The organism is Variovorax sp. WDL1, from assembly GCF_001541225.1.
Lineage (GTDB): Bacteria > Pseudomonadota > Gammaproteobacteria > Burkholderiales > Burkholderiaceae_C > Variovorax.
On sequence record NZ_LMTS01000158.1, the window covers coordinates 9675 to 66458 of the forward strand.

Sequence of the window (56784 nt, forward strand, 5' to 3'; positions counted from 1 at the left end):
GCGACCGCCGATCTTTTTCCTCGCTTTACGCTCGGCGGGTTGATCGGAACCCAGGCCTTCGACGCGGGTGCCCTATTCGAGCGCGACAGCGAGATGCGGCTGCTCACGCTGGGCGTGGATGGATCGTTTCTCAATGTCGGCCGCGTGCGCGCGCGCATCGCTGCGTCCAACGCGGCCGAGGCTGGCAACCTGGCAACTTACGAGCGCACCGTGCTGACTGCGCTGGAGGAGACCGAAAACGCGCTGGTGCAGGTTTCCCGCAGCGCACGCCAGACCGCGCACCTGGAGCAGGCGGCGGCAGCCGGGACGCGCGCCGCGAGCATGGCGAGGTTGCGCTTCGACCAAGGCTCGATCGACGTGTTGGAGTTGCTCGACGCCGAGAACGCGCGCTTGCAGAGCCACGACGCCTTCGCGCAGGGCCGCGTGCGCAGCACACTGGCCGTCGTCTCGCTGTACCAGGCGCTCGCAGGCGGCTGGCCTCGCCATCACCCTGCTGCCCATAACGTGGCGAGCAAGTAGGCCGACACCAGTCTTGCGCAGGCCCGCGGCCGCCCCGAGCATCAAGCGCGCGGCGCGGTCTTCTATGCGCGCTTGCGCTCAGGCCATCTGGCCGAATACCAAACGGACGACACAGCAAATGCGTCATTCTTCCACGACGGACGACCAGCACGACGCCAACTGGCCGGCGGTACTATCCATGGCAATCACCATGTTTGCGCTGGTCTGTAGCGAACTGCTGCCGATCAGCATTCTGACGCCCATGGCCAAGGACTTGGAACTGTCGGTCGGCGAGGCAGGCCAGGCCGTGACCGCAACGGCCGTGGTCGCCGCCGTTGCCAGCCCCGCGGTCATCTTTCTCGCCGGGCGGATTGACCGACGTTTGCTGATTCGTGGGCTGACCGTCGTCCTCTTGCTATCGAGTCTGCTGGCGTCGGTCGCGACCGATCAGTGGACGCTGCTTTTCGCGCGCGGGCTGCTGGGGGTGGCACTGGGCGGAACCTGGGCGATGGTGACCACGCTAGCACTGCGGCTGGTATCTCCGGCCCAGGTCGCCCGGGCCATGAGCATCATCTTCACGGGCGTAACAGCGGCGAGTGTCGCCGCGCCCGCCGCTGGTGCCTTTCTGGGCGAAACTTGGGGTTGGCGTGGCGTATTTCTTGTCACGGCAGGCCTGGGCGTGCTGGCGTTGCTCGCGCAATTGTCGACCCTTCCGCGCCTTCCCACGATGCATCGTCCGGCACTGAACGCTTTCGGCGATGCGCTCAGCCGGGCTCCGGTGCTGGGCGGGTTGGTCACGATTGTCCTGGTGCTTTCAGGACAGTTTGCCGGCTACACCTTCATCCGGCCGCTGCTGGAACAGGTGGTTAACCTGAATGTCAGCCAGATCTCGCTGGCGCTTTTGCTTTATGGGATTGGGGGCCTCATCGGAGGTGCGGTCGGCGGGCTGCTGGCGGCGCGCAACGCGTCACTATGTGCAGCGGGAGCGGCGCTTGTGATGGCACTGATGGCCGCCTTGCTGGCATTCGCTGGAACCACTTCCCTGATCTCGCTATTGCTCCTCGTTATCTGGGGGCTGGCCTTCAGCGCTTTCTACGTCTCGATCGCGACGTGGCACGCGAGAGTGGCCCCTGACCTTGCTGAGAGCGTCGGTGCCCTGCAGGCGACCGCATTCCAATTCTCCATTGCGCTCGGCGCCGGCGTCGGCGGCGTTGCCATCGATACTTTCGGCCTCTCCGGCGTCTTCACCTACGCTTGCGCAGCGTTGCTGGCAGGGGCGGCCGTGATCTTGACAACGGGCGTGCGATCCCAGAGGAGGAGCCCATCCCTTTGAAGCAGAAAGAGATGAGAAACCATCAGCACTGTGCGCCAGCATGCACGGACATGCCGCTGTGCGCTGCCGGACGCCAGCCGTGGCAACCGGCAGCGGCATCATTGAACCGACGGCCTCTTTGTAGCGCCGGGCGACTCGTGCCAGTTAACGATGTTGAGGATGGCCGCGATGTAGTCGGGACGGCGGTTCTGGTAGTCCAGATAGTACGCATGCTCCCAGACATCCAGAGCAAGGATCGGCGTCTCACCTGAGAGGCCTGCGTATGCGCCCATCAGAGAACTGCCCTGGTTAGCGCTGCTCTTGACTAACAGGTTGCCGTCCTGGCCAACCTTCCTTGCGGCTTGCCATCCTCGGCACTCAGTACCGTCCAACACAGCGAGTGGTTGGCGTGACCGCCGCCATTGCTACGCACAGCCGTCTGACTGCGTGGCCAGACTTTCGATTGCGATGCGACTTGGGCACAACTAGAATCTCAACATAACTTGAGCAATGGAGTCAGCCATGAACCGGATCGACACGTCGCGTCGCTTGACGGTTGGAGAGGTGTCACAGCGCAGCGGCCTGCCCGTATCCACGATCCACTTCTACGAGTCCAAGGGCCTGATCCAGAGCGAACGCACGTCCGGAAATCAGCGGAGATACTCGCCCGCTATCTTGAGGTATCTGGCCATCGTCAAAGTCGCGCAGCGGGCCGGACTATCGCTGGACGAAGTGCTCGACGCTCTCGGGCAGTATCAGCCGGGCGTTCATCTGACTGCTGCGCATTGGCGCCGTGTGGCGTCTAGGTGGCGTGAAGACCTTGACGACCGCATTACGCAGTTGATGCGGCTGCGGGACGAACTCGGGGGATGTATCGGGTGCGGTTGCCTCTCTCTCAAAGAGTGCCCGTTGCGTAATCCGGGCGACATACTCGCGGGCCAGGGGCCCGGTGCGCGTATCCTTGAGCGAGAATAGGCGGGACTTGTGAGATTGACAGTCGACTGAGTGGATCGCGCCGGCAGGGTCGACGTAGGGCGATGTATCCGCTACGCCGACCGCCGCAGTTCACGTCGTCTAAGTCGGCCGTGAGATTGCTGAAAATTCATTCGGCATTTTTGTGCAGCGAACAGTCCGCACGACCATTACCAACGAAGTGTGACAGGCCTCGTTCGCTTTCCTTGGGTCTCGTCTGTTCCTCACAGCGCGCAATCATTCGGACGTATTCAAAGGCCCCATGAGCGCAGCAATGATAGGGCAAGGAAGCGCCTCTCCCGTGTCTTCGCACCTCTCCAGCATGTCTCTCAGAGCGCCTCGCATGCGCTGAAGGTCGCCAACCTTCTCATCGATCTGGTCAAGGCGCCGCCGTGTCACCGTCTGAATAGCCCGGCGATTCCGCCCATCCTCCAGATCCAAGAGCGACTTCACCTCGTCCAGCGAGAACCCAAGGCTCTGAGCGCGCTTGATGAAGCCGATCCGCTGGATCATCGAAGCGGGGTAGCGCCGGAAGCTGCCGGCGTTCTTCGGGATCGGCAACAGGCCGCGTCCCTGGTAGTAGCGGATTGTCTCCACGCCGACGCCAGCGACCTTCGCCAGCCTGCCAACCGTCATCCAATCACCCAAACCTTCGTTCATCGAGCGATCCACTGTCTATTCACGAGCAACACAGAATAACGCAGTACCGCGTAGTTGACCCTTGCCTCCATTTGATCCAAATCAATTTCCCGCAGCTCAGTTGGGAATAGAATCACAGGTGTCAATGGGTCAATAGGCCGCACATGCGCACACTTCTCAACCACCGCAGGATTCGCGCCATCGCGTGGATGATGCTCGGGGTATGGCTGTTTGCGCTCGGGGCCGGGGTGGCCAATGCCTGCCTTCTGGAGTCTCCGCAGCAACATCGGCATGCTGTCGGGTATGAGCATGTCCCATCGTCCGGGCATGGAAATCATGAAGGCCTCCATGGTGAGCACGAAGAAGGTTCCCACGACCCGTCGAAGGCCCCGTGCCTGAAGCTCTGCGGCGACGTCAACCAGTCCGCCATTCAGAAAGCACCAACCTTCGCGTTCGACCTCGTCGGTTTGGCGCCTCCCGCCTATGGAGACCAGCTGCTGGCTCCGACGTTGGCTCTGCGAGCCATCCCATCGAGGGGTCACCAGCGACCACCTCCCAAGCGGCCGTCGTGGCTGCTGTTCGAGCGTCTCGCGCTGTAGCGCCTCCTTTGAGTTGCCGTGTCGGTCACACCCGGCGCACAACTCATAAGCCTTGACTCTGTACCCGACTACGGAGTTTTCATAGGGCTTTGTCCGCTTGCGGCGACATCGGTTTCGCCCCAATGGCAGGCACCCGCGGCTAAAGGAGAGAGAAATGAAATTCACGCATTCGATCGCGGCCATCGTGGGCGCCGCACTGGTCACCTTGTCTGCGTTCGCGCAGGACAACCATCAGGCCCATCACCCCGCAGGTGCGAGTCCGACCGCGGCCGAGACGCCAAGGGCGCCGACCACCGAGGGCATGGATGCGCAACTGAAGTCGATGCAGGCCATGCACGAACGGATGGTGGCTGCGAAGACGCCTGCGCAGCGCAAGGCGCTCATGGCCGAACACATGCAGGCCATGCGGGCTGGCATGGCGATGATGGGCGCAATGAAGGATGGAGCCGAGTCGGCGCCGACAGCTGAGCGGCAGCAAATGCTCGAAATGCGCATGGACATGTGCCAGTCCATGATGCAGATGATGATGGACCGGATGCCTGAGCCGGCGAAGTGAGGAGGACGACCATGACAACTTCTCACCGCACCGGTCCAAGGTTTTCGCGCTCGCGATGGTTCCTGGGCTTTCTGGTCTTCCTGGCCGTGAGCATCTACATGCTGCTGACGGAACACCGCGGGCACTACCTGGCCGCGCTGCCACTGGTCCTCCTGGCGACTTGCGTCATCGCTCATGTGCTGATGCATCGCCATGCCGTACCAGGCGACGGTAGCAAGGCGAATCCACCGTGCCCGGGAGAGCGCAAATGAACCACGATGCGCCCGCTTATGGGCTTTGGCTGCTCGTCCTCGTGAACTCGGCGGTCTTCATCATGTTCGCCTTCAGCTTCTTCAAACCGCAGACCTCGCGCGACTGGAGAACCTTCGGGACATTCGCAGCGTTCATTGTTGCCTTGTTCGTCGAGATGTACGGCTTTCCGCTGACGCTGTACGTGCTGTCCGGCTGGCTTCAGACCAAGTATCCCAGTCTGGACTTGCTGTCGCACAACAGCGGCCATCTCTGGTCGACCCTGCTGGGCGAGAGCGGCGACCCTCACTTCAGCCCGCTTCATATCGCAAGCTACATCTTCATCGGGGGCGGCTTCTGGCTTCTGTCGAGCGCCTGGACGGTGCTCTACCACGCGCAACGGCACGCCCAACTTGCCGTGAGCGGCCCATACGCCAGGATTCGGCACCCGCAGTATGTGGCCTTCGTGGCGATCCTTTTCGGCTTTCTGCTGCAGTGGCCGACGCTGTTGACGCTGCTGATGTTCCCCTTCCTCGTCGTGATGTATTCGAGGCTGGCAGTCAACGAGGAGAAGGACATGCGCAAGCAGTTCGGCGCCGAGTTCGACGCCTATGCCGCGCGCACGCCGCGCTTCCTTCCCTCCCTCTCGGACACGCGCCAGCGAGGCTGACATGAAGAAGACCCGCTGGCGTCAGCGCATCAATCGACCGTACCTGGCTGCAGCCTACGGACAAGGCGATGGCTGCGGCTCCAGCTCGGATGCGGACATGAGCGCCGCGCCCCGCCGGGCGTCGACACACGCAATGCTGATCGCCTGCGACCAGACCTAACGGAGAACCCATGGCAAAGAACAAGAAGGGCGCCAAAGGCGCCAAGCACAAGGCCGATGTGGACGGCACCGGCACTGCCCACGGCTCAGCGCGCGACGAGACAGCGACACGCTCGATCGGCCGCGAGGACTACGAAGCACAGTTGCACATGCTGCAGATCGAACTGGTGAAACTGCAGCGGCATTTCATCAAATGCAACGACCGTATCCTGATCCTCTTGGAGGGAAGGGACGGCGCAGGCAAGGACGGCAGCATCAAGCGGCTGGTCGAACACCTGAGTCCTCGGGAAACACGGGTCGTCGCGCTAGGAAAGCCCTCCGACCGGGATCGCACGGGCTGGTACTTCCAGCGCTACGTCCCGCACCTGCCAGTTGGCGAAGAGCTCGTGGTGTTCAACCGCAGTTGGTACAACCGTGCGGGCGTGGAACCGGTGATGGGCTTCTGTACCGCCGAGGAGCACGAGGAATTCATGAACTCAGTGCCCAAGTTCGAGGAGATGCTGGTCAACTCCGGTATCAAGCTGCTGAAGTATTACCTCGACATCGGCAAGAAGGAGCAGAGCCGCCGGCTCGGGGAACGCCGCCGTGATCCCCTCAAACAGTGGAAGTCGAGCCCGGTGGATGCCGTCGCGCTTAAGCACTGGGACGGCTATACACGGGCGCGCGACGAGATGTTCATGCGCACCCATACGGCCGCGGCGCCCTGGTCTGTCGTGCACGCCGACAACAAACGGTTGGCGAGGCTCAACCTGATCAGAGACATCCTCTCCCGGCTGCACTACGCCGGCAAGAAGCACAAGGTCATCGCTCCCGACCGGGAGATCGTCTTCGAGTTCTCGCAGGACTGCCTGGACTCGGGCCGACTCGCTCGTTGAGACCACGAACACAGCGAACAGGAAGAACAGCCATGAAGTCGATCAACGTTGAAGTCGGAGGGCTCGTATCGAGCCTGAGCGCGGAGGGAGTACGCCGCAAGCTGCTGCAGCTTCCCGGCGTCCATCATGCAGATGTCAACTATGTTGCGGGAAGCGCAACGGTCCATCTCGATGAGGGACAACTCAGTGTCGAGGATCTGCGCCAGCGCATCGCCGAATGCGGCTATCACTGCCGTGGCGAGCAGACGCCCAAGCACGTGTGCGCGCCCGCCGCTGGCGTCTCTGCCGACCCCAGCCATGCGGTGCACGGCCATCACGGCGCACCCGCACGTCAGGCGCAAGAGATGGGGCATGAGGGGCACCACGCGCATGCCCCCGCCACGGCCGCACGCGCGAAGGCTGCGGCCACGACGCCCGCCGCCCATGCTGCGCACCAGGCCCACGCAGGCGACCCTGCGATGGACGACATGATGCACGACATGGGCCACGGGTCGGGCTCGATGCAGGACATGGCTCGGGACATGCGCAATCGCTTCTTCGTGGCCCTGGTCTTCGCCATTCCCGTGTTCTTCTATTCCCCGATGGGGAAGATGTTCGGCGACTTCCAGACGCCGTTCGGGCTGGACGACAAGCTCTTTCTTTTCTTCCTCGCAAGTGCCGCGATCATCTATCCAGGTTGGCCTTTCTACGTGGCGGCGTGGCGCGCGCTGCGCAACGGCGTCGCCAACATGGCCACGTTGGTCGTGCTGTCGGTGGGCACCGGCTACCTGTTCAGCATCGGCGCGACCTTCTTCTACGAGGGTGAGGTGTTCTATGAAGCGGCATCGGTGCTGCTGGTCTTCATCCTGCTGGGGCACTGGCTGGAGATGCGCGCCCGCGCGGGCGCATCCGACGCGATTCGCGCGTTGATGGATCTCGCCCCACCCATGGCCACGGTCGTGCGCAACGGGGTGGAGACCAAGGTACCGACCGCCGAGGTTGCAGCCGGGGAACTGGTCGTGATCAAGCCCGGCGACAAGATCCCGGTGGATGGCGAGATCGTCGAGGGCGCGTCGCAAGTGGACGAGTCGATGCTGACGGGCGAGTCCATGCCGGTCAAGAAGGGCGTGGGCAGCACCGTCGTAGGCGCCAGCATCAACAAGAGCGGGAGCTTTCGCTACAAGGCCACGAAGGTCGGCGCGGACACGGCCTTGGCGCAGATTGTCAAGCTGGTCCAGGAGGCCCAGAACTCGAAGGCCCCCGGCCAGCTGCTGGCCGACCACGCATCCCAGTGGCTGGTGCTGGCGGCGATCGTGATTGGCCTGCTGACCTTCAGCGTCTGGTACTGGGTGATGGGACAGACATTACTGTTCGCACTCACCTTGACCATCACCGTGTTCGTGATCGCATGCCCTGATGCGCTGGGGCTGGCCACCCCGATGGCCATCATGGTCGGGACCGGGCTGGGCGCAATGAACGGCATTCTCTTCAAGAATGCGGCCGCATTGGAGAACGCCACCAAGTTGACGGTCGTGGTGTTCGACAAGACCGGCACCTTGACACTGGGGCAGCCCGATGTCGTCGAGATGGTGGCCGCGCCCGGTGTCGAGGAGACGCGGCTTCTGGCGACGGCCGCCGCGGTGGAGAAGTTCTCCGAGCACCCCCTCGCGCTCGCAGTGCTCAAGCGTGCGGGAGACATGCCGACGGAGGTCACCGAGAACTTCACCAACATCGATGGGCAAGGCGCACGGGCCACTATCGGGGGCGAGACGGTGCTCCTGGGCAACCGGCTGCTGATGCAGTCGGAACAGGTGGATCTGGCCCCCCTTGCCAGCGAGGCGGCGCGGCTGCAAGGCGGGGGGCGCACTGTGGTCCACGTCGCGCGCGGTGGCCGGCTGATCGGCCTCATCGCGATCGCCGATGCCGTGCGGCCGACCTCGCGCGAGACGATCGCCAAGCTGCAGGCACGCGGCGTGAAGGTCGCGATGCTGACCGGCGACAACCAGGCGACCGCCGAGCGCATCGGCAAGGAACTGGGTATCGACATCGTGCTTGCGGATGTGTTGCCCGGGCAGAAGGCCTCCAAGATCAAGGAACTGCAGCAGCAGGGTCACAAGGTCGGCATGGTCGGCGACGGCATCAACGACGCTCCGGCGCTGACGCAGGCCGACGTGGGCTTTGCGATTGGCGCGGGGACGGACGTTGCGATGGAAAGCGCCCAGGTGGTGTTGATGAAGAGTGACCCCTACGACGTGGTCGGGGCCATCGAACTGTCCCGGGCGACGCTGCGCAAGATGCACCAGAACCTCTGGTGGGCCGTGGCCTACAACGTGATCGCCTTCCCGCTGGCGGCCGGGGTGCTGTATCCGTTCACCTTGTCGCCCGAGGTCGCTGCATTGTCCATGTCGGGCAGTTCCGCGATCGTCGCGATCAATGCGCTGATGCTCAAGCGCACGCGCCTGCCGGGGATCAAGCGCGTGACGTCGCGTGCCAGTGTCCCAGCGGCCGCGTCAGCCTGAGCGGCGGGCCACCATGGTAGAGAGCCGCGCCATGCGATCACCGCGCGAATCCGGGCCCACCCGCCAGCAAGACCTCGGCGTCGCGCAGCTGGGTTGGCTCGCTGCGGCCGTATTCGTCGTCTCGGCCGGATATGGGGCACTGATGCCCTTGATCCCCGACTGGCTGCGGCCCTTGATGGGCGACGCGGATCCTGCGGCGCTTGCGCGCCATGTCGGCTACCTCAGCGGCATCTACACGGCGGGCATCCTGCTGGGTGCGCCCCTGTGGGGCATGCTGGCGGACAGGCTGGGGCGTGCCCGCGTGTTGCTGGTGGGCCTGATCGGCTACGTGGCCAGCCTGCTCCCGCTGCTGCGCCCCGAGTCCCTGGGCGTGGTCGGCATCTATGCGCTGCGCGGCGCGACGGGCTTTTTTGTGGCCGCGGTCGTGCCGGTGGTGCCGGCGCTCGTCGCGCAGTACACCCCAGAATCGATTCGCGCCAGGCGCTTTGCATGGCTGGGTGCGATGTCGCTGCTCGGGTTCCTGTTCGGCCCCGGCCTGAACGCCGCTGCAGAACGGCTTGTCGGCCTGGGCTTCTTGAGCGTGCTGGTACAGGGCTCATCGACCACGCTCGTAATCGCACTCTCGGCCGCGCTCGGCGCGCTGATGATGCTGGGCCTGGCCGCAACGCTTCCCGCACCTTCCTCCCTTGGAGAGGCGGACGCAGCCGATCACGACGGAGCACCCCGGAGCCGCTCCCTGGCGCTCTGGATTCTCAACGGTGTGGTCATGTTCGTGCTTGCCGGCTTTGAACTCGGCATCGTGCTGCAGGGCCAGCGCCACCCCGATCTCTCCTCCCGAGAGGTGTCGTTGATGTTCGCCGAGTGCAGTCTGGTGATGCTGGGCGTCAACGCGGTGCTGTTCTTCACCGGCCTGCTGGAGCGCGCCGACCCACGCCGCGTACTGGCCTGCGGCATGGTCCTGGGCATCGCCGGGCTCCTGATGCTGGCCCGCCATGGCAGCGAGATGTGGCTGTACGTCGGCGTGAGTTTCACGGCTGCGGGCACGGGTCTCGTGCTCCCCACCCTGGCCTACCTCGCTGCCGGCACCTCGGCGCGGCGGCTCGGTATCGCGATGGGAGGGCTCGCCGCGGCAGCCGGCCTCGGACAAACACTGGGATCGGCCGCCACCGGATGGCTATTCGGCGCTGTGATGCAGAGCACCTTTGCGTGGCTGTCGATTCCACTGGCCGCCACCCTCGCGCTGCTGCTCATTCCGCGGCGTTGGTGGCCAGCCAACCCCGTCCTGGTGAGCGCTTCACCGTCCCGCACTTTTCTCACTTCCACGGAAACCGAACCATGAGACTGATCCTGATGTCCCTGCTCGCAGCGCTTGCCCTGTCGCTGAGCGGATGCGGCTACAACGACTTCCAGCGGCTGGACGAGCAGACCAAGTCCGCCTGGTCCGAGGTGCTGAACCAGTACCAGCGGCGCGCCGACCTGATCCCCAACATCGTCGCGACCGTCAAGGGCGAGACCAACTTCGAGCAGGAGACGCTGACCCGGGTGGTCGAGGCCCGCGCGAAGGCGACCTCGATCCAGGCCACGCCGGAACTCGTCAACAACCCCGAGGCGTTCCAGAAGTTCCAGGCGGCACAGGGCGAACTGTCCGGCGCGCTGAGCCGGCTGCTGGTGGTGAGCGAGAACTACCCGCAACTCAAGGCGAACCAGGCTTTTCAAGACCTGCGTGCCCAACTTGAGGGCACGGAGAACCGCATCACCGTGGCGCGTGGGCGCTACGTGAAGGCGGTGCAGGATTACAACGTGCTCACGCGCAGCTTCCCGACCAACATCACGGCCAAGCTGTTCAGCTACGTCGTCAAGCCCAATTTCTCGGTCGCCGACGAGAAGGCCATGGCGGCGCCGCCACAGGTCGATTTCGGCGCCTCGGCGCCGGCGGCGCGCCCCTGACATGAGAACGCCCAGAACAGCGGTGCTCTCTCCGGCGGCCCCTCTTCGGCTGGCCCACGCTCTGGCCTGGCTGCTGCTGAGCCTGTTCCTTTCGGTCGCGTCCGCGCAGGAGTTGGTCGCCGTTCCCCCGCTGCAGGCGCGCGTCACCGATCTCACGGGAACGCTCGCCGCCGATCGTGTCGCCGCGCTGGATGCGCAGCTTCGGGCCTTCGAGCAACGCAAGGGCGTGCAGATCGCCGTGCTGATGGTCCGCTCGACGCGGCCCGAACCCGTCGAGCAGTACACCCTGCGGGTGGTAGAGCAATGGAAGCTCGGCCGTCGCAAGGTGGACGACGGCGCGTTGCTCCTGGTGGCCAAGGACGACCGCACCGTGCGCATCGAAGTCGGATACGGCATCGAGGGTGCGCTGAGCGACGTGGTATCGCGGCGCATCATCGACGAGGTGATCACGCCGCGCCTGCGCCAGGGCGATTTCGACGGCGGCATCGCCGCAGGCGCCGAACAGATCATGCGGGTGATCGATGGCGAGGCCCTGCCTGCGGCGGACCCACGGCGGCAGGGGCAGACCAACGACATCGGGCAGGCCTGGCCCTTCCTGTTCGTCGCGGCCCTGATGCTGGGCGGAGTGCTGCGCAACGCCCTCGGCCGCCTTCCAGGCTCCCTGGTCACGGCTGGCGTGCTGGGTGCCGCTGCGTGGCTGTTGGTGGGCACCTTCGCGGTGGCCGCGGTGGCTGGACTGGCGGGATTCCTCGTCACGCTGCTGGGCATCGGCATGGGTGGCCACGGCGGCCTGCACGGGCGCCACCGGGGAGGCGGCTGGCCGGGCGGAGGATTCCGCGGCGGCGGCGGCGGCTTCGGTGGCGGCGGCGCGTCAGGACGGTGGTGAGATGAACATGCAACGACTTCTTCGCCACCTTGCGACCACGGATCGCGCAGTCCGCCGCGCCTTCCCCCCGCGTGCCCTGGATGCGATCGAGCAGGCCATCCGCACGGGAGAGTTCCAGCATGGGGGCCAACTGCGCTTCGTGGTCGAGGGTGCGCTGGACGGATCGCCACTGTGGCGCAACCAATCGCCGGGCGAGCGGGCGCTGGACCTGTTCGCACGCCTGGGTGTGTGGGATACGGCGCACAACAGCGGCGTCCTGATCTACGTGCTGCTGGCCGACCGGGCCGTGGAGATCGTGGCCGATCGCGGCATCCATGCCTGTTGCGGTGCCGAAAGGTGGTCGGCTGTGTGCCAGCGCATGGAAGCCCAGTTTGCGCAGGGACGCTTCGAGGCCGGAGCCCTGGAAGGCATCGTGGCCGTCAGCCACCTGCTGGTGCAGCACTTTCCGCGGGGCGCGGACCACGGCAACGAGTTGCCGGATCGGCCGGTCCTTCTTTGAACGACAACATCCTTGGAGACCTACCATGCAACTTCAGTTTCTGGGTGCCACCGGCACCGTGACCGGTTCCAAATACCTGCTGCGCCATGGCGACGCGACCATTCTGGTGGACTGCGGCCTGTTCCAGGGATTCAAGCAGCTGCGCCTGCGCAACTGGGAGCCGCTGCCGGTCGCGCCCAAGACCGTCGACGCGGTCGTGCTCACCCACGCCCACATCGACCACAGCGGCTACCTGCCACTGCTGGCGCGACAAGGCTTTCGCGGCCGGGTTTACTGCACGTCCGCGACGCACGAGCTGTGCAAGATCCTGCTCACCGACAGCGGCCATCTGCAGGAGGAAGAGGCGAAGTTCGCCAACCGGCACGGTTTCTCCAAACACCAGCCCGCGCTGCCGCTGTACACCCGTGAGGACGCCGAGCGCTGCCTGAAGCTGTTCGCGCCACGTCCGTTCTCTCAGGACTTCGAGGCGCTGCCCGGACTCACCGCGCGGTTGACGCCTTCCGGGCACATGCTCGGCTCGGCCTTCGTGCACCTCAACGACGGCCGGCGATCCGTGCTCTTCTCCGGCGACATCGGCCGGCCCAACGACCCGGTGCTGCGCCCGCCGGTGCAGGTCCCCGGCGCCGACTACCTGCTGCTGGAATCCACCTACGGCAACCGCAAGCATGAAGCGTCCGACGCACTGGCGCAGCTGGAGACTGTCATCAACAAGACGGCCGCCCGTGGAGGGGTCGTGGTCATCCCAGCGTTCGCTGTCGGCCGAGCGCAGAGCCTGATGTACGGCATCTACCAGCTCAAGAAGCAAGGGCGCATCCACCAGCACCTGCCCGTGTACCTGGACAGCCCGATGGCCATCGATGCCACACGGCTGTACCACGCCCATCGCGACGAGCACCGGCTCTCGCCCGAGGAATGCGAGGGCATGTGCCATGCCGCGAAGATCGTCAACAAGGTCGAGGAGTCCAAGGCGCTCAGCGCCGGTCGTGGACCGATGGTCATCATCTCCGCCAGTGGCATGGCCACTGGAGGACGCGTGGTGCACCACCTCAAGTCATTCGCGCCCGACCATCGCAACACCATCCTGTTCGCCGGCTACCAGGCGGGCGGCACCCGTGGCGCTGCGATCGTGCACGGCGCGTCCACCGTCCGCATCCATGGCCAGGACGTGCCGATCCGCGCCGAGGTGGCCTCGCTCGACAACCTTTCCGCCCACGCCGATGCCGACGAGATCCTCGCGTGGATGCGCGGCTTCACGCAAACACCGCGCCGAACCTTCGTGACCCACGGCGAGCCGGAGGCGGCCGATGCGCTGCGCGCGCGGATCGACCATGAACTGGGCTGGTCGGTTGCCGTGCCCGAGTACCTGCAGACGGTGGATCTGGTATGACGGCGCACCTGCACGAGACCGGCACCGGCACCGGAGAGGATGGCGTGAACACGCTGCAGGCGTGGCGCACCGGCATCGACACCCATCAGGAGCCGGTGGTCTACATGCGGCGCGACTGCCCTGTCTGCCGGTCGGAGGGTTTCACGACCCAGGCGCGCGTGCAGCTGACGGCCGGCCGCCGCAGCATCGTGGCGACGCTCAGCGTCGTCGATGGGGATTGGCTGGCCGAGAACGTCGCTGGCCTGTCCGAATCGGCATGGGCGTCGCTGGGGGCGCAGCCGGGCCAGCTGGTCACGGTGACCCATGCACCGCCGCTGGATTCGCTCAGCCATGTCCGGGCCAAGGTCTACGGCAATGCCCTGGGCGATGCCGAGTTCAGCGCCATCATCTCCGACGTCGCGGCGGGCCATTACTCTGACCTGCATCTGGCCACCTTCATCACCGCCTGCGCCGGCGATCGCCTGGACCTCGCGGAGACCGTCTCGCTCACGAAAGCCATGATTGGCGTCGGTGACCGCATCGATTGGGGGCGCCCGCTGGTGGTGGACAAGCATTGCGTCGGCGGCCTGCCCGGCAACCGCACGACCCTGCTCGTGGTGCCCATCGTGGCCGCCTGCGGCCTCACGATGCCCAAGACCTCCTCGCGCGCCATCACCTCGCCGGCCGGGACGGCCGACACAATGGAGGTGCTGGCGCCGGTGAACCTGGATGTGCGAAGCATGCGGCGCGTGGTCGAACGCACGGGCGGCTGCATCGTCTGGGGCGGCTCGGTACGGCTCAGCCCCGCCGACGACATCCTCATCCGCGTCGAGCGGCCGCTGGACCTGGACAGCGAGGGCCAGCTCGTCGCCTCGGTCCTGTCCAAGAAGGCCGCTGCGGGCTCGACCCATGTGCTGATCGACCTGCCCGTGGGTGCCACCGCCAAAGTGCGCAGCGCGCAGGCCGCGGCGGCGCTCGGTCGGCGCCTGCAGGAGGTGGGCAGCGCCATCGGCCTGCACGTGGCCTTGCGCGTCACCGATGGTGAGCAGCCGGTCGGCCGCGGGATCGGCCCGGCACTGGAGGCCCGCGACGTGCTGGCCGTCCTACAAGGGACGCCCGAGGCCCCGGCCGACCTGCGGGAGCGAGCGTTGCGGCTGGCGGCGGACATCCTCGAAATGGGCGGTGCAGCGCCCGCCGGCGGCGGCCTGACGCTCGCCACGCAGGTGCTGGCCGACGGCCGCGCCTGGGCCACGTTCGAGGCGATCTGCGCTGAGCAGGGCGGCCTGCGCAGCATCCCGGTGGCAACGCATCGGCACACCGTCGCATCGCCGTCCACGGGACGGGTCTCCCGAATCGACAACCGGCTGCTCGCGCGGGCGGCCAAGCTCGCCGGAGCACCGACCGCCGCTGCCGCCGGCATCGACGTGCATGCGCGCCTGGGCGACCAGGTCGAAGCGGGACAGCCGCTCTTCACGCTGCACGCCCAGGCGCCGGGCGAGCTGGCCTATGCGCTGCAGTTCGTCCGCTCGCGCCCACCGATCTTCCAGATTTCGGAGAACCTATGAAACCTCTCGTTTTTCACCTGCCGGGCGACGAAGACTTCGCCGATGGACTGATCCGGGCGTTGGGCGCGCAGCGGGCTGCCCTGCAACTGCACCGGTTCCCGGACGGCGAGTCGCTGGTGCGGCTGGACGCCGACGTCACCGGCCGCACCGTCGTGATCGTGGCCAGCCTGGCACAGCCGGACGCCAAGGCGCTGCCCTTGTTGTTCGCCGCGGACGCAGCGCGCGACCTCGGCGCCACCCGCGTGTTGCTGGCTGCCCCGTACCTGGCGTACCTGCGTCAGGACCGGCGCTTCAACACGGGCGAAGCCATCACGTCCCGCACGTTCGCTGCGCTGGTGTCGACGGTGTTCGACGGTATCGTCACCGTCGATCCCCATCTGCACCGCTACCGCTCGCTCGGCGAGGTCTACCGGGTGCCGACCCGTGTGGTCCAGTCCGCGCCCGCCATCGCGGCCTGGGTCGCAGCCCATGTGGACCGTCCCGTGTTGATCGGACCCGATGCGGAAAGCGAGCAATGGGTCCAGGAAGTCGCGCGCTTGGCTGGCGCGCCGTTCACGGTGTTGCAGAAGATCCGCCGGGGCGACAAGGACGTGGAGGTCAGCCTTCCCGACACCGCGGCCCTGGCAGACCGCCAGCCTGTGCTCATCGATGACATCGTGTCCAGCGCGCGCACGATGATCCAGGCAATCGCCAGTGTGCGCAGCGTGGGATTGCCGCCACCGGTGTGCATTGGGGTGCACGCCCTGTTCGCCGCCGACGCGTACCACGCACTTCTTGCGGCAGGGCCCCAGCGGGTGGTGACCTGCGACACCGTGCCGCATGTCTCTAACGGCATCAGCGTGGTGGCACCGCTGGCGACAGCGGTGCAGGAACTGATGGAAGCCGGCGCGCCATGAGCCGCTGCGCCGCGCTCGCCATGACGCTCACGATCGAGGGGAGATGACTGCCCATGTGCTTTTCCGCACCCGCCAGTTTCACGGCCGCAGCGGTTCTGCTGGGCCTGGGGACCGTCACCATGCGCCGGGCCCGCTCACGGCGCGAACTGCCGTATGCCGCCATCCCGCTGCTGTTCGGGGTCCAGCAACTGCTCGAAGGCATGCTGTGGCTGACGTTCCCCGACCGCGCGCCCTTGCTGAACGTGGCGCTGACGCATCTCTACTCGTTCTTCTCGCACGTCCTGTGGCCGATCTACGTCCCGCTGGCTGCGCTGGCGCTGGAGAGCGTCCGTTGGCGCCGTCGGGTTCTGGTGGCCATTGCAGTCGCGGGCGCGCTCGTCGGTCTGTACCTGCTGGCGATGCTGGTGAAGCTGCCCATCACGGCCCGCGTGGTCGGCCAGCACATCCTCTACGACTCTCCGCACTTCTACGTGATGACCACGATGGCCCTGTATCTGATCGGCACCTGCGCAAGCCTGATGGTTTCTAGCCACCGGCGCGTGGCGGCTTTTGGGGTGGCCGCCTTTGTCTCCGCAATCGCCGCCTACATGTTCTATGCAACCTGGTTCATCTCGGTGTGGTGCTTCTTTGCCGCTGTGCTCAGCTTCATCGTGCTGTGGCAGTTCCGTGAGCCCCGAGCGAGGCTGGCCGTGCCATGACGAATCCTCCGGCCAGATTCAAGCCCGCACTGGCCTACGCGGACTGCGGCCGCACGCAGGGCCCGATGCGCCGCGCGGCGTTCTTCACGGTTCAGTTGCTCGACGGATTCGAGACCATGCGCGATGCGGTCGCCGGCCGGCTGCCGACGGTATTCGCGCAAGCGGAACTCGCGCAAGGCACCAAGACCGGGCACTTCATCGCCGCGTTCTGCATCCTGTCCCTGCACCGGGTAATCGAGGAGGGCTCATGACCGCACAAAACCGTCTGTCCGTTCTGTTCTCCGACATCGCACCGGCGGACCAGGCCGCGCTGCAGCAACGGCTTCCGACCCACTGGCACGCGCACTTCGTCCAGAACGAACGCCTGGTGGTATCCGATGTCGGCGATGAAGACACCGAGGTGCTGTGCGTCTTCGTGCGCACGCGCGTTGACGAATCGGTGCTCCGGTTGCTGCCGCGCGTGCGGCTCGTGGCAACGCGCTCCGCGGGCTTCGATCACATCGACCTGCAGGCTTGCCGCCGACGCGGCATTGCCGTGTGCAACGTGCCGGACTATGGGTCCGCCAGCGTCGCCGAACATGCCTTCGCGCTGCTGCTGGGCGTGGCTCGCCATCTGACACAAGCCCACGAGCGGGCGCGCCAAGGTTCTTTCGCTTACCGCGGCCTCACCGGCTTCGAGCTGGAAGGAAAGACGCTGGGCATCGTCGGGCTGGGCCGGATCGGGCGCCACGTGGCCCGTATCGCCCTGGGCTTCGGCATGGAAGTTCTCGCGTACGACCCGGCCCTCGCCCCATCGCTCGACATCACGGCAGCACCCATCGCCGGCGTCCGCGTGGTGACGTGGGAGCAGATCCTGCAAAGCAGCGATGTTCTGAGCCTTCATGTTCCGGCCACGCAGGCCACGCACCACCTTCTCGATGGCCAGGCCTTCGCGCGCATGAAACCGGGCATGGTACTGATCAACACGGCACGGGGTGCGCTCATCGACGACGCCGCCCTGCTGCACGCACTGGAGGCAGGTACCGTCGCCGCAGCAGGACTGGACGTGCTGGAACAGGAAGGGGATCTGTCTCCCGAAGTGCCCACGGGCTGCGGCGGACTGGGTTGCGATACCGGCTGGTCGGCATCCAGCCCACTGCTGACGCATCCGCGTGTGCTCGTGACACCGCATGTCGGGTTCAATACGTCGGAGGCGATCGCGCGCATCCTCGACGAGACCATCTCGAACATCGCAGCCTGGCATGCGGGCCGCCTGCGCAACAGGTTGGATGAGCCATGACGCGACCGAACCGCCCCGTTTCCACCGTGCGTCTTGCGGGCCGCCCAACGCAACGCTCGGCGCTGCGCCGGGCCACGCAGATCGCTATGGCCCTGAGCGGGTTCCTGCTCTGGGTGGCCTGGCACCGGGGCCTGATGCGCTGCGATACCCACCGGGCGGCCGACCGCTTCGCCGAAGTGCTGCAGCGATTGGGCACGACCTTCGTGAAGCTGGGCCAGCATCTCAGCCTGCGGGCCGACATTCTGGCGCCCGATGCGCAAGAGGCTCTGGCCAGCCTGCAGGCCAATGTGGCGCCGTTTCCTCCCGAGCAGGCGGTCCAGGAGGTCGAGGCGGCGCTCGGCCGCCCATGGCAGCAGCTCTTCGCACGCTTCGACATGCACGCGCTCGCCGCGGCCTCGATCGCCCAGATTCATCGTGCAGCCCTGCCGGACGGGACGGAAGTGGTGGTGAAGATCCGCCGCCCTGGCGCGGCCGAGCAGGCCGAGACCGACATGCGCATCCTGCGCCGCATCGTCCTGGTCATGCAGGGGCTCGTGCCCTCGCTGCGTCGCTGGGGGCTGGCAGCCATCGTGGACGAGGTTGCGGCCAACTTCCGCTACGAGATGGATTTGTCGCGCGAGGCAGCTTCCGTGCGACGTTTCGCCGACGCCTGGCGCGGCTCTGCCGACATCGTGATCCCCGACGTCGTGGACGGCCTGTGCACGCCGACCGTCATGGTCCAGCAGTTCAGCCACGGAGCTCACCTGCACGGTCTGCCTTCGTCCACCGCGGTGGCGGCCGCGGGCAAACTCGTGGACAGCTACGTCGCCCAGATCTTCCGCGATGGCTTCTTCCACGGCGATCCCCATCCCGGCAACGTCTTCGTGATGGACGATGGCCGCATATGCCTGCACGACTTCGGCATCGTGGGCCGGGTCGACGGCAACATGCGGCGGGCGCTGGTGGCGTTCGCCCTGGCCTTCGTCGAGCAGGATGCCGAATGGGTGGTCGATGCCTGGCTCGACCTGGGCCTGCTCGGCGACGGCACCGATCGGGCCGTGTTCGTGCCTGTCGTGCGTGCCCTGGTCGCAGACTGCGCACAGAGGCCGCTGAAGGACTGGTCGCTCTCAGGTGCTCTCGCGCAGCTCGTGGCGGCGGGCCGGACCCAGGAAGTCCGGCTGCCCAGGGACCTCCTCGTGCTCACGCGTACCCTGTTGTTGCTCGAAGGGACGGTGCGCCTGCTGGCACCCGAGTTTTCCATCATCGAAGCCATCTCTCGCCACACGACCACGGGCGTCTTCGACGAGCCCAAGTCTGCGGCATCGCAGCGTCTGCCATATGAACTGGGGAACGCGGCCCACGCCCTGCCCTCCCTGATGGCGCGGCGTCTGCACAGCGTCTTGCGGCAGGGTGACCTGCTGCAACTGTCGATCAAGCCGGATGCCAGGATGCTGAGCGGGATCGACCGCCTCGGCCGTCGCGTCGCGCTGGCGCTCGTGACGCTCGGCCTGTACATCGCATCGAGCTTGTTGATGCAGCACGGCGTGGGCCCGCGCTGGGGCGACATGCCGGTACTCGCGCTGCTGGGCTATGCGCTGGCGATCCGGTTCACGTTTTCCATCGCGCGCAGCCGCGGCTGAGGCGCCTCATCAAGCAAGGAGTCAGGCATGAACAAGGTCAGAGTGGCGGTGAACGGATACGGTGTGATCGGCAAGCGGGTGGCGGATGCGGTCGCACTCCAGGAGGACATGGCGCTAGCCGGCGTCGCGGATGTGGTGCACGACTATCGCCTGCAGGTGGCCGCGCAGCGCGCTTTCCCGATTTACGCGGCGACCGCTGAAGCCGCACAATCGATGCGTGCTGCGGGGCTTCCTGTCGCGGGCGATCTGGCCGACCTGCTCGCCAACGCGGACGTCGTGGTCGATTGCACACCCAAGAAAGTCGCCGCGGTCAACAAGAGGGCGTACGACGCTGCCGGTGTGAAGTCCATCTTCCATGGCGGCGAGTCCCACGCGTTGACCGGTCATTCGTTCGTCGCGCAGGAGAACTACGCAACCGCGATCGGCCGCACCTCCACCCGGGTGGTGTCCTGCAACACGACGTCGATCGTGCGCACCCTGGGGGCGCTTCGGACAGCGGGCCTGCTCAAGCGAGCCCGCGGGACGCTGATCCGCCGGGCTTCCGACCCGTGGGAGGCGCATGCGGAGGGCATCATCAACACGCTCGTGCCGGAGAAGACGATCCCCAGCCATCAGGGACCGGACGCGCGCACTGTGATCCCGGACCTGGACGTCGTCACGATCGCGGTCAAGGCGCCGCACAACAGCAGCCACCTGCACACCTGGTGGGTCGAACTGACGAGGCCGGCCACGCGCGACGAGGTGCTGGCGGCCTTTCGCGCTGCGCCACGGATCGCGTTCGTGCGATCCTCGGATGGTCTCGTGGCCCTCAACAGCACGGTGGAACTGATGGCCGATCTCGGCCGCCCGCGCGGCGACCTGTGGGAGGTCGCGTTGTGGGAGGACGTGCTTTCGGTCGATGGCGATCAGGCGTACTACACCTACCAGGTCTTCAACCAGGCGATCGTAATCCCCGAGACCATCGATGCCATTCGCGCCTTGAGCGGCATCGAGACCGATCCCCAGGTGTCGATGGCGCGCACCGATGCTTCGCTGGGACTGCAGCGTGATTTCATCCGTGACCGCGTCCAGGTTCGACGATGAGTGAATTCGATGATCCCGCGCTGGTCGGGCTCGGGCTGGCACTCGCTTCGGGACTTCTGATCGGCCTGGAACGGGGATGGCAGCAACGCGAGCGGCCCGAGGGACATCGCGTCGCGGGCGTTCGCACCTTTGCGCTGATCGGCCTGCTCGGCGGCCTTGGCGGGCTGCTGGCCCAGCGCTGGGGAGCCGGCATGCTCATCGCGCTGCTCGTACTCGTCGGGGTGTATCTGGTGGTGGGCTACCTGGTGACGGCGCATATGCATGCCGTGATGGGACTGACCACGTCCGTCGCCGCCCTTGCGACTTTCGCCATCGGGGCGCTGGCGACCAGTGGCGCTTGGCGCGTTTCGGCGGTCGCCGCCGTGGTCGTGCTGGCGCTGCTGCGTTTCAAGCAGCTCTTGCACGCCGGCGTCGGCAAGCTGTCCGAGGCGGAGATCAGCAGCGGCACGCAGTTGCTGTTGATCAGCGTGGTCGTACTGCCCGTACTCCCTGATCGTGGCTTTGGCCCCTATGAGGCGTTGAATCCCTATCGCCTTTGGTGGGCCGTTGTCCTGCTGGCAGTGCTGTCGTTCGCTGGGTTCGTCCTGATGCGCTCGCTCGGCAGGAAACGAGGGCTGGTATTCACAGCGCTGCTCGGCGGGATCGTGTCGAGCACCGCCACCACGGCCACGTTGGCGCGCTGGGCCGGGCAGACGCCAGGCTGGCATCCACTGGCAGCGGCGGGGGCGGCGCTCGCCTGCGCAGCCATGTTTGCGCGCATGGCGGCTCTCGTCGCCATCGCAGCCCCCGGCATCGGCTGGGACCCGGTGGTCATCTTCGTGGCCATGGCCGTGGCTGGCGGTGTTCTGGGGACGTTCCTGGCGGCGCGGTCGCCCGCCGACGACTTGCCCGAACTTCAGCTTGGCAACCCATTGCAGCTGCGCTCCGCGCTCCAGTTCGCAGCCTTCCTGGCCGCGGTGATGCTGGCAGGCCGCTTTCTTGCCGATCGCTTCGGGGATGCTGGCGTCATGCTGACCGCCGCTGCCTCGGGTCTGGTGGACGTCGATGCGATCACGCTCTCGATTGGCCGCCTGGTGACCGAGGGCGCCGTCACCGCCGCTTCGGCCACCCTGGCCTTGTTCATCGCCGCATCCGTCAATCAGGTCACCAAACTTGTCCTGTTGATGTCGCTGGGCGGTAGGGCGCTCGCATGGAGAGTGCTCCCGTCGTACGCGGCCATGGCTGCTGCTGGCTTTGCCGTCGCCCTGGGCTTGACCTGAAACAGCGATCAGCTATCGAAGGCCACCGATCGCGCCAGACTCTCCTGCGCTTCAAGGGCAGACAGCCTGCCCTTGAGCGCCGCCTGGATGACGCCGAAGGCGTCACCGCCCAGCGCCACCCGAAGCGGTGGCTTCTCGCTCGTGGCCGTGTCGAAGATCCGGTGCGCGATCTTCTGCGGATCGAGCGTGTACAACTCGTCACCCGCGTTCTCGAACATCGCGCGAATCTGTCCAGCGGGCGTGTCCTGATAGGCGGGGTTCGCCGGCGCGTACTGCAAATTGCGGCTGAAGCTCGTGCGAGCGCCGCCCGGTTCAATGAGTGTGACGAAGACCCCAAACCCCTCCAGTTCCTGGCGAAGGCATTCGCTGAAGCCTTCCAGACCCCATTTCGCGGCGTGGTAAAGACTGCTGGTCGGCAGGGAGCCTTGGCCACTGGCGCTGGAGATTTGGATGATCCGACCGGCTCGCCGTGTGCGCATGGCGGGAATGAAGGCCCGCGTGACGTGCACCGGCGCCAGCAGGTTGAGGCTGATCTGCCCTTCGATGTCCGCGTCGGAAAACTCTTCGGTGGCGCCGATGATGCCGCCGCCGGCGTTGTTGACCAGGACATCGACCGGGCGGCGGGCCTCGGCGCGCTGGACCACGGGTGCGATGTCCCCCTTCACGGTCACGTCGAGCCGTTCGAAAACGAGCTGGTCACCGTAGCGTGCTGCCAGGTCGTCGAGCGTCTCGGGACGCCTGACGGTGGCCGTGAGGTCATCCCCCGAAGCCAGGATGATTTCAGCAAGATGGCGACCGATGCCGCTGGATGCGCCGGTGAGGAACCAATGTCTGGACATAAATGCACTCCTGTGGTTTACTTACCAACTAGTTTGTAAGTTAATGGCGCCCGTTTCAAGCGATGATGGGCGCTCGGATGAAATGTTGTTGAGGAGTAACGGCCCATGGCCAAGAGACGTCCCGCCGAGACCCAGCAAATGCTGCTGGACGCTGCGCTGGGGGAATTTGCCGAGAACGGGCTGGCGGGGGCACGAATTGACCGGATCGCGGCGGCAGCAGGCATCAGCAAGCCGATGCTTTATGTCCATTTCGGGGACAAGGAGGCTCTCTTCGACGCCGTGCTCAGCCGGGAAATCCTCGCCGCGGCGCAGGACGAGCGCTTCGATGCGGACGATCTTCCCGGCTATGCGGGGCGCACCTACGATTTGCTCACCGAGCGGCCGCACCTATGGCGGCTCATGACCTGGTTCCACCTGGAGCGAGGCCAAGAAGTGCTCCTGCTCCCCGCCGGTCACAGCGTACTGGAAGCCAAACATGCGGCCATCACCGCTGCCCAGGCGGAAGGACGCATCACAGCGGATTTCACGCCTGATGAGATCGTGCGACTGGTAGCGACGATCGTGCAAACGTGGTGCATGGCACCGGCGGCGAGGGATTCGCAGGAGCACGAGGCGCGCAGACGGGCGATTCAGTTGGCGATTGCGCGGATGCTTTCGCCTGGCAAATCCCCTCTCCAGCGCGGGAAAATGGTTGACGCCTCGCGCTGAACGCCCGGACAAGGAAGTGCTACTTGGCACGGGAGGACGACATTCAGGCGCGACGTGGCCATCGGTCCCACAGCCATTCGTCAGACATCCGAACCCAGTGCGACCTGGCAACGCACATGAAGAAGCAGAGTGCGTCGGCGCAATCAGCGTCCGGTCGTGGGTCGTGCTGGAAGGGGGTTAAGCCGAGACCGTGATGACGCGCGGGTCGCCACGCCCCTGCACGGCCGCCCACTCCTCGGCGCTCAGCAAGCTCTGCGGATCGACACCGAGCCCTTGAGCCGCCTCCGCCGCGACGTGCGCCCACGTGCAACGGTTCGCGAACAGCATGCCGGCCACATCGAGTGTCCCGCCGCGCGCCTGGTAGCCCAAGGCACGGGTCTGCCGCGCCCCTGTATCGATCCGACGCATCAGGCCCAGCGTCGGCTCGGGTCGCATGTGCGAGACGATGACGCGCACGGCGGCAGTCTCCGGGAACAGGGCGCGCAAGGCCTGGTCGCCGGCCACAAAGTCCTGCTCGCGTTCGTCGCGGGGTGCTCTGAAGCGGCCCGGCTCGATGACGCAGGTCACTGCGGTCCGATGTCCAGCGGCTTCGAGGCGCCGCGCCGCAAGCAGGGCCTGCTGTAGCTGGTATGCGCCGATGGCAACCAGCAACACGTCGGGGGCGTCGCAGGGCTTCACCACCCAACCACCCTGATCGACCAAGCGTTCGGCCTGCTCGGCACTCAACTGGCTGGCGACGGCCCGCTTGGGAACGACCAGCGTCCAGAACTGGCCATGCGAGGCGTAGGCCGCGCGCAGCGCCGCAACGGCACTGTTGGCATCGACCGGGAACAACACGCGCGAGGTGTCGGACATTTCGCCCAACAGCGCTTCGGCCAGCGTCGGATCCTGGTGCGACTGCTCGTTCTTGCCGTTCTCCCAGGTGTGGGACGTCGCAACCGTGACCACCGACAGCCATCCGGGTGGTGTGCCTGCCTGCGTCTGATGTCGCGCGAACAGGATTTCCTGGCGCAGCGCGCCCAGCATCTTGACGGCAAATGCCTCGTAAGAGACGACCAAGTTGATGCCGCCCTTGTTGCCCAGCGCCGCGCTGACCACCGCTTCTTCGTTGAGCGCCGTGATCACGGCGCCATCGACGGCCTCCGCCAGGCCCGGTTCGGGCGTGAAGACGCGGTGTTTGAGCAGGTCCAATGTCTGGCCCATGCGGTTGCTGCGCAGCTCGTCCGGATTGCCTACCCGCGGACGCAGCTGTGGGTTGGCTTGGACGAGGGCCGCGAAGGCTCCGTCGAGTGCCGCCATTGGCGAGACCTCGCCCTGGCCCGCAACATGCCACTGCGGAACCGGAAGTCTGGGGGCCGCCACCTGGCGGTGCGCCAGGGCATGGTCCCGCTCCAGGGGACGATGCTGCACTTCGTGCCGGCGCAGTAGTGCGACCGCTTCGTCGAGTTCGTGCGACGGCACGAAGAGAGCGCGAGCACCCTCGTTGAACTGCTGAAGCGCTATCTGGTCGACCCGGGGGTTCCCCTCCAGCGGCAGGTTGTGCGCGGCATTGGTTCCAGCACCGGGGAAGCCGAATCCCTTGGGCGCTTCGGCGATGGTGTAGTGGAGGGGTACCGGGTACTGAACGGTGCCCTGCGAAACTCCAGCCGCGCAGGCCGACAACCGCTCCTCCATCGCGTGAACGGCCCAGGCGAACGCGGCGGGGTCGGTGCCGTCGATCTCCATCGGGTCGAAGCCGTTCAGCCGCAGATGCTGGTGGAACCATTCTCGGCCCCCCTGCTGCTGCATGGTGCTGCGCTGTTCGATGCGGCGACCGTTGAGGATCATGAACGGTGCCACGAAGCCGCTGTCTTCTGCCCGCCACCAGCGCGGCGCCCAGTCACTGCCACGCTGCTCCTCGAAAGCGCCGTCGCTGAGGAACACCACCAGCCGCTCGCCGGGCAAGGGCATGTGCACGTACTGCAGTTCGGCAAAGCCGAGATAGCCGCCCTCGGACAGACCGCCTGCCGTATTCGGGCCGACGTGGCTGCCCAGCGGCGAGGCGGGACGCCCCTGTGCGTCGATCGCGTAGCTATAGAAATCCCGGGCAAAGCGCGTGAGGCCGCTTTCGCTGCGGTCGTATCTCTCGGCGTGGCGCGGCGTCATGTTGCCCACCAGAAGGTTGCAGGCATCGATGCCCGCGACGCAATGGCCCTGGCCCATCAACCAGCCACGCGTCAACCCACTGAGCGCGTTCGCGGCCAGGTAGCCGACATAGGCCGGCACGATGTTCAGCGCCCCACCGGTATGCCCCTCCGGCGTCTCCTTGAAATCCTCGGCTCTCATCTCCCGGCCATCGGGATAGACCCGGTCGGCATAGGTCATGTGAACCGTCAACCACATGCCTGCCACGGCCAGGCGGTCCGCCGACCAGAGCGTGCGATACACCGCGGTTGTGTCGCTCGCCTTGCCTTCGGCAACCAGCACCTGTGCGAGATCGTGGACTCGCAGTTGCGTGAGATCGTTGTGGGTGATGGGGCCGTGGCCGCGCGCCCAGCGGGCGAACTCGGGATCAGACTCGCGGAACACGCGGACGCGCTCGGCGACCCAGGGAAGCTCGTGGTTCATGTGGAAAGTCCTTGAGAGCCGGCACGCAGGTAAGCGCGACGGCGAGATTGGGAAGGCTGGCGTCTGTGATCGTCTTTCGCGCGCCAGCGGCACGGCCATCTAGCGTTCATGGCTGTGTTATCCATAAAGATCAGAGCGGGTCAAGGGCACGGGCCAGCTTCCGCCGTCGCGTTTGGACGCGACGATCTGGTAGATCCCAGTCCCCCCGGCCTCGAATTCCAGTGCACACGCCGCCATGTACAAGCGCCAGATGCGGAAGGTCACCTCATCGACCTCCCGCAAGGCCTCCTCCCGGCGCGCTTCGAGTCGCTGGACCCAATGACGCAAGGTCAGCGCGTAGTGGGGTCGAAGACCTTCGACGTCATGGATCTCGAAGCCGGAGCGCTCCATCCCTAGCTGGATATTGCTGACGCAGTCCAATTCGCCGTCGGGGAAGACGTAGCGGTTGATGAACTCGGTCGCGACGGTTCGGCTCCAGCCCTCCTCGTCATGGGTGATCCCGTGGTTGAGGAAGAGTCCTCCTGGCCGCAAAACCCGCTGGACCACCGCGTAGTAGGCCGGTAGGTTCGCGAGTCCCACGTGCTCGAACATGCCAATGCTTGACACCTTGTTGAAAACGGCCGTGCCTTCGAGGTCACGGTAGTCGCGCAGTTCAACGGTGACGAGATCCTGCAGGCCCTCCGAGCGGATGCGCTCGCGCGCGTATTCGAGTTGCTGTTGGCTGAGCGTGATGCCGTGCGCACGGACGCCATGTTCTCTTGCCGCCCAGCACACGAGCGCGCCCCAGCCGCAGCCGATGTCGAGCAGGCGTTCGCCTCGCTGCAGGCGCAGCTTGCGGCAGATGTGCTCCAGCTTGTTGCGCTGAGCCTGGTCCAGCGTGTCATCCGTCGCCTTGAAATAGCCACATGAGTAGACCCTCTCGGCATCGAGCCAGAGGCCATAGAACGCGTTGGACACATCGTAGTGAAAGGAGATCGCGGCCTGATCGGTTTGACGCGAATGGCGATGGGAGAAGCGACGTGCGACGCGCGAGGCCAGACTCCGCGAGGGCTTCAACCCGTCCTGGTCGGACACGCGCAGCAGCAGTGCGTCGCGCAACAGGGCCAGTTTGTCGCGCCAAGAGAGCGATAACCTCTCGAAATGCGCCTTGAGCCCGAGCGCGGTGTACAGGTCTCCCTCAATGTCGATGGTGCCGCGGAAATAGGCTTCCGCCAGCAGCAGCGGATCCGGGCGCAGGACCAAGCGACGCAGCAGACCCGGGTCACGGATGATCAGGGTGTATTCCGGGTGCGATTCGAGCTCGTGCAAGAGCATATCGCCCAGACGCAACGCCGGCGGGCGCTCGATGCCGGCCAGCAGCCGGCGCAAGATCCGTAGCGCGGCGGCATATCCGTCGGGCGATACGGTTCGATCCCGTGTCGTGAGGTGGCTCATTGGGGGCGCCTCGCTCGCTCGTGTGCAGCGGATGCTGCGAAGTGGATAGACGACTCATACTTGGCGCTGGCGTGATCGGCACGACCACAACCGCTGCACCGCATGTACGTAGAGCGTCGTGATGCCGGGGAATGTCGACGATGATCAGAGCGATTCATGCGCGTACACGACGGGACTTCGCGCGCACCGAATTGCGCTGAACGTCCGCATCCGCTCCTTCGATCAAACCGCAGACGGAATGGCCATCCGGGACGCCGTCCGGCAGCCGCTTCCAGTCGCGCTCTGCCTGCTGCATGCGGCGATGCAAATCTGTCGCCTCCTTCAGCCGCCGGGCCTGCTCGTCAAGCCGTTCGCTCAGCAGCGCCCGCGCGCGCGGACAAGGCGATGCACCGCGCTGGCTCATCTCGACAAACTCTGCAGCGTCCTTGAGCGTGAAGCCGAGGGCCAATGCATTGCGTATGAAACGAACCCGGGCGACGCTTCGATCCGAGAATGCGCGGTAGCCGTTCGTGCCCCGGCCATCGGGCACCACAAGCCCCACCCGAAGGTAGTGACGCAACGTGTCCGGTGTGACGCCTGCCGCCTTGGCGCATTCAATGAGTTGCATCACCATCCTCCAGCAAGGTTGTCTTGAATCCCTTCACTTTCGAGCGAGTTTGAACCCAGGTGCTGCACATGGGTCAAGGGCCCGGTGTCTGAACCGCTCCGTTCCTTCCTTCAACGTGCGGTTGGATGGGCAACTGGACCATCATCGGCGCGAGCATCAACGGGCGTGGCTCCCGGCCCGGAGGAAGACTTATCGTGGTCTTGTCCCAGTTCATTGCCTATACCAAACCACTTGCCTGGTCATTCAGCGCTCGGAACGTCTCACGCGCGATCGCTAACTGCTCGCGTGCTTGAACCACCAGCACGGCGACGGCGGATCGGGATGACTGCAACTGGGCGACTTCAGTGTTGGGCGAGTAGGCGCGATTGCGCTCTTCGTCTAGTTCCAGGCCGATGAACTCCAGGCCATCAACGATGCGCCGACGCAACGCGGCCGAATTTTCTCCAGCTCCGCCAGTGAAGGCCACAGCATCGCAACCGCCCATCGCGGCGGCGTAGGCGCCGATGTATTTGCGCACGCGGTACGCGTGAACCTGCATTGCCAGTTGGGCGGCTGCGACTCCTTCTCCCGCGCGCTTCTCCACAATCCGCAGGTCCGAACTCTCACCCGACAATCCTTTGAGTCCACTGTCGCTGTAAAGCGCCGCCTCGATCTGCGCCAACGTCAAACCCAGTGCGCGTGCGACGAAGCCGGGTACGCCAGGGTCGAGGTCTCCACAGCGCGTGCCCATCACAAGACCTTCAAGCGCGGTCATTCCCATAGATGTATCGACCGACCTTCCGCGATCGATCGCGCAGACGCTGGCGCCGCTTCCAATGTGGCAGCTCACGATACGAAGTTCTGACGGCGGCCGTTTCAGCTCGGTGCTGACGGCGGCCAGTACACCCTGGTGGGACAGGCCATGGAAGCCGTATCTCCGTACCCCTGCCGCGCGCCACGATGGCGGAACAGCATAGGAATGGGCGTATTCGGGCATGTCGCCATGGAAAGCGGTGTCGAAGACCGCGACGTGGCGCACGCCGGGCCAACGCTCACGGGTCAGGCGTATGCCGGCCAATGCGGCAGGATTGTGATGCGGCGCCAGAGCCGAAGCCTTGCCGATCTCGCGTTCGACTTCTTCATCCACGAGCACCGCGTTGCTCAACAGTGGGCCACCGTGTGCGACGCGGTGACCAATGCCATCGAGCGTTGTGACACCCGCCCTGTGCAAGTGCCGCTCGATCTCCTCGAAGGTCGCAGCATCCACCGCAGGATGATCAATCGCCGAGTCGATCAATGGCAAGGTACGAGCCGACTCGAAAACTCCGAACTTCAGGGTCGCACTGCCGGCATTGATGGCGAGGACGCGCATGTCGGAGCTCCGTCAGCGCCGGTCAGTGCCGACGTCGCCGCCATTGGCAACGTTCATCAGATCGAATTGCCAAGTTTCGCTCGGCGCTAGCAGCACGCGAGGCCGCCGATCAGGCCCATGCTTCCGATGCTGTAGCGCCGTTGCTGGCGTGGTGATACGGGAGAATCCAACTTTGATCCGTGCCTGGACGACGCTGAAAAGCGAAATCGGCCGTGGCAGGCGCATCGCCTCCGACAAGGAGCGTGCTGCTTGCGACCCGTGAGCGTCTCTTTTTGCAGCCACAGTGGAGGGTCGTTCAGTTGGCATAGGCCTGCTCGAACACAAGCTCAGCCCACAGGTCCCGGCTCTTGCGCCATGATTCCATGGCCTGCCCAATCGCGTCTGCACCAGTTCGCTCAAGCTGATACCAAGGATTTTCGACCCGATGGGGATCCTGCGCACTCCACTGCTCAAGCCATCGTTGCACCCATGGCAGCAGCGCCAGGGCCGGGGTCACCTGCTCGGACCAGACCTTGCGACTGACGCGCATGGGGTGCAGCGCGCGAAGTTCACGAGCCGAGTCGGGGGTGACGGCGAAGCGGACCCACGGCGACACCCACTGCGAATAGAAGCGCTCGGTGATCTCCGAGAGTGCTTCGACCTTGTCGAACCCCGCCGGGTTGGCGTCGTAAGGCAGGTCTTCCAGCCGCCGCGGCTGGAACTGCGCAGCGGCGGCCGACTCCGAAGAGGCGCTGTCCTCCAGAACCATCTCGTAGAGTCCAGGCTTGAGTGCCTGGATCGATTCGGCATGATGCAAGATGGCGCGGTGCTCGCGTCGCGCCACCCCCGCGGAGACGAAGATGCCAAGGTGGCCAACATGTTGGTGCAGCAGGTACACCACGCGCTGGCCCGCCGCCACCAGGTCTGCGGTCGTCGGATATACCGCTTTGAGCCAGCCGAGCGCCTGGTGGGGCGGTGTGATGTTGTCGCCGTTGGAGCAAAAGACCACCAGCGGTGCGCCAATGCGGCTGAGATCCGCGCGGCAGTGGCCATCGACCACGACCTCGCCGCTCTCCAGGTGATTACCTACGAAAAGATCGCCTGCGATCGACAACATTTCCTCGCGGGCAAGCTGGTAGAAGCCATTCCACCAACGCTCGAACTCCAGGAAGCGATCGCGCTCAGTCTCCGGCTGCGCGAAGAGCGTGTCGTATTTCTTGAACACGCCCTCGGGCCGCAACGCCTCGAAGTTCTGGACCAGCCAGGCACCGTCGAATCGCCCGGCGCCGAGGTCCGACGCCCAGTGCGCCGGCCAGATGCCGCCCGTGAACCCACCGAGCAGCCGCATGGGGTTGATGCCTCTCTCGCCTGCCCAGTACGACAGCGGCGAGCCATTGAGCACTGCCAAGGCGGCACGGTGCTCGCAGTGCGACAGCGCCAGCGTGATCGCCCAACCGCCTTGGCAGTTGCCGTAGACGATCGGGGCCTTGCCTCGGTGGCGCTTGGCCACCATGTCGATGAATGTGGCCAGGGTCTGGACGACTGCGCCCATGGTCTGGCCCTCGACGGGCTCCGGATCGAACACTACGAAGTACACGGGATGGCCTTCGAGCAGTGCCATGCCAACTTCAGAATCGCGTTTGAAGCCGCCAATGCCAGGGCCGTGGCCGGCGCGTGGATCGACCACCAGCACCGGCGCGGCGCCTTTGCGCACATGCTTCTCCAAGGCGTCGGTGCCACAGCGAGTGACACGCAGGAGCCGGTAGTTGCTCGCCGGTTGCAAGTCGTGGCCGTCAGCCACCTGCTCTGACTCGAAGTGGAGCAGCGGCGGCATACCCGCCGCTTCGTGTTCGGTCATGTTGTTGGCGCGCTGTCTCAGCGCTTCGCCGGACGCGACGGTCCGCCACAGCATGTCGCCCCAGTAGGCAGCAAAGAGTCCAAGCGGTGCGGCGGCGATACCCTGGGAGGTCGTGCGTGCGTCCATGGCGTCGATCAGCGGCAGCAGCAGCCGCCATGCCCCTTTGAACGGGCAGCGGCCGGCGCATGGGAGGCACCGGCACCCGCCGCAATGCCCGGCGAGGAATCAGCGGATGCCTCGTAGCCCGCGGCAGCTAAGGCCGCGATCAGCTCAGGCGTCTTCTGGGCCGTCTGATCGCCGGTGACACTCGCTGCGCCGCGAGCGAGATCGACATGCACGTCTTGCACACCAGCTACGCGCTTGAGCGCCTTGCTGACCGAGTTCGCGCAGGAGGCGCAGGTCATGCCGGCAACCTTGAGTTCGATGGTTTCCATGATGATGCTCCGGTGGTTTCAGTGGTGGTGCCCGGACTGGTCGACGGATTTCGGGCGGCTCCGGTCGTCTGATTGGCGCGCAGGCGAACCCCCTTCATCGCCCCGAGGCGGCTGATCTTGATGGTCATGACCGCCATGTGCGCCGTGACTGCCATGGCCGAAGATGTGCATCAACGGACAGGCGAGGATGAAGAGGAAGGGAAGCAGTTGCAGAAGATGGGCGTTGTGGCGGTAGAACATCCAGGCAACGGCGGCGGCGAGGCCGAGCCACAGCAGCCACTGGTTGATGCGAGACCAGTTCGGGCCGTTTCCTGTGCTCTTACTTCGATCGGGCGGAATATTCATGGCGATGCTCCTTCGTGAAGTTGACCCTTGTCGATTGGCGAGATTCCCGCATTCGAGTGCCGTGCAGGGCGCTGATCAGGCCCATCCATAAAACAGGTATGCCAGAAGAATGGGGCTGAACACCGGAGATTCCCTGGCCCCGCTAAAAAGTCCTCGATAGTTTCTGAGCATGATCGACCCGTGCCAAATGTGGCTTGTTAAGCTCAGCATAGAGCTGAGGTGAAGGCAGTACCTTGATCTTGATCAAAAAGACTCTCTGTACCCAGCTACGGGGTACATACCCCGCGCAGCGAACCAGCAGACCAGCTCACCTCAGGGGCTCAGCGCACACCGCCAAGTGAGCGCGCGACAGATGTGCCGAGCAGGCAGACGTTCGGCACCGATCGGAGGCTATCTACGAACGGTGTCCGGAACTGTGACCGGATCGCGGCCGAGCAAAGGCCCTCGCGTGCGGTGTGGACGTAGCGATGGGATACACAAGCGCATGATGTCGGCGCCTGCCGCTAGGACTGGGCACGTGGCAGTCACGGAGAAAAAATGTCCCGCTCGCTTAGCAACGTGGCCGGCCGGGTAGATCCCAGAATCAGGCAAAGAGATACGCCAGTTGGCTGGACGGACCGCAGCGCCCTCGGACTACTGCCGCAGATGGGGCAATACCAAGTCAAACCTGGTGACAAGCTCATTGGAGGTCACGGCAACGGAGCCACCATGTGCCTCCGCAATCGATTTCACGATGGCAAGGCCAAGACCGGCGCCCGCCGTATTTCGTTGCCGTGCCGGATCAACTCGGTAGAAGCGGTTGAAGAGCTTTGGTAGATCGCGCTCAGGAATTCTCTCACCGGGATTGACCACACTGATCGTTGTCCACTGCTCATCCTGCGAAAGCAAGACCGTGATGCTCTTGCCGCGAGGCGTGTGTCGAATTGCATTCGAGAGAAGATTGTTCAGCGCCCGGGTGAGCATTTCCCGATCCGCCGCTATGCTGCCGATCGCCCCTTTAACACCAAGCGTAATGCCGCTATCTTCTGCCAGCGCCTCGAAATAGTCGAACAGACTCCGCACCAATTCGGACAGATCAATGGTAGACAGACGCAAGTTGCGGGGATCATTTTCCGTTTGGGCAAGAAACAGCATGTCACCAATCATGCGTCCCATCCGATCAAACTCTTCCAAATTTGAATAGAGGATTTCTCTGTATTCCTCGTTGCTGCGCGGCTGGCCAAGCGCCACGTGAGTCTGCGTGACCAGGTTGGTGACGGGCGTGCGCAACTCGTGCGCGATGTCTGCGGAAAAGTGTGATAGCCGGGTGAAGCCTTCCTCGATTCTCGCCAACATATCGTTGAAGGCGAATACCAGTTCCGCCAGTTCGATCGGCACATCCCGAGGATCCAGCCTCACATCCAGCTTTGAAGAGCGAATCGCCCGAATCTCTTCATTGACCTTGCGAATCGGCAGGTGGCCCCACTGCACCGCCAGCCAAGCCACACCGAGCGCCAGACACATGACCAAGCCGGTTGCCCACCAGAGCATGCGCTTGAACTCCGCCAGGAAGTCGAGATGAAAGCCGATGTCCATGGCGGCGACGATGCGGTAGCCGGGCGCCGCTGAATCGTCAGCAGGCAGTTGTATCACCACACCTCGATATGACCTCTGATCCTCCTGCCACACGATCAAATCGTCAGCGGTGATGCGGTTGACCAACTTTTTGCTACTGGCAAGTTTAGACAGGTCAGGACCGGGCGTGGCATAGATGCTATTGCCAGCCCCATCGTAGACGCCGTACGTCATCCCATGATGTCCTGCGACTGCGTTGGCCAAGTGTTGCTTCAGTTCGTCGCTTGCGATGTCACTTGCAAGCTGGTGCAAGGGCTGAGCCAAAGCGGTTGTCACTGCCTCCAGTTCGTGGGCATCCTGTTGAGCAAAGTGGTGCTCCAACGACCGGAGAATGACCCAATTGAACACAAGAAACACCAAGGTCGTGGCGATACCAACGAGGGCCGTGACCCTCAATGCAAGCGACGCTGGACGGCTTTGCCGCGGCTTATGGCGCAGGGGCATCATCGGGCGCATCGAGCGTGTATCCCATTCCACGCACGGTGTGGATGAGCTTCGGATTGAACGCATCGTCTATCTTCGCGCGTAGACGGCGGATGGCTACATCGATGACGTTGCTGTCGCTGTCGAAATTCATGTCCCACACCTGCGACGCGATCAGAGAACGTGGAAGGACCTCCCCCTGGCGACGGGCCAGAAGCTCAAGCAACGCGAACTCCTTGCTGGTGAGATTGATGCGTTGGCCAGCGCGCGTTGCGCGCCGGCGCGCCAAGTCCAGTACCAAATCGGCAACCTGGATGCGATCAGGCTGGCTCGGAGCGCTTCCGCGTCGCAGCAGCGTCCGCACCCGCGCCAGCAACTCAGAGAACGCGAATGGCTTGACGAGGTAGTCGTCCGCTCCCAGTTCCAATCCCTTGACACGGTCGTCTACACCGCCACGCGCCGTCAGAAAGAGCACAGGGACCTGTTTACCGGCATCTCGAAGGGCACGCACGATGCGCCAGCCATCGACATCCGGCAGCATGACATCCAAGACCACCAGATCGTATGTCTCGCCCATGGCCAGGTGGTGTCCGTCCAATCCGTTGCGCGCCAGATCCACGACGAATCCCGCCTCCATGAGACCTTGGCGGACGTAATCCGCCGTCTTGTTCTCGTCTTCAACGACCAGCAGTTTCATCGCATGTCCCATGAAATCGCTACGGCGCGGAAAAATAGCCGCTCACGATGTACGCATTCATCCACTTTCAATCAGCAATTTACTGGTTGCCAGCTTCCACGAACATGACACGAACATTACATGAATGTAATTCAGGGGTCATTCGATGGAAAGTGCCCAACCCATAGCATGACCTGCATTGCGTCGAACTGTGCCGCTCAGGATGGGGTGGCGTTTAGAACGACTTCCGAGTCATCTATGGAGGATTTCAGGCCATGCCGCCTCGTTCACCCTTTTTTATCGTGCCCACACAGGGCCTTTCTCGTCGGCGTTTCGTCCAAGGGTTAGCCGCCGGCGGCGTTCTCGCTGGGCTGTCCACGCCGGCGTTCAAGGCATTTGCCCAGCAAGGCTCCGCGACGCGCGGTGCCGCCCCTGTGCTGAAGGGCACCGAGTTCGACTTGGTGATCGCCGAATCGCCCGTGAACTTCACGGGCAAGCCAGGCGTGGCTACGACCATCAACGGCTCGCTGCCGGCACCGACATTGCGTTGGCGCGAGGGTGACACCGTCACAATCCGTGTAACCAACAAGCTGCGTGAAGCCACATCCATTCACTGGCACGGGATCATCCTGCCGTATCAGATGGATGGCGTACCGGGCATCAGCTTCAATGGCATCGCTCCCGGCGAGACCTTCACGTACCGCTTCAAGGTTCAGCAGAGCGGCTCCTACTGGTACCACTCGCACTCCGGCTTCCAGGAACTCACGGGCATGTACGGGGCGATCATCATCGACCCCGCTGGCGCCGAGACCATCCACGCCGACCGTGACCACGTGCTGCTGTTCTCGGATTGGACCGACGAAGACCCGATGCGGGTGTTCACCAAGCTCAAGTCCCAAAGCGACTATTACAACTACAACCAACCTACCGTCTTCGACTTCTTCCGGGACGCCTCGCGCGAAGGCACGGCCGCTGCGATCGACAAGCGCAAGATGTGGAACGAGATGCGGATGAATCCGACGGATCTCGCAGATCTGTCTGCCGCCACGCTGACCTATCTGGCCAACGGCGTCACCCCCGCCGGCAATTGGACGGCGCTGTTCCGACCGGGTGAGCGCGTGCGGCTGCGCATGGTCAACGGTGCGGGCAACACCTTCTACGACGTACGCATTCCAGGACTGAAACTCACGGTGGTGCACGTCGATGGTGTTGACGTGGAGCCGGTGACCGTCGATGAGTTCCGATTCGGTCCTGGCGAAACCGTCGACGTGATCGTCCAGCCACGGGATGACGCTTACACGATCTTCGCCCAGGCGATGGACCGGACAGGCTACGCGCGTGCCACGCTGGCCGTGCGTGAAGGTCTTCAAGCTCCCGTGCCTGCCCTCGATCCGGTCGAATGGCTGACCATGAACGACATGATGGGCGGCATGATGGGGGGCATGGACCATGGCGGGTCCGGCCAGGCCATGGAGATGACCGGGATGACCGGGATGACCGGGATGACCGGGATGACGGGCATGACGGGCATGACCGGGATGACCGGGATGGGCTCGGGTTCGATGTCCGGGATGGATCATGGGGCGATGGCAGGCATGAATCACGGCGCCATGAACCACGGTGGCATGGCGATGGATCACAGCCAACACGCCGCGGCGGCGGGGGGACTGGCCGTGCCCAGCACTACTGCTCGCCACGCTCGCACCGAGTATGGTGCCAGCACGGACATGCGCGTTGACATGGCGCGCACCAACCTCGATGACCCCGGCATCGGACTGCGCAACAACGGTCGGCGCGTGTTGACCCTCGCGGATCTGCATACCCCGTCGGGGCCGCTGGACAAGAGAGGCCCCGGCCGGGAGGTCGAACTGCACCTCACGGGCAACATGGAACGCTACGCATGGTCCCTGGACGGGCTGGAGTTCGGAAAGTCCACGCCGGTGCACTTCAAACACGGCGAGCGGCTGCGGGTCATTCTGCACAACGACACCATGATGACCCATCCCATGCACCTGCACGGCATGTGGAGCGAGCTGGAAAGCCCCGACGGTCGCTTCCTTGCGCGCCGCCACACCCTGCCGGTGCAGCCGGCACAACGCATCAGCTTCCTGGTGACAGCCGACGCGCTCGGCCGCTGGGCGTGGCACTGCCACCTGATGTTCCACATGGATGCCGGCATGTTCCGCGAAGTCGTGGTGTCTTGAACCCAGCGCACAAGGAAGACCAAGAATGTCCAAAGCACTCCCCACTCGCGCACTGGCCACGACGCTTCTGGCCCTGGTAAGCGTCGCCGCCCAGGCACAAGCACAGAACGACCATGCAGCGCACGGCCAGGCCGACGCTCAAACGGCCGCGCCATCCACTCAGACCGTGGCTCCTGCCGCCGACCCGCACGCGGGTCACGCGACGTCGGCGAGCGGCTCGACCGCGGCCCCGGCCATGGATCACGGCAACATGCAGATGCAGGGCGGGTCGGCGCCTCCTGACGCCCGCGATCCGCATGGCTACTCCAATGGCCTGACATTGGGATCGGGCGACTACGCCGTACCCGGTGTGCCGCGGCTGATGCTGGCCGACGAACACAGGTTCTTTTCGTTGCGCGGCGAAACTCTGGAACGCCGCTTCACGCGCAAAGGAGACGATTCCACGGCCTACGACCTCCAGGCGTGGTATGGGACGACCTACAACAAGGCAGTCGTGAAGGCCGAAGGCGATATCGCCAAAGGAAAGCTCGAAGAATCGCGTACCGAGCTTCTCTGGGGGCACGCCGTCGCACCGTACTGGGACACCCAGCTCGGCGTTCGGGTGGATAACGGGGAAGGCCCGAGCCGTCAATGGTTGGCTTTCGGCATCCAGGGCCTCGCCCCCTACTGGTTCGAGCTGGAGGCGACGGGCTACGTGGGAAGTGGTGGACGTACGGCGCTGCGTGTCGAAGGCAGCTACGAGCTGCTGCTGACCCAGCGACTGATTCTGGAGCCTCGCGCCGAGTTGCAGTTCTATGGCAAGGACGACCCGGAACGCGTTATCGGCAAGGGCCTGGCCGAAGCGTCTGCTGGCTTGCGCCTGCGCTATGAATTCAGTCGCCAGTTCGCCCCCTATATCGGCGTGGAACGGGCGGGCAGCTTCGGACGCACCGCGGACTATGTGCGTGCCCAAGGCGGCCGTGCGCAGCAGACGCGCTGGGTGGCTGGCGTGCGATTCTGGTTCTAGAACCTAGCGGGTTTGATCATCTGATGAGAGGCGATCCATGAACATGCACTACGACAGAAGCCAGGGCAAAGTGCCGAGACGCCAGGCATTGATCGCTGGCTTGTTGGTGATGGCACTCGCAGGACCGAGCCTGGCGCAGAGCCGACCGATTGCCAAGGTCTGGAAGGACCCGAGCTGCGGATGCTGCAAGGACTGGGTCTCACACCTGCAAGGCGCAGGCTTCGATGTGCAGGTTCTCGACACCGGGAACACCGCAGCGCGCACGCGGCTGGGCATCCCGCAGAAGTACGGTTCTTGCCACACGGCGCAGATCGGCGGCTATGCCATCGAGGGTCATGTGCCTGCCTCGGACATTCAACGCTTGCTGCGCGAAGCCCCGCAGGCCATCGGCCTCGCGGCGCCCGGCATGCCGGTCGGTTCGCCCGGCATGGATGGTCCGGCCTATGGTGGACGCAAGGACGCCTACGACGTGCTGCTGGTTGGGAAAAACGGTAGCAGCACGGTCTATCAGTCGCATCGCTGACCATCCATCAACCCTTCTCCGTGGAGATATGCCATGCAGCATCAGCACACACAGACCCCCAGCGATCGCCCCCGGTTCTGGCGATCGCGCTACGGCGTGGCGTTCCTCATCATCGCCGCTGTCGCCGCGTATTTCCTGCTCAAGGAGCACACGGCACATGTTGCCGGCTATCTCCCCTTCCTGCTGCTGGCGGCTTGTCCGCTGATGCACCTGTTCATGCACCGTGGTCACAGCCACGGCGGACACGATCATGCCGCGCGTCAGGGTAAGGAAGGTGCCGCAGCCTCCAAGGAGCAGAAGCAATAAGTCGAGGCACTCGCACCGTGCGAGCACGCGACGCCGCGCTTGTCTCCTTGCGCGCCTGCGGCCTGCTGCGATCACCAGACACCAACAGTTAACGGCGGAGGGCACTTGTCACTATGAATTCACCCAGCAAGTCTTCAGGACATGAGCACGCAGGCATGGCGGCGGGTGCCACAACGTCCGGCCCGCATACCCACCACCATCACGCCAGCCATGCTGGAAGTGACGACGCGGGCGGGTCCTCAAGCCACACGCAGCCCGATGCCGCGACGCGAGATCCGGTGTGTGGCATGGCGGTCACGGCGGCGTCGGAGCACCGCTCCACGCACTTGGGGAACACGTACTTGTTTTGCAGCACCGGATGCAAGGCCAAATTCGACGCCGATCCGGCGCGATATGCCAGCGGTGACGCGGGCATAGGCACAGGCAGCGGCCATGCACCGCATCACCATGCCAACACCGCAGTTTCACCGGCCCCGGCGGCATCGCCAACCGCGCCCGGAACCATCTACACCTGCCCGATGCACCCGGAGATCCGCCAGGATCATCCGGGAACCTGCCCCAAGTGCGGGATGACGCTGGAGCCTCTGCTGCCCGACCTCGATGACGACAACCCGGAGTTGCGTGACTTCTCGCGTCGCTTCTGGTGGACCTTGCCGCTGACGCTCGTGGTCCTGGCGCTGGCGATGCTGGGCGAGCGGCTGCACCTGATGGACATGGCTACACAGAGCTGGGTCGAGTTGGTGCTGTCGTTGCCGATCGTGCTGTGGGCCGGCTGGCCCTTCTTCTCCCGCGGCTGGCTGTCCGTGGTCAACCGCAGCCCGAACATGTGGACACTGATCGGCCTGGGAACGGGTGCGGCATTCATCTACAGCGTTGTGGCAACCGTTGCGCCGGAAGTGTTTCCAGCTTCCTTCATGTCCATGGGACGGGTCGGCGTGTATTTCGAGGCCGCCGCCGTCATCATCTCGCTGACACTGCTCGGCCAGGTGCTGGAACTCAAGGCCCGCTCCCAGACTTCGGCAGCCATCAAGTCGCTGCTGGGGCTGGCACCCAAGACGGCGCGGCGCATCAATGCGGACGGCAGCGAGGAAGACGTGCCACTCAGCCATGTGCACGTCGGCGACCTGCTGCGCATCCGACCCGGCGAGAAGGTGCCGGTGGATGGCATCGTGCACGAGGGCAGCAGCTCGATTGACGAATCCATGCTGACCGGCGAACCGCTGCCCGTCAGCAAGCGCGTGGGCGACAAGGTCATCGGGGCCACACTCAACACCAGCGGCGCGCTGATCATGCGTTCGGAGCGGATCGGCTCGGACACCGTTCTATCGCAGATCGTCCAGATGGTCGCCCAGGCGCAGCGTTCCAAGGCACCGATGCAACGCATGGCCGATGTCGTTGCCGGCTACTTCGTGATGGCCGTCGTCGCCATTGCGGTAACGACGCTCCTTGTATGGGGATTCTTCGGGCCGCAGCCCACCTGGGTCTATGGACTGATCAATGCGGTGGCCGTCCTGATCATCGCCTGCCCGTGCGCGCTGGGTCTGGCCACGCCGATGTCGATCATGGTCGCAACGGGCCGTGGCGCCACGCAGGGCGTGCTGTTCCGCGATGCCGCGGCGATCGAGAATCTTCGCAAGGTCGATACCCTCGTCATCGACAAGACAGGAACCCTGACCGAAGGCCGACCTGCTTTCGATCAGGTCGTCGCAGCTCCCGGCTTTACGAACGATGAGGTGCTGCGTCTTGCCGCCAGCCTGGACCAGGGCAGTGAACACCCCCTGGCCGACGCCATCGTGCAGGCCGCGCGTGCCCAGGGCCTCCAACTCGTGAAGCCTCAGAGCTTTGAATCGGGAACCGGCATCGGCGTGCGCGGAAAGGTTGAGCACCGGCAACTGGCGTTGGGCAACACAGTGCTGATGGAACAGTCTGGCGTATCGGCGGAACCGCTCGTACCCCAGGCCGAAGCTCTGCGCGGCGAAGGGGCCAGCGTCATGTACCTGGCGGTGGACGGGCAGCTCGCGGGCTTGCTCGCCGTATCCGATCCGGTCAAGGGCAGCACCCCCGAGGCCCTGGCCGCGTTGAAGGCTGCGGGCCTGCGGGTCATCATGGCCACCGGGGACGGGCAGACCACCGCCAAAGCCGTCGGTGCACGCCTAGGCATCGACGAGGTGCATGGTGAGGTCAAGCCGGCGGACAAGCTCATGTTGATCGAGCGACTGCAGAAAGAAGGACGCATCGTCGCCATGGCCGGAGACGGCATCAACGACGCGCCGGCCTTGGCGAAGGCAGACGTGGGCATCGCCATGGGAACGGGAACCGACGTGGCGATGAACAGCGCCCAGGTCACGCTGGTCAAGGGTGACCTGCGTGGCATCGCTGTCGCTCGCACGCTCTCGGTGAGTACCGTGCGCAACATGAAGCAGAACCTCATGTTCGCCTTCCTCTACAACGCGCTGGGCATCCCCATCGCCGCCGGGGTTCTCTATCCCCTCACGGGCTGGCTGCTGTCGCCGCTGATCGCAGCATTGGCGATGAGCCTGAGTTCGGCGTCGGTCGTTGGCAACGCCTTGCGCCTGAAAGCGAGCCGACTGTGACCGGTTTTTCTTTCTGAAACTACAGGAGCCTGCTATCGCCCAGCAAACCGTTTCTTTCGTTCCACGCCGTTGCAAAGGTGCAAGCCTTATCTCGGCATTTCGTTCTTAAACCCCACCTCACACATCCAGGTAGAAACTTCTATGACCCGTTCACATTTCATCGCCAAGCTCGTCGCGCCGATCGCTGCTGGTCTGTTCGCCACCGCCGCATTCGCGCATCCTTCGCTGGTGTCTTCAACGCCGGCCGACAAGTCGCAGGTTTCTGCGCCAGCCACCATCGAACTGAAGTTCTCCGAGACGCTGGTGCCGCAGTTCTCCGCCGCGAGCCTTGTCATGACTGGCATGCCGGGAATGGCGAGCCATGGCCCGATGAAGATCAACGCCAGCGTCGCGGCTGCCGGCGACGGCAAGACCATGGTCATCACGCCGGCACAGGCGCTCCAGCCCGGTGACTATCGCGTCGAATGGCGTGCCGTCTCCTCGGACACGCATCCGATCACGGGTAACGTCACCTTCAAGGTGAAGTAAGCCCATGGCCGGGGATTGGTTGACCATCGTCCTGCGCCTGGCGCTGTATCTGGACCTGGCGGCGGCGTTTGGCGTCGCCATGTTCGGTCTCTATGCTTTGGGCAACGACGAGCGATCCTCGACGATCTCGCGCCGCTATCGCGTCCTCATTGGCGCATCCGCTGCCATCGGCATTGCCCTGTCGATGTGGGGCATGACGGTCATGGCCAAGGCCATGTCCGGTGCCCAGAGCTACGCGGAGCTGTCAACGCACGTCTTCGACATGCTCATTACGGGCACGCACATGGGCATCGCCTGGTGCATTCGCCTCCTCGCGCTGTTGGTGTGTGTGCTCGTCGCAATGTTGAAATTGAACGCTACCTTGCGATTTGCAGTGATGGCGCTCTCCACCGGCGTGGCGCTGGCGACCCTTGCGTGGGCAGGCCACGGCGCGATGGACGACGGCGTTCGCGGCTACATCCATCTTGCGTCGGATATCACGCACCTCTGGGCAGCGGGCGCTTGGGTGGGCGCATTGGTGGCGTTCTTGATGCTGGCATCCCACAAGCAGGATGTCGCGCAAGACCCGGTAGCGGTCCTCAGTCGGACGTCGAATGGCTTTGCTCGCATAGGTACAGCGATCGTGGCTGCACTCGTCGTGAGTGGAATTCTCAATTACCTGTTGATCGCCGGACCATCGTTTGATCCGCTCATCTCGACGCTGTATGGCCGGCTGCTGATGGTAAAGCTCTTGCTTTTCGCAGGCATGCTGGCGTTGGCTGCTGCCAATCGGTATCGGTTGAGCCCGAGCCTGGAGGCAGCTTTGAAGGCAGGCAATCGCGCACAGGCAGTCATCAAGCTTAGGCAGAGTCTGTTCACGGAGGCGACCTTGGCCGTTTTGGTTCTGGCGAGCGTTGCATGGCTTGGCATCTTGTCTCCCACTGGAACCTAGTCCTTCATGGGCGGCAGATGACAGCACATGAACTGAATGTAATGCACGGGTAAGCGCTCTGTAGACTGAACCGCCCCGGTTTCCGCGGAGGCTGTTTGGTTTAAGTCAGCCCGCCACCGCGGTGGTCTGACTGGCGAGTTGCCGGTAGTAGTTTGCCTCGGCCTCGGCTGGCGGGATGTAGCCGATGGGTTCGAGCAGGCGTTGGTGGTTGAACCAGGAGACCCATTCGAGCGTGGCGAACTCGACGGCCTCCCTAGTTTTCCAGGGCGCCCGGCGGTGAATCAGCTCGGCTTTGTACAGGCCATTGATGGTCTCGGCCAGCGCGTTGTCGTAGCTGTCGCCCTTGCTGCCCACTGACGGTTCGATGCCGGCCTCGGCCAGCCGCTCGGTGTAGCGGATGCTGACGTATTGCGAGCCCCTGTCCGAGTGACAGACCAGGCTGCCATCGCGCTCGGGCTGACGGGCGTACAGGGCCTGCTCCAGCGCATCGAGCACGAGGTCCGTGCGCATCGAACTGCTCACCCGCCAGCCCACGATGCGCCGGGCGAACACGTCGATGACGAAGGCCACGTACAACCAGCCCTGCCAGGTGGGAACGTACGTGAAGTCGCTGACCCACAGCTGGTTCGGCCGCTCGGCACGGAACTGCCGATTGACCCGGTCCAGCGGGCACGGAGCCTTGGCATCGCCGATGGTGGTGCGCACAACCTTGCCGCGCATCACGCCGCGCAAGCCCATGCAGCGCATCAACCGCTCGACCGTGCAGCGGGCCACGACGATGCCTTCGCGCGCCAGTTGTCTCCACACCTTGTCAGCACCGTAGACCTGCATGTTGGCCTGCCAGACGCGCTGAATCTGCGGCATCAGCATCTCGTCGCGTTTGGCGCGAGCACAGCGTCTGCTGGGGTCGCGCAGCAGCGCGGCATGGCGCCGATAGGCCGACGGGGCAACCTGCAGAACCTTGCAGAGCGGCTCGACCCCGAAGGCCTTGCGGTGCTGGTCGATGAAGGCTCTCACGACTTCAAGCGGCGGTCGAGCTCCGCCTGGGCGAAAAACGCGCTGGCCAGCTTCAGTATCTCGTTGGCACGGCGCAGCTCCTTGTTCTCGCGCTCCAGTTCCTTCATCCGCTGCGTCTCGTTGCTCGTCACGCCTTCGCGCGCGCCAGCATCGACCTCGGCGCGCTTGACCCATTCGTTCAAGGTCTGCGGCACGCAGCCAATCTTGGGGGCGATGGACTCGATGGCCGCCCACAGCGACGGGTACTCCCCGCGCTGCTCCAGCACCATCCGCACCGCGCGCTCGCGCACCTCCGGCGAGAACTTGTTCGACTTGCTCATGGCTCAATCCTCTCAGAGTGTTGAGCCTCCGCGAAAGCCGGGGCGGTTCAGACCGCCTGCTTCTACATTTAACGACGCGGCGCAAGTTGTCGTCGTTTTTACAAAGGAGTCGATCATGAAATCGCAAATTGTCATTGCCGCCCTGTTGAGCGCTCTCTCCGTGCCAGCCTTCGCCGGTCATGCAGCAGCCCAAGCAGCCAAGGAAATGGTTCCCTTGGCTGACGGGGGAACGCTGTACATCTTCAAGGACGGAAAGATGGCACAGGAAAGCCGCTTCGGGCGCGCCGTCTATCTCAATGTCGGAGCTTCGGTGTCGACGAAGGATGGGCGCAACATCGCGATCACCAGCAATGAAGTCGCTCGCCTCGGGTCGCTGCTACAAAAAGAGCACGGCGGATGACGCCGCGGATGTGCGGTGCTTATCAAAGCTTCTGCACAGTGTGACAGAGACGCGCGCCCCGATTGGGCGCGCGCGCGCTTGGGACGCGTCACGAGCAACCACGAGCGCTCAAGGTGCCAGTTTTTGCGATGTCAAGCGCATCAACTTCCCTGAAATGGATCCAGCCTCCCCGTCCACCGTGATTCGTCCACGGGACATCTGGCGCGAATGAGAACTTGCGAGGAGCCCGATTTATGGAGTTGCGTCATCTACGATGCTTTGTCGTCTTGGCAGAGGAGTTGCATTTCACGCGGGCGGCCGAGAGGCTGCATATAGAGCAACCCCCCTTGTCTCGCGCGATCAAGGAATTGGAAGATGAGCTTGGGGTCACGCTGTTTGACCGCGACCGCAGGGGCACACGGCTGACCGTGGCGGGGGCGGCATTCTTGCAGGACACCCGCCGACTCTTTGCGTATTCCACGCCATCGCGGGCACCTTTCCAGGCTGATGGCGGGCAGCGTTCCATCTGATCGCGGGCAGCAGTCCACGCGATCACGGGCAGCGTTCCAAGCGATGGCGGGCACGATTCCATTCTGATCGCGGGCAGCTGCCGCGGCCCGGGGTGACCTATCGCAACCGGGCATAGCCTCGCGCGCTTTGTGTTGAACGAAGCGAGAGCGAGGCGATGCCCACACCGAAGGTACCCATGAGCAAGATCAGAAGAGTTCTCCAACTGCTGCACGAGGCCGACTTGAGCCAGCGCGAGGCAGCCCGCGCCGCTGGCGTGAGCAAGAGCTGCGTGAGCGACATCGCCAGCCGCGCCCGCGCCGCAGGCCTGCCCTGGGCGCAGGCCCGCGAGCTGGACGACGACGCCCTGCACGCGCGGCTGCACCCCGCCCCCGTGGCCCGCAGCGCCCGCCACCTGGAGCCCGAATGGGCACAGGTCCACCAGCAGCTCAAACGCCCTGGCGTCACGCTGCAGCTGCTGTGGGAGGAGTACCAGCTCGCCCACGATGGCCGCGCCTACAAGTACAGCGCCTTCTGCGACAAATACGCCGCCTTCGCGCGCAGCCTGAAGCGCTCCATGCGCCAGGTGCACAAGGCCGGCGAGCGGCTGTTCGTGGACTACGCCGGCCAGACCGTGGAGCTGGTGGACATCTTCAGTGGGGAGATCACCCGCGCGCAGATCTTCGTGGCCGTGCTGGGCGCCTCCAACCTCACCTACGCCTGCGCCACGCGCACGCAGCAGGCCGAGGACTGGGTGCGCTCGATCATCGCGGCGCTGGAGTACATCGGCGGCGTGCCGCGCCTGCTGGTGCCCGACCAGCCACGCGCGTTGATGGCCCGGCCCGACCGCTACGAGCCCACGGCCCACCGGCTGCTGGCCGAACTGGGCGATCACTACGGTGTCGCGATCCTGCCGGCGCGCCCGGCGCACCCGAAGGACAAAGCCAAGGTGGAAGTCGGCGTGCAGGTCGTGGAGCGCTGGATCCTGGCGCGGCTGCGCGAGCGCCGCTTCATCAACCTGGGCGAGCTCAACCGGGCCATCGTGCCGCTGCTCACGCAGCTCAACGAGCGCCCCTTCAAGAAGCTGCCCGGCAGCCGGCGCAGCGCCTTCGAGCAGATGGAGCGCGCGGCCCTGTCGTCGCTGCCGGCCGCGCCGATGCAGGTGGCGCGCTTCAGACAAGCGCGCGTGAACATCGACTACCACGTGGAGTACGAAGGGCACTACTACAGCGTGCCGCACCGCCTGGTGGGCGAGCAGGTGGAGCTGCGCATCACGGACCAGACGCTGGAGGCGCTGCACAAGACCCAGCGCGTCGCTGCCCATGTACTGAGCGGCCGGCGCGGGGGCCACAGCACCACGGCCGAACACATGCCCGCCTCGCACCGCGCGCATGCCCAGTGGAGCCCGGCCAAGCTGCTCGGTTGGGGCCAGCGTATCGGCGAGGCCTGCGCGGCCGTGGTGCGCTGGCAGCTGGAGCACCGCCCGCACCCCGAGCAGGGCTACCGCGCCTGCCTGGGCCTGATGCGCCTGGGCCGCGAGTACGGAGTCCAGCGGCTGGAGGCGGCCTGCGCCCGGGCGCTGTCGATCCGTGCGCCGCACTACAAGAGCATCAGCTCCATCCTGGCCTCGGGCCTGGACCGTCATGGCACGCCGGCTCAGCTCGATCTGCCCGCCATGCCCACGCACGAGAACGTGCGCGGCCCGGACTACTACCACTGACCCCCATCACGAACGCCATGCCTACCGAAGGAACACACACCATGCTGGCCCAACACACCCTGGATCAACTGCGCAGCCTGCGCCTGGACGGCCTGGTGGCCGCGCTGCAAGACCCTGCGACCGCGCACGCCGCGGCCGACCTGGACTTCCACGCCCGCTTGGCGCTGCTGGTGCAGCGCGAGATCGACTGGCGCGACGACAAGCGGCTGGCCCGGCTGCTCAAGGCCGCGCAGCTCAAGATCTCGGGCGCCTGCCTGCAGGACATCGACTGGCGCGCCTCGCGTGGCCTGAGCCGTGCGCTGATGGCCGAGCTGGCCGGCGTCGGCTGGGTGCGCGAGGGCCGCAGCGTGCTGCTCACCGGGGCCACCGGCTGCGGCAAGACGTGGCTGGCCTGCGCGCTGGCGCGCCAGGCCGCACGCGCCGGCCACGCCGTGCTGTACACGCGCACCGCGCGGCTGCTGGAGGAGCTGCACGTGGCCCATGGCGACGGCAGCTTCAAGCGCCGGCTCGGCCAACTGGCGCGGCTGCAACTGCTGGTGCTGGACGACTTCGCGCTGACGCCGATTGCCGCGCATGAACGGGGCGATCTGCTGGAGTTGCTGGACGACCGCGTGGGCACCCGGGCCACCATCATCACCAGCCAGTTGCCGCCGGCGGCCTGGCACGCCTGGCTGGGCGAGCCCACGCTGGCCGATGCGATCCTTGACCGCGTGGTGCACGGCGCGCACAAGATCGCGCTCAAGGGCGAGTCCATGCGGCGCAGCCGCGCCAACGCCGTCGGCGTCACCGAAGCCGCCATGGCCGGGGACATCAGCCAGGGCGGCTGATACCTGCGCTGTCGCGCAGCAGGCCGTGGCATGCCAGCCATGTGCACCGCCTGCTCCGCCTTGCCCACCGCGGCGGTCGGTTCGTCGCAAGCGCCAACCGCCGCCGTGGACAAGGCTGCCGAGCACCTCATCGAAGCGTCTTCATCGCCTTCGGCGCACCGGTTACCCACCCGGCGCTGCGCGCCGCGTGGATAACCGGCAACCCCCGCGTTCCACGCCGATCACGGGCACCTGCACTACCATCGCGCCCGTCACTCCGGGCCACAAGCGGCTGCCCGCCATCACGCGGAACGCTGCCCGCGATCAGCGCGGAATGCTGCCCGCCATCGTTTGGAATGGGTGTCCGCGATCAGTGGAATGCGCACTCTTCACTGTCCTGGAGCAAGCGCGTGAGAATGCCAGAGCCATTGCCGCGGGCCTGAGGGGCAGCCTGCGCATTGCAATTTCCGATGGTGCGATGGACCCACGACTATCGGCGTTCCTAGCTCGTTGCCGCGCGGAAGAGCCCGAGGTCGAGATACGTCTCTCCGAGGTACCGCTGACCGAGCAGATACGGGGCCTACGGTCTGGCGACTTCACGATCGGATTTGCACACGCGGCGGATGTTGGCGAAGGCATCGTGGCTGAACCGATCTGGCGAGACCCGATTGTGATCGCCGTGCCAGCGCGGCACTCGCTTCTTGCGCACAAGCAAGTTCCGCTGAACGAACTTCAGGGTCACCCACTGGTTCTGTGCGACAAACTGGCCTGCGAAGGCTACTGCCGAGAACTAAATCGGCTGCTACAGGTTCTGGAACACAGACTCAACGTTGTCGAAGAAGTGTCGTCGCTGGACATGATGCTAACGCTCGTCGGCGCAGGCTATGGGATTGGTTTCATGACGGCGACCAAGATTCCCATCAGCCAGAGGCCGGACGTGGTGATTCGCCCTCTGGCGCAGGACACGGCGGTAATCACAACCTATCTGCTTCGGCCAGAAAGCAGCAACTCATCGGTTTCGCTGGATCGCTTCATCGAACGTCTGCGAGGACCTCCGGATGACTAAAGCGTCAATGCCTATCTGAATCGTGCGCCGCGGCACGAAGATTGCGTTCGGCTGCGCTGACGAGTTCCGCAGCACTGAGCTTGAGTCCGGCGGCGATTCTTAAGATCAGAGCGAGAGTGGGCATGTGCTCCCCACGCTCTATTTTGCCCATGTGCGATCGCTCGATCCCTGCTTTCGCAGCCAGTTCTTCCTGAGCAACACCTTGCGTCAGGCGGGCGACACGAACGGCCGCTCCGAATGCCAACGCTGGCTCGGCGTCGAAAGTGGTAGTTCCTGGGGGACGGCCTCGTCGGACAGTTCGCTTCTCCATCCTTGGAAGCGTCGAACAGTCCAAACAATTTAACCACGTTAAGTTTAACTCAAACTAGCTATCATGAAGACTTTCCATCCTTGTCTTATCGCTTCTTGGGGCCTCTCATGCACGACGCCACCAGCCCACGCCCACAGCTCAGGCTCGCCATAGCGCCTGGTGTGGCCTCTTCGTACCTAGCTGCATTGCTTGCCCTGCAGCGCGCGGAGGAGCCCGAAGTTTCTATGGAATTTAATGAGGTTACGGCGAGCGATCTCATTACGGGCCTCTACAAACGGCGCTTCGACGTCGGCCTTTCTCTGAAGCAGGTGAGCGATTCTTCGCTGAAGAGTCTTTCTATTTGGTTCGAGGCGACAGCTCTTGCCACGCCGCTGCGATACCCACTGCTCCGGCAGCAGTCAATCAGAATAGACGAACTTAAGGAGCACTCCGTGTTTCGATGGAAGGCCGAATATTCTCTTTCGCTGGACCAGTACCTGTCCTCCATGTCATCAACGGAAAGGCCGAATGTCCAGCATGTCAGTTCTTTTGAGATGTTATTGCTCTGGGTCGCAGCTGGATATGGCGTAGGGATTTCCTCGCGATCACGCATTGAAACCGCTAGCCAGTGCGGAATCTGCACGCGCCCAATAGCCGATGGCCCCTACGAGGTCATTACGCACCTGCAGCGACTCTCGGGACAGACGAATCTTGTAGCTGATCGATTTGAGCTTAGAGCCTTGCGAGTTGCCGAGGCGCGTAAAGCATGACAACCACGTGCGGTGCCCGCCCTTGCCGGTGGATTTGCAGCGGGTGCCGGTTCGGGCCAAGGCGCCGTCCAGACGCATCAATTCATCCTGGAAACTGACCTTGATCAATTCAACTCCCTACAACTTCCAATAGTATGTCCGCATGATCGGCTTAAGGCGCCTTCTCGCAAGATGGAGCCGCTGGATTACCAGCGGCCTAGTCGTAACCTTGCTTTTCTCGCAGGTTGCGATGGCGATGTACGTCTGTCCCAAGCCAGACCCGAGGGCATCTGTGGAAACCACGCAAATGCGTGCCACGATCTCGATGCAGCAGGCTGACAAGTTGCCAATGTCGGATTGCACCGGCATGCCTGATTCCATGGACAGCGAAGCGCCACAGTTGTGCCACGCTCATTGCAGTGGCGATCGGGAGTCGGCGCTTTCATGGCAGGGGCTGGACATTCAGTTTCTCGCGGCGCACGTGATGTGGCTCGCCAACTCGCTGCCCGGGTTGGTTCTCGACCGGGTAGCCCTCAGGCGGCACGTTACCTACATTCCTCCCAATCCCCGCGCGGGCTTTCCGCCGATCTACCTCACGTTCCAAGTCCTGCGGAATTGATTTATGTGTCCGTGCTCGCCGCGCACCGATGCGGCAGACCACGTGATTTCGTGAATACCAATTCCGAGGACAACCATGTTTACTCCCTTTTTTGGCGCCCCCGAGGGGCGCCCGTCGGCGTACGGCCGAGGCACAACGCCGGCCTCGATGCGAGTGCATCGTCTGAAAGCTATCAGCATCGCGTTGGCGGGCAGTGCGCTTGTCTCGCCTGTAGCCTACGCCCTCGATTTTGCTGAGGCACGCCTTATCGCGGAGCAGCAGAGCCCACGCATAAGCGCGCAGCAGTTGCAGGTTAACGTCGCCGAATCCGTGCAGAAGGCAGCAGGCTCGCTGCCCGACCCCAAGCTCTCGCTCGGCATCGAAAACTACCCCATCAGCGGCATGGATCGCTGGAGCATGACGCGCGAATCCATGACGATGCAGCGCTTGGCGCTCATGCAGGAAGTGCCCAACAGGGCCAAGCGCGACGCCCAGGTCGCCAGCGCGCAGGCGCGTGTGGATCGAGAACGCGCGGCGCTGGTTTTGCAGCGATTGCAGATCCGCCAGGAACTCAGCCTGGCGTGGATCGCCGCGCAGGCGGTGGAGCAACGGGAGATACTGCTGACGGAACTGCTCGCGGAGAACCAGCGCCTGCAAGACAGTCTCCCCGCTCGCGTCGCCGGCGGCACCGCCCAGGCTGGCGATCTGTTGGTCGCGCAACAGGAGGCGCTGACACTCACGGACCGCCGTGACGATCTACAGCGGGACCGGGCCAAGGCCAGGGCCGCGTTGCGGCGCTGGGTGGGCTCCAGGGCCGACGAAGCACTGCAAGGCGATCCAGGCCCGCTCACTCGCCCCGTCGCGCAACTGCGCACAGAACTGGCGAATCACGCGGAGCTTGAACTCTATCCGGCGATGCAAAGCATGGCCCGGGCCGAGTCCCGCGAAGCCCAATCAGAGACCCGCGGCGATTGGGCCTGGGAGATAGCCTATAGCCGGCGTGATCGCCGATGGGGCGACATGGTGTCATTTCAGGTGACATTCGATCTGCCTTGGCAGAAGGATCGACGCCAAGTGCCCATGATCGAGGCAAAACGGCACGAGTTGGAACGTCTGGACGCCGAACGCGAAGACGTGGCGCGGCGGCATTTGCAGGAGCTGGACGACAGCGCCGCCGAACTCCAAGCGTTGAACAGCCAGATCGACCGCCTGCAGACCGCCGGCTTGCAACTGGTACGGAACCGAGCGGCACTTGCATTGAGCAACTACCGATCCGCCAAGGGGGACCTGAGCGCTGTGCTCAGTGCACGCGCCCAGGTGCTGGAGACGCGCATGCGTCTGATCGACCTTGGAGCGCAGCGCGACAGCCTCGTCGCCCGACTGAACAGCCTGATCGCGGACTGAGTGGAGACCCTCGCCATGAATACCTCTTCGAGAAACATCCTTACCGGCTTGACGCTGGTTGCTGCCGGTATTGCCGTTGGATGGGGCGTCGCCCAATGGCGCGCCGGCCACCTCAGCGGCTCCCCCGCTGCCAACGTCACCGTTGCAAGCGCTCCGACCGAGCGCAAGGTGCTGTATTGGTACGACCCGATGGTGCCGACCCAGAAGTTCGACAAGCCCGGCAAGTCGCCCTACATGGACATGCCGTTGATGCCGAAGTACGCGGATGAAGACACGCAAGACAGCACGGGCCTCAGCGTGTCGGCGCAAGCGGTGCAAGCCCTAGGGCTGCGTACAGCCGAAGTCCTGCATGGCAAGATCGGTGCAGATGTGAACGTCGTGGGCACCGTGCTGCTCAACGACCGCGACGTCAGCATCGTGCAGGCGCGGACCGCTGGCTTCGTCGAGCGTGTCTACGCACGGGCTGCGGGCGACGTGATCGCAGCAGGGGCACCGCTGGCTGACCTATTGCTGCCGGAGTGGATCGCCGCACAGCGCGAGTTTCTCTCGGTTCGCGCGATGGGCGACGCACCGTTGACCGCAGCTGCCCGCCAACGGCTGCTGCTGCTCGGCATGCCGCAAGCCCTGATCGCCCAGGTGGAGCGCACAGGCGAGCCCAAGGGGCTGTACACGGTCACAACACCTCAAGGCGGCTTGGTGGCCGAACTGATGGTGCGCCAGGGCATGACGGTTTCCGCCGGGGAAAGCCTGGTCAGGGTGAATGGCTTGGCCTCGGTGTGGATCGAAGCGGCCGTCCCCGAAGCACAAAGCGGACCATTGCAGGTCGGCCAAACGGCGCAGGTCCGGCTGGCGGCGTTTCCCGGTGAAGTGCTCCAGGCGCGCATCGTGAGCATCCTGCCCGAAGCCAACCGCGACACCCGTACGGTGCGAGTGCGGCTTGAAATGGCCAATCCCGGCCAGCGCCTGAAGGCCGGCATGTCCGGCCAGATCGCGCTCAAAGGCAACGAACAGCCCGCGCTGCTTGTTCCCAGCGAAGCGGTCATCCGCACCGGCAAGCGCGCACTGGCCTATGTGGTCGATGGACCCGGCAAGTTCCATCCCGTGGAGGTCCAGGTGGGCGCGGAGGTAGGCGATCAACTGGTGGTCAACGGCGGGCTCGCGGCGGGACAGCAGGTGGTGGCCTCGGCGCAGTTCCTGATCGATTCGGAAGCCAGCCTGCGGGGCGTGCTGCCTGCAGGTGCCGCGGCGTCCGCGCCTGCATCGCCGCACAACGGGCACGGCACCTCGTCGCCAACGGCCGCGGCCACCAACGCTTTCGTGGTGCGCGGCGTGATCGAGGAGATGTCGCCCACCGAGCTGACGCTGGCGCACGAGGCCGTGCCAGCCCTCCAATGGCCGGCCATGACCATGGGCTTCAAGCTGAGCAGCCCGCAGCTCGCCGCGGGTCTTTCGGTTCGGCAGCAGGTGCGATTCACCTTCTCCAAGCAAGGTGAGGGCTACGTGATCACCGCCATCGAAAAGGTGCAGCCATGATCGCCAAGCTGATTCGATGGTCGGTGGCCAATCGCTTCCTGGTGCTGCTGGCCACCGCCATGCTCACGGCATGGGGCGTGTGGGGCGTTCGCAGCACGCCCGTGGATGCGCTGCCGGACTTGTCAGACGTGCAGGTCATCATTCGCACCAACTACCCAGGACAGGCGCCGCAGATCGTCGAGAACCAGGTCACCTACCCGTTGGCCACCACCATGCTGTCGGTGCCAGGGGCCAAGACCGTGCGCGGCTTCTCGTTCTTTGGCGACTCGTTCGTCTATGTCTTGTTCGAGGACGGAACCGACCTGTACTGGGCCCGCTCACGGGTACTGGAATACCTGAACCAGGTCCAGGGCCGATTGCCCGCCACGGCGAAGCCGGCCCTGGGTCCGGACGCCACAGGCGTCGGCTGGATCTTCCAGTACGCGCTCGTGGATCGCACGGGCAAGAACGATCTGGCGCAACTGCGTGCGTTGCAGGACTGGTTCCTGAAGTTCGAACTCAAGAGCCTGCCCAACGTGGCCGAGGTGGCATCGGTGGGGGGCATGGTCAAGCAGTACCAGGTCGTGCTCGACCCGATCAAGTTGGCGTCCTATGGCCTCAGTCAGGCTCAAGTCCGCGATGCCCTGATGGGGGCCAACCAGGAGACCGGCGGCTCCGTCCTGGAATTGTCAGGCGCGGAGTACATGGTCCGCGCGAGCGGCTACCTCAAGACCCTGGACGAGTTCCGGGAGATCCCCTTGACGGCACGCGGCGGTGTGCCGGTGCGGCTGGGGGATGTTGCGACGCTCCAGATAGGCCCGGAGATGCGGCGTGGCATTGCCGAACTCGACGGAGAAGGCGAGGTCGCCGGCGGCGTGGTGGTGCTGCGCTCCGGCAAGAATGCCCAGGAGACGATCGCTGCCGTCAAGGCCAAGCTCGCGGAGCTGCAGGGCAGCCTGCCGCCGGGCGTCGAGATCGTCACCACCTACGACCGCAGCGCGCTGATCGAGCGGGCCATTCGCAATCTCACGACCAAGCTAGGCGAAGAGTTTCTGGTGGTGGCGCTGGTCTGCGCACTGTTCCTTTGGCATCTTCGTTCTGCGCTGGTGGCCATCATCTCGCTACCTCTGGGCGTGATGACGGCGTTCTTGGTCATGCGCTACCAGGGCATCAACGCCAACATCATGTCGCTGGGGGGGATTGCCATCGCCGTGGGGGCGATGGTGGATGCAGCGGTGGTGATGATCGAGAACGCCCACAAGAAGCTGGAGGCTTGGCAGCACGCGCACCCAGATCAACGGCTGCAGGGCAAGGAACGGTGGGACGTGATCACACAGGCCGCGGAGGAAGTCGGTCCTGCGCTCTTCTTCTCGCTGCTCATCATCACGCTCTCGTTCATCCCGGTCTTCACCCTAGAAGCGCAGGAAGGCCGGCTGTTCGGCCCGCTGGCGTTCACCAAGACCTACGCGATGGCCGCGGCCGCAGGGCTGTCAGTGACGCTGATTCCCGTACTCATGGGCTACTGGATTCGCGGGCGTATCCCGGATGAGCAGAAGAACCCCATCACCCGCATCCTGATTGCAGCCTACCGGCCAGCACTGGAGTGGGTACTGCGCCGGCCCAAGGCGACGCTGCTGATCGCCGTGCTGGCCTTGGCGACCACGGCCTGGCCCTTGGCGCGGCTCGGCGGTGAGTTTCTGCCGAGGTTGGACGAAGGGGACCTGCTCTACATGCCCTCGGCCCTGCCGGGACTCTCGGCGCAGCGCGCCACGGAGTTGCTGCAGCTGAGCAACCGCATGATCAAGACCGTACCTGAAGTGGACAAGGTGTTCGGCAAGGCAGGACGGGCCGAAACTGCGACCGATCCGGCGCCCCTGGAGATGTTCGAGACCACGGTTAAGCTCAAGCCCAGGGAACAATGGCGTCCAGGCATGACGCCCGAGAAGCTCGTGGAAGAGCTGGATCGTGCCGTGAAGATCCCGGGCCTGTCCAATATCTGGATTCCCCCTATCCGCAATCGCATCGATATGCTGGCTACCGGCATCAAGAGCCCGATCGGGGTGAAGGTGACCGGCAACGACCTGGGCGTGATCGATCGCATCGCTGCAGAGGTCGAGCAGGTCGCCAAGGGCATTCCCGGCGTGACGTCGTCACTCGCGGAGCGCTTGACGGGCGGGCGCTACGTGGATGTTCAGATCGACCGCGTAGCCGCCGGTCGCTACGGCCTGAACATCGCCGATGTCCAGGCGGTCATCGCCGGCGCGGTGGGTGGCGAAAACGTCTCGGAAACGGTCGAGGGGCTTGCCCGCTTTCCGATCAATCTGCGCTACGCGCGAGAATGGCGTGATTCACCACAACGGCTGGCAGAACTACCCATCTTCACGCCGATGGGTCAGCAGATCACGTTGGGGACCGTGGCACGCATCGCGATCACCGATGGACCGCCCATGCTCAAGAGCGAGAACGCACGGCCCTCCGGTTGGGTCTATGTCGATGTGCGCGGCCGTGATCTAGCCTCGGTGGCCAACGAACTGCGCGATGCCATCGGGCAGCAGGTCAAGCTGGAGCCGGGTGTGAGCATCACCTACTCCGGGCAGTTCGAATACATGGAGCGGGCCAATGCACGCCTGAAGGTTGTGGTGCCTGCCACCCTGTTGATCATCTTCGTTCTGTTGTACCTGACCTTCGCGCGTGTGGACGAAGCGGGCTTGATCATGGCGACCTTGCCCTTCGCGCTCACGGGGGGCATCTGGTTCCTGTACCTGCTGAATTACAACCTGTCCATCGCCACCGGCGTGGGATTCATTGCGCTGGCAGGTGTGGCGGCGGAGTTCGGCGTGGTGATGCTCATCTATTTGAAGCAGGCCTTGGCGGAACGTTGCCCCGATGGGCGCAACCCAACGCGAGAAGAACTGCTAGCTGCGATCCGGGAAGGGGCGGTGCTGCGCGTGCGCCCAAAAGCGATGACCGTTGCGGTCATCCTGGCGGGCCTGGTACCCATTGTTTGGAGCAGCGGCACGGGCTCTGAAGTCATGAGCCGCATAGCAGCTCCGATGCTCGGCGGGATGGTGACCGCACCGTTGCTGTCGCTGTTCGTGATTCCGGCTGCCTATCTGCTGATGCGTAAGCCGCGCTAACGTTGCAACGCGGCAGGGTCTCATAACCGAGGCCCTGCCGTCTCCGGTGCGGCCTATCGGCACCCCAAGTGAATAACCATTCGACACATGCGCTTTAGCCGGCGCAAGAACTTGGCAGTGACGAGCCATATCAGGGAACAAAACCTGACCCCGGCCGTTCAGACAGAATCGTCAGCATTTCTATGACAGCCCGAACCTTGGGCTGCAGGT

The 56784-nt window shown here is 64.7% G+C and carries 54 protein-coding genes, 2 pseudogenes and 1 other annotated feature (1 of these 57 cut by a window edge); of the genes and pseudogenes, 41 read left to right on the forward strand and 15 right to left on the reverse strand.

Features of this window, described 5'->3' with window-relative positions; all coding sequences use genetic code 11:
* Both APY03_RS44230 and APY03_RS20705 read left to right on the forward strand, forming a co-directional pair.
* Positions 1-519, forward strand: a 519-nt coding sequence (locus APY03_RS44230) for a TolC family protein (protein WP_232324356.1), incomplete at its 5' end; no start/stop codon positions are given.
* A 178-nt stretch (positions 520-697) separates the two neighbouring features.
* The gene (locus APY03_RS20705; protein ID WP_197913143.1) at positions 698-1831 is read left to right on the forward strand and encodes an MFS transporter; all 1134 of its coding nucleotides are present in this window, start codon (positions 698-700) and stop codon (positions 1829-1831) included.
* Between the two features lie 99 nt (positions 1832-1930).
* Here APY03_RS20705 and APY03_RS44235 read toward each other — a convergent pair.
* Positions 1931-2261, reverse strand: a pseudogene (locus tag APY03_RS44235) (superoxide dismutase); the annotation flags it as partial.
* 71 nt (positions 2262-2332) lie between these two features.
* Between APY03_RS44235 and soxR the strand changes: the two are divergent.
* On the forward strand, positions 2333-2785 hold the full coding sequence (gene soxR, locus APY03_RS20710) for a redox-sensitive transcriptional activator SoxR (protein WP_023098533.1): 453 nt from the start codon (positions 2333-2335) through the stop codon (positions 2783-2785).
* A gap of 234 nt (positions 2786-3019) precedes the next feature.
* Here soxR and APY03_RS20715 read toward each other — a convergent pair whose 3' ends face one another.
* Positions 3020-3442: a MerR family transcriptional regulator gene (locus APY03_RS20715; protein ID WP_003090234.1), complete on the reverse strand. Its 423-nt coding sequence runs from the start codon at positions 3440-3442 to the stop codon at positions 3020-3022.
* A gap of 143 nt (positions 3443-3585) precedes the next feature.
* On the opposite strand from APY03_RS20715, the gene APY03_RS41665 reads away from it, so the two are divergent.
* The 20 genes from APY03_RS41665 to APY03_RS20810 all read left to right on the forward strand — a co-directional run bounded on the left by APY03_RS41665 (position 3586) and on the right by APY03_RS20810 (position 22103).
* Complete coding sequence (locus APY03_RS41665; protein WP_157103439.1) at positions 3586-4020, forward strand: hypothetical protein; 435 nt, start codon at positions 3586-3588, stop codon at positions 4018-4020.
* Between the two features lie 154 nt (positions 4021-4174).
* Positions 4175-4576 carry a hypothetical protein gene (locus APY03_RS20725; RefSeq protein ID WP_003090236.1) on the forward strand — a complete coding sequence of 134 codons (402 nt, stop codon included), beginning with the start codon at positions 4175-4177 and terminating at the stop codon, positions 4574-4576.
* Between the two features lie 11 nt (positions 4577-4587).
* Positions 4588-4827: a DUF2933 domain-containing protein gene (locus APY03_RS20730; RefSeq protein WP_009516014.1), complete on the forward strand. Its 240-nt coding sequence runs from the start codon at positions 4588-4590 to the stop codon at positions 4825-4827.
* Positions 4824-5474: a methyltransferase family protein gene (locus APY03_RS20735; RefSeq protein ID WP_003090238.1), complete on the forward strand. Its 651-nt coding sequence runs from the start codon at positions 4824-4826 to the stop codon at positions 5472-5474. Before APY03_RS20730 ends, APY03_RS20735 begins: the two co-directional genes overlap by 4 nt.
* A gap of 1 nt (position 5475) precedes the next feature.
* The gene (locus tag APY03_RS42595; protein ID WP_009516017.1) at positions 5476-5634 is read left to right on the forward strand and encodes a hypothetical protein; all 159 of its coding nucleotides are present in this window, start codon (positions 5476-5478) and stop codon (positions 5632-5634) included.
* 10 nt (positions 5635-5644) lie between these two features.
* Entirely contained in the window at positions 5645-6508 is an 864-nt protein-coding gene (gene ppk2 / locus APY03_RS20740; protein WP_003090242.1) for a polyphosphate kinase 2, read from the forward strand.
* Positions 6509-6540: 32 nt separating this feature from the next.
* Positions 6541-9006 (forward strand): heavy metal translocating P-type ATPase, encoded by a 2466-nt coding sequence (locus APY03_RS20745; protein WP_006226038.1) that lies wholly within the window; start codon positions 6541-6543, stop codon positions 9004-9006.
* Positions 9007-9019: 13 nt separating this feature from the next.
* On the forward strand, positions 9020-10345 hold the full coding sequence (locus tag APY03_RS20750) for an MFS transporter (RefSeq protein ID WP_009516022.1): 1326 nt from the start codon (positions 9020-9022) through the stop codon (positions 10343-10345).
* The gene (locus APY03_RS20755) at positions 10342-10953 is read left to right on the forward strand and encodes a LemA family protein (RefSeq protein WP_009516025.1); all 612 of its coding nucleotides are present in this window, start codon (positions 10342-10344) and stop codon (positions 10951-10953) included. The genes APY03_RS20750 and APY03_RS20755 overlap by 4 nt, the downstream gene beginning before the upstream one ends.
* Before the next feature lies 1 nt (position 10954).
* On the forward strand, positions 10955-11839 hold the full coding sequence (locus tag APY03_RS20760) for a TPM domain-containing protein (RefSeq protein WP_009516027.1): 885 nt from the start codon (positions 10955-10957) through the stop codon (positions 11837-11839).
* Between the two features lies 1 nt (position 11840).
* A complete protein-coding gene (locus tag APY03_RS20765) occupies positions 11841-12338 on the forward strand; it encodes a TPM domain-containing protein (RefSeq protein ID WP_003121538.1) in 498 nt (165 codons plus the stop codon).
* Between the two features lie 25 nt (positions 12339-12363).
* Positions 12364-13725, forward strand: a complete 1362-nt coding sequence (locus APY03_RS20770) for an MBL fold metallo-hydrolase (protein WP_068679637.1) — start codon at positions 12364-12366, stop codon at positions 13723-13725.
* On the forward strand, positions 13722-15269 hold the full coding sequence (locus APY03_RS20775) for a thymidine phosphorylase family protein (protein ID WP_003121540.1): 1548 nt from the start codon (positions 13722-13724) through the stop codon (positions 15267-15269). The genes APY03_RS20770 and APY03_RS20775 overlap by 4 nt, the downstream gene beginning before the upstream one ends.
* Entirely contained in the window at positions 15266-16165 is a 900-nt protein-coding gene (locus APY03_RS20780; protein ID WP_003090267.1) for a ribose-phosphate pyrophosphokinase, read from the forward strand. The genes APY03_RS20775 and APY03_RS20780 overlap by 4 nt, the downstream gene beginning before the upstream one ends.
* Before the next feature lie 53 nt (positions 16166-16218).
* The gene (locus tag APY03_RS20785; RefSeq protein WP_003121541.1) at positions 16219-16863 is read left to right on the forward strand and encodes a DUF6629 family protein; all 645 of its coding nucleotides are present in this window, start codon (positions 16219-16221) and stop codon (positions 16861-16863) included.
* Positions 16860-17114, forward strand: a complete 255-nt coding sequence (locus APY03_RS20790) for a hypothetical protein (RefSeq protein WP_009516033.1) — start codon at positions 16860-16862, stop codon at positions 17112-17114. Before APY03_RS20785 ends, APY03_RS20790 begins: the two co-directional genes overlap by 4 nt.
* Entirely contained in the window at positions 17111-18142 is a 1032-nt protein-coding gene (locus APY03_RS20795) for a hydroxyacid dehydrogenase (protein WP_003121543.1), read from the forward strand. Before APY03_RS20790 ends, APY03_RS20795 begins: the two co-directional genes overlap by 4 nt.
* Positions 18143-18228: 86 nt before the next feature.
* A complete protein-coding gene (locus tag APY03_RS20800) occupies positions 18229-19761 on the forward strand; it encodes an ABC1 kinase family protein (RefSeq protein WP_170962203.1) in 1533 nt (510 codons plus the stop codon).
* Between the two features lie 27 nt (positions 19762-19788).
* Positions 19789-20844 carry a type II glyceraldehyde-3-phosphate dehydrogenase gene (locus APY03_RS20805; RefSeq protein ID WP_003121545.1) on the forward strand — a complete coding sequence of 352 codons (1056 nt, stop codon included), beginning with the start codon at positions 19789-19791 and terminating at the stop codon, positions 20842-20844.
* A complete protein-coding gene (locus APY03_RS20810; protein WP_003121546.1) occupies positions 20841-22103 on the forward strand; it encodes an MgtC/SapB family protein in 1263 nt (420 codons plus the stop codon). Before APY03_RS20805 ends, APY03_RS20810 begins: the two co-directional genes overlap by 4 nt.
* An 8-nt stretch (positions 22104-22111) precedes the next feature.
* On the opposite strand, the gene APY03_RS20815 is transcribed toward APY03_RS20810, so the two are convergent.
* Positions 22112-22942 carry an SDR family oxidoreductase gene (locus APY03_RS20815; protein ID WP_068679639.1) on the reverse strand — a complete coding sequence of 277 codons (831 nt, stop codon included), beginning with the start codon at positions 22940-22942 and terminating at the stop codon, positions 22112-22114.
* A 105-nt stretch (positions 22943-23047) separates the two neighbouring features.
* Here APY03_RS20815 and APY03_RS20820 point away from each other — a divergent pair, with 105 nt between their 5' ends.
* Positions 23048-23650 carry a TetR family transcriptional regulator gene (locus APY03_RS20820; RefSeq protein ID WP_009516037.1) on the forward strand — a complete coding sequence of 201 codons (603 nt, stop codon included), beginning with the start codon at positions 23048-23050 and terminating at the stop codon, positions 23648-23650.
* 177 nt (positions 23651-23827) lie between these two features.
* On the opposite strand, the gene APY03_RS20825 is transcribed toward APY03_RS20820, so the two are convergent.
* From APY03_RS20825 to APY03_RS20865, 9 genes are all read right to left on the reverse strand, one after another.
* Complete coding sequence (locus APY03_RS20825; RefSeq protein ID WP_068679641.1) at positions 23828-26257, reverse strand: xylulose 5-phosphate 3-epimerase; 2430 nt, start codon at positions 26255-26257, stop codon at positions 23828-23830.
* Between the two features lie 117 nt (positions 26258-26374).
* Positions 26375-27691: an SAM-dependent methyltransferase gene (locus APY03_RS20830; protein WP_068679644.1), complete on the reverse strand. Its 1317-nt coding sequence runs from the start codon at positions 27689-27691 to the stop codon at positions 26375-26377.
* A gap of 154 nt (positions 27692-27845) precedes the next feature.
* Entirely contained in the window at positions 27846-28298 is a 453-nt protein-coding gene (locus tag APY03_RS20835; RefSeq protein WP_009516039.1) for a MerR family transcriptional regulator, read from the reverse strand.
* Positions 28299-28515: 217 nt separating this feature from the next.
* A complete protein-coding gene (locus APY03_RS20840; protein WP_009516040.1) occupies positions 28516-29649 on the reverse strand; it encodes an acetate/propionate family kinase in 1134 nt (377 codons plus the stop codon).
* A gap of 295 nt (positions 29650-29944) precedes the next feature.
* Positions 29945-31612, reverse strand: a complete 1668-nt coding sequence (locus APY03_RS20845) for a DUF3141 domain-containing protein (RefSeq protein ID WP_068679646.1) — start codon at positions 31610-31612, stop codon at positions 29945-29947.
* Positions 31613-31620: 8 nt separating this feature from the next.
* The gene (locus APY03_RS20850) at positions 31621-31920 is read right to left on the reverse strand and encodes a heavy-metal-associated domain-containing protein (protein ID WP_003090284.1); all 300 of its coding nucleotides are present in this window, start codon (positions 31918-31920) and stop codon (positions 31621-31623) included.
* An 18-nt stretch (positions 31921-31938) separates the two neighbouring features.
* Positions 31939-32265, reverse strand: coding sequence for a DUF2933 domain-containing protein (locus tag APY03_RS20855; RefSeq protein WP_003090285.1), 327 nt, complete (start codon positions 32263-32265; stop codon positions 31939-31941).
* 633 nt (positions 32266-32898) lie between these two features.
* Complete coding sequence (locus tag APY03_RS20860) at positions 32899-34323, reverse strand: Cu(+)/Ag(+) sensor histidine kinase (RefSeq protein ID WP_443082840.1); 1425 nt, start codon at positions 34321-34323, stop codon at positions 32899-32901.
* Positions 34307-34999 (reverse strand): heavy metal response regulator transcription factor, encoded by a 693-nt coding sequence (locus APY03_RS20865; protein WP_003097513.1) that lies wholly within the window; start codon positions 34997-34999, stop codon positions 34307-34309. Before APY03_RS20865 ends, APY03_RS20860 begins: the two co-directional genes overlap by 17 nt.
* A 254-nt stretch (positions 35000-35253) precedes the next feature.
* On the opposite strand from APY03_RS20865, the gene APY03_RS20870 reads away from it, so the two are divergent.
* The 7 genes from APY03_RS20870 (at position 35254) to copD (ending at position 43070) form a co-directional block, all read left to right on the forward strand.
* Positions 35254-37182: a copper resistance system multicopper oxidase gene (locus APY03_RS20870; protein WP_023083476.1), complete on the forward strand. Its 1929-nt coding sequence runs from the start codon at positions 35254-35256 to the stop codon at positions 37180-37182.
* 25 nt (positions 37183-37207) lie between these two features.
* The gene (locus APY03_RS20875) at positions 37208-38188 is read left to right on the forward strand and encodes a copper resistance protein B (protein ID WP_006226240.1); all 981 of its coding nucleotides are present in this window, start codon (positions 37208-37210) and stop codon (positions 38186-38188) included.
* A 37-nt stretch (positions 38189-38225) separates the two neighbouring features.
* Positions 38226-38711, forward strand: coding sequence for a DUF411 domain-containing protein (locus tag APY03_RS20880; RefSeq protein ID WP_019485643.1), 486 nt, complete (start codon positions 38226-38228; stop codon positions 38709-38711).
* 33 nt (positions 38712-38744) lie between these two features.
* Positions 38745-39017 (forward strand): DUF2933 domain-containing protein, encoded by a 273-nt coding sequence (locus APY03_RS20885; RefSeq protein WP_016852798.1) that lies wholly within the window; start codon positions 38745-38747, stop codon positions 39015-39017.
* Positions 39018-39172: 155 nt separating this feature from the next.
* Positions 39173-41611 (forward strand): heavy metal translocating P-type ATPase, encoded by a 2439-nt coding sequence (locus APY03_RS20890; RefSeq protein WP_197715024.1) that lies wholly within the window; start codon positions 39173-39175, stop codon positions 41609-41611.
* A gap of 141 nt (positions 41612-41752) precedes the next feature.
* Positions 41753-42139, forward strand: a complete 387-nt coding sequence (gene copC / locus APY03_RS20895; protein WP_003090319.1) for a copper homeostasis periplasmic binding protein CopC — start codon at positions 41753-41755, stop codon at positions 42137-42139.
* A gap of 4 nt (positions 42140-42143) precedes the next feature.
* Positions 42144-43070: a copper homeostasis membrane protein CopD gene (copD, locus tag APY03_RS20900; RefSeq protein WP_068679650.1), complete on the forward strand. Its 927-nt coding sequence runs from the start codon at positions 42144-42146 to the stop codon at positions 43068-43070.
* Positions 43071-43175: 105 nt separating this feature from the next.
* Here the strand turns inward: copD and APY03_RS20905 are convergent.
* Positions 43176-44407 (reverse strand): IS3 family transposase gene (locus APY03_RS20905; protein WP_102905820.1). Its coding sequence is split into 2 segments (ribosomal slippage): positions 43176-44119 and positions 44119-44407, totalling 1233 coding nucleotides; the frame shifts between segments, so codons are not numbered across the junction.
* Positions 44013-44129 (reverse strand) — a sequence feature (AL1L pseudoknot). (Overlaps the previous gene by 117 nt.)
* A gap of 115 nt (positions 44408-44522) precedes the next feature.
* Here APY03_RS20905 and APY03_RS42600 point away from each other — a divergent pair.
* The 5 genes and pseudogenes from APY03_RS42600 to APY03_RS20935 all read left to right on the forward strand — a co-directional run bounded on the left by APY03_RS42600 (position 44523) and on the right by APY03_RS20935 (position 48885).
* The gene (locus APY03_RS42600; RefSeq protein ID WP_003090336.1) at positions 44523-44807 is read left to right on the forward strand and encodes a CopK family periplasmic copper-binding protein; all 285 of its coding nucleotides are present in this window, start codon (positions 44523-44525) and stop codon (positions 44805-44807) included.
* Positions 44808-45040: 233 nt separating this feature from the next.
* Positions 45041-45292, forward strand: a pseudogene (locus APY03_RS20920) (LysR family transcriptional regulator); the annotation flags it as partial.
* Positions 45293-45471: 179 nt separating this feature from the next.
* Entirely contained in the window at positions 45472-47013 is a 1542-nt protein-coding gene (istA, locus tag APY03_RS20925) for an IS21 family transposase (RefSeq protein WP_068679657.1), read from the forward strand.
* A gap of 41 nt (positions 47014-47054) precedes the next feature.
* Entirely contained in the window at positions 47055-47840 is a 786-nt protein-coding gene (gene istB, locus APY03_RS20930) for an IS21-like element helper ATPase IstB (protein ID WP_068679659.1), read from the forward strand.
* A 313-nt stretch (positions 47841-48153) separates the two neighbouring features.
* A complete protein-coding gene (locus APY03_RS20935; RefSeq protein ID WP_068679662.1) occupies positions 48154-48885 on the forward strand; it encodes a LysR family substrate-binding domain-containing protein in 732 nt (243 codons plus the stop codon).
* 4 nt (positions 48886-48889) lie between these two features.
* Here the strand turns inward: APY03_RS20935 and APY03_RS40450 are convergent, their stop codons facing one another.
* Positions 48890-49195 (reverse strand): helix-turn-helix domain-containing protein, encoded by a 306-nt coding sequence (locus APY03_RS40450; protein WP_003097526.1) that lies wholly within the window; start codon positions 49193-49195, stop codon positions 48890-48892.
* A gap of 107 nt (positions 49196-49302) precedes the next feature.
* On the opposite strand from APY03_RS40450, the gene APY03_RS20940 reads away from it, so the two are divergent.
* From APY03_RS20940 to APY03_RS20960, 5 genes are all read left to right on the forward strand, one after another.
* Positions 49303-49944 carry a LysR substrate-binding domain-containing protein gene (locus APY03_RS20940; RefSeq protein WP_068679879.1) on the forward strand — a complete coding sequence of 214 codons (642 nt, stop codon included), beginning with the start codon at positions 49303-49305 and terminating at the stop codon, positions 49942-49944.
* A 271-nt stretch (positions 49945-50215) separates the two neighbouring features.
* The gene (locus APY03_RS20945; RefSeq protein WP_232312199.1) at positions 50216-50542 is read left to right on the forward strand and encodes a hypothetical protein; all 327 of its coding nucleotides are present in this window, start codon (positions 50216-50218) and stop codon (positions 50540-50542) included.
* 147 nt (positions 50543-50689) lie between these two features.
* Positions 50690-51925, forward strand: coding sequence for a TolC family protein (locus tag APY03_RS20950; RefSeq protein ID WP_003121558.1), 1236 nt, complete (start codon positions 50690-50692; stop codon positions 51923-51925).
* A gap of 15 nt (positions 51926-51940) precedes the next feature.
* Positions 51941-53458 (forward strand): efflux RND transporter periplasmic adaptor subunit, encoded by a 1518-nt coding sequence (locus APY03_RS20955; protein ID WP_068679881.1) that lies wholly within the window; start codon positions 51941-51943, stop codon positions 53456-53458.
* Positions 53455-56574 carry an efflux RND transporter permease subunit gene (locus APY03_RS20960; RefSeq protein WP_003121560.1) on the forward strand — a complete coding sequence of 1040 codons (3120 nt, stop codon included), beginning with the start codon at positions 53455-53457 and terminating at the stop codon, positions 56572-56574. The genes APY03_RS20955 and APY03_RS20960 overlap by 4 nt, the downstream gene beginning before the upstream one ends.
* Before the next feature lie 130 nt (positions 56575-56704).
* Here APY03_RS20960 and APY03_RS20965 read toward each other — a convergent pair whose 3' ends face one another.
* Positions 56705-56784, reverse strand: the 3' portion of a protein-coding gene (locus tag APY03_RS20965; protein WP_232324357.1) for a LysR family transcriptional regulator. Its footprint extends 943 nt past the window's final position; the window shows 80 of its 1023 coding nt (coding positions 944-1023); its start codon lies beyond the right edge, outside the window; it ends in the stop codon at positions 56705-56707.

Excerpts from the sequence above, each read along its gene's own strand:
- APY03_RS20705 (WP_197913143.1), top strand. The coding sequence starts at position 698 with ATGGCAATCACCATGTTTGCGCTGGTCTGTAGCGAACTGCTGCCGATC.
- soxR (WP_023098533.1), top strand. The coding sequence starts at position 2,333 with ATGAACCGGATCGACACGTCGCGTCGCTTGACGGTTGGAGAGGTGTCA.
- APY03_RS20715 (WP_003090234.1), bottom strand. The coding sequence starts at position 3,442 with ATGAACGAAGGTTTGGGTGATTGGATGACGGTTGGCAGGCTGGCGAAG.
- APY03_RS41665 (WP_157103439.1), top strand. The coding sequence starts at position 3,586 with ATGCGCACACTTCTCAACCACCGCAGGATTCGCGCCATCGCGTGGATG.
- APY03_RS20725 (WP_003090236.1), top strand. The coding sequence starts at position 4,175 with ATGAAATTCACGCATTCGATCGCGGCCATCGTGGGCGCCGCACTGGTC.
- APY03_RS20730 (WP_009516014.1), top strand. The coding sequence starts at position 4,588 with ATGACAACTTCTCACCGCACCGGTCCAAGGTTTTCGCGCTCGCGATGG.
- APY03_RS20735 (WP_003090238.1), top strand. The coding sequence starts at position 4,824 with ATGAACCACGATGCGCCCGCTTATGGGCTTTGGCTGCTCGTCCTCGTG.
- APY03_RS42595 (WP_009516017.1), top strand. The coding sequence starts at position 5,476 with ATGAAGAAGACCCGCTGGCGTCAGCGCATCAATCGACCGTACCTGGCT.
- ppk2 (WP_003090242.1), top strand. The coding sequence starts at position 5,645 with ATGGCAAAGAACAAGAAGGGCGCCAAAGGCGCCAAGCACAAGGCCGAT.
- APY03_RS20745 (WP_006226038.1), top strand. The coding sequence starts at position 6,541 with ATGAAGTCGATCAACGTTGAAGTCGGAGGGCTCGTATCGAGCCTGAGC.
- APY03_RS20750 (WP_009516022.1), top strand. The coding sequence starts at position 9,020 with ATGGTAGAGAGCCGCGCCATGCGATCACCGCGCGAATCCGGGCCCACC.
- APY03_RS20755 (WP_009516025.1), top strand. The coding sequence starts at position 10,342 with ATGAGACTGATCCTGATGTCCCTGCTCGCAGCGCTTGCCCTGTCGCTG.
- APY03_RS20760 (WP_009516027.1), top strand. The coding sequence starts at position 10,955 with ATGAGAACGCCCAGAACAGCGGTGCTCTCTCCGGCGGCCCCTCTTCGG.
- APY03_RS20765 (WP_003121538.1), top strand. The coding sequence starts at position 11,841 with ATGAACATGCAACGACTTCTTCGCCACCTTGCGACCACGGATCGCGCA.
- APY03_RS20770 (WP_068679637.1), top strand. The coding sequence starts at position 12,364 with ATGCAACTTCAGTTTCTGGGTGCCACCGGCACCGTGACCGGTTCCAAA.
- APY03_RS20775 (WP_003121540.1), top strand. The coding sequence starts at position 13,722 with ATGACGGCGCACCTGCACGAGACCGGCACCGGCACCGGAGAGGATGGC.
- APY03_RS20780 (WP_003090267.1), top strand. The coding sequence starts at position 15,266 with ATGAAACCTCTCGTTTTTCACCTGCCGGGCGACGAAGACTTCGCCGAT.
- APY03_RS20785 (WP_003121541.1), top strand. The coding sequence starts at position 16,219 with ATGTGCTTTTCCGCACCCGCCAGTTTCACGGCCGCAGCGGTTCTGCTG.
- APY03_RS20790 (WP_009516033.1), top strand. The coding sequence starts at position 16,860 with ATGACGAATCCTCCGGCCAGATTCAAGCCCGCACTGGCCTACGCGGAC.
- APY03_RS20795 (WP_003121543.1), top strand. The coding sequence starts at position 17,111 with ATGACCGCACAAAACCGTCTGTCCGTTCTGTTCTCCGACATCGCACCG.
- APY03_RS20800 (WP_170962203.1), top strand. The coding sequence starts at position 18,229 with ATGGCCCTGAGCGGGTTCCTGCTCTGGGTGGCCTGGCACCGGGGCCTG.
- APY03_RS20805 (WP_003121545.1), top strand. The coding sequence starts at position 19,789 with ATGAACAAGGTCAGAGTGGCGGTGAACGGATACGGTGTGATCGGCAAG.
- APY03_RS20810 (WP_003121546.1), top strand. The coding sequence starts at position 20,841 with ATGAGTGAATTCGATGATCCCGCGCTGGTCGGGCTCGGGCTGGCACTC.
- APY03_RS20815 (WP_068679639.1), bottom strand. The coding sequence starts at position 22,942 with ATGTCCAGACATTGGTTCCTCACCGGCGCATCCAGCGGCATCGGTCGC.
- APY03_RS20820 (WP_009516037.1), top strand. The coding sequence starts at position 23,048 with ATGGCCAAGAGACGTCCCGCCGAGACCCAGCAAATGCTGCTGGACGCT.
- APY03_RS20825 (WP_068679641.1), bottom strand. The coding sequence starts at position 26,257 with ATGAACCACGAGCTTCCCTGGGTCGCCGAGCGCGTCCGCGTGTTCCGC.
- APY03_RS20830 (WP_068679644.1), bottom strand. The coding sequence starts at position 27,691 with ATGAGCCACCTCACGACACGGGATCGAACCGTATCGCCCGACGGATAT.
- APY03_RS20835 (WP_009516039.1), bottom strand. The coding sequence starts at position 28,298 with ATGCAACTCATTGAATGCGCCAAGGCGGCAGGCGTCACACCGGACACG.
- APY03_RS20840 (WP_009516040.1), bottom strand. The coding sequence starts at position 29,649 with ATGCGCGTCCTCGCCATCAATGCCGGCAGTGCGACCCTGAAGTTCGGA.
- APY03_RS20845 (WP_068679646.1), bottom strand. The coding sequence starts at position 31,612 with ATGGACGCACGCACGACCTCCCAGGGTATCGCCGCCGCACCGCTTGGA.
- APY03_RS20850 (WP_003090284.1), bottom strand. The coding sequence starts at position 31,920 with ATGGAAACCATCGAACTCAAGGTTGCCGGCATGACCTGCGCCTCCTGC.
- APY03_RS20855 (WP_003090285.1), bottom strand. The coding sequence starts at position 32,265 with ATGAATATTCCGCCCGATCGAAGTAAGAGCACAGGAAACGGCCCGAAC.
- APY03_RS20860 (WP_443082840.1), bottom strand. The coding sequence starts at position 34,323 with ATGCCCCTGCGCCATAAGCCGCGGCAAAGCCGTCCAGCGTCGCTTGCA.
- APY03_RS20865 (WP_003097513.1), bottom strand. The coding sequence starts at position 34,999 with ATGAAACTGCTGGTCGTTGAAGACGAGAACAAGACGGCGGATTACGTC.
- APY03_RS20870 (WP_023083476.1), top strand. The coding sequence starts at position 35,254 with ATGCCGCCTCGTTCACCCTTTTTTATCGTGCCCACACAGGGCCTTTCT.
- APY03_RS20875 (WP_006226240.1), top strand. The coding sequence starts at position 37,208 with ATGTCCAAAGCACTCCCCACTCGCGCACTGGCCACGACGCTTCTGGCC.
- APY03_RS20880 (WP_019485643.1), top strand. The coding sequence starts at position 38,226 with ATGAACATGCACTACGACAGAAGCCAGGGCAAAGTGCCGAGACGCCAG.
- APY03_RS20885 (WP_016852798.1), top strand. The coding sequence starts at position 38,745 with ATGCAGCATCAGCACACACAGACCCCCAGCGATCGCCCCCGGTTCTGG.
- APY03_RS20890 (WP_197715024.1), top strand. The coding sequence starts at position 39,173 with ATGGCGGCGGGTGCCACAACGTCCGGCCCGCATACCCACCACCATCAC.
- copC (WP_003090319.1), top strand. The coding sequence starts at position 41,753 with ATGACCCGTTCACATTTCATCGCCAAGCTCGTCGCGCCGATCGCTGCT.
- copD (WP_068679650.1), top strand. The coding sequence starts at position 42,144 with ATGGCCGGGGATTGGTTGACCATCGTCCTGCGCCTGGCGCTGTATCTG.
- APY03_RS42600 (WP_003090336.1), top strand. The coding sequence starts at position 44,523 with ATGAAATCGCAAATTGTCATTGCCGCCCTGTTGAGCGCTCTCTCCGTG.
- istA (WP_068679657.1), top strand. The coding sequence starts at position 45,472 with ATGCCCACACCGAAGGTACCCATGAGCAAGATCAGAAGAGTTCTCCAA.
- istB (WP_068679659.1), top strand. The coding sequence starts at position 47,055 with ATGCTGGCCCAACACACCCTGGATCAACTGCGCAGCCTGCGCCTGGAC.
- APY03_RS20935 (WP_068679662.1), top strand. The coding sequence starts at position 48,154 with ATGCTGCCCGCCATCGTTTGGAATGGGTGTCCGCGATCAGTGGAATGC.
- APY03_RS40450 (WP_003097526.1), bottom strand. The coding sequence starts at position 49,195 with ATGGAGAAGCGAACTGTCCGACGAGGCCGTCCCCCAGGAACTACCACT.
- APY03_RS20940 (WP_068679879.1), top strand. The coding sequence starts at position 49,303 with ATGCACGACGCCACCAGCCCACGCCCACAGCTCAGGCTCGCCATAGCG.
- APY03_RS20950 (WP_003121558.1), top strand. The coding sequence starts at position 50,690 with ATGCGAGTGCATCGTCTGAAAGCTATCAGCATCGCGTTGGCGGGCAGT.
- APY03_RS20955 (WP_068679881.1), top strand. The coding sequence starts at position 51,941 with ATGAATACCTCTTCGAGAAACATCCTTACCGGCTTGACGCTGGTTGCT.
- APY03_RS20960 (WP_003121560.1), top strand. The coding sequence starts at position 53,455 with ATGATCGCCAAGCTGATTCGATGGTCGGTGGCCAATCGCTTCCTGGTG.